45 protein-coding genes (1 of these 45 cut by a window edge) are annotated in these 57,671 nt (G+C 60.3%); 23 read left to right on the top strand and 22 right to left on the bottom strand.

Going from position 1 to position 57,671, the window contains the following annotated elements:
• The first annotated feature begins 121 nt into the window (after nucleotides 1-121).
• The 4 genes from R3F07_17665 (at nucleotide 122) to R3F07_17680 (ending at nucleotide 4,124) form a co-directional block, all read left to right on the top strand.
• Nucleotides 122-838, top strand: a complete 717-nt coding sequence (locus R3F07_17665) for a PEP-CTERM sorting domain-containing protein (protein ID MEZ5278214.1) — start codon at nucleotides 122-124, stop codon at nucleotides 836-838.
• Nucleotides 839-1,014: 176 nt separating this feature from the next.
• Nucleotides 1,015-1,581: a hypothetical protein gene (locus R3F07_17670; GenBank protein MEZ5278215.1), complete on the top strand. Its 567-nt coding sequence runs from the start codon at nucleotides 1,015-1,017 to the stop codon at nucleotides 1,579-1,581.
• 63 nt (nucleotides 1,582-1,644) lie between these two features.
• The gene (locus R3F07_17675; protein MEZ5278216.1) at nucleotides 1,645-2,505 is read left to right on the top strand and encodes a tetratricopeptide repeat protein; all 861 of its coding nucleotides are present in this window, start codon (nucleotides 1,645-1,647) and stop codon (nucleotides 2,503-2,505) included.
• Nucleotides 2,505-4,124 carry an extracellular solute-binding protein gene (locus R3F07_17680; GenBank protein ID MEZ5278217.1) on the top strand — a complete coding sequence of 540 codons (1,620 nt, stop codon included), beginning with the start codon at nucleotides 2,505-2,507 and terminating at the stop codon, nucleotides 4,122-4,124. The genes R3F07_17675 and R3F07_17680 overlap by 1 nt, the downstream gene beginning before the upstream one ends.
• Before the next feature lie 75 nt (nucleotides 4,125-4,199).
• Here R3F07_17680 and R3F07_17685 read toward each other — a convergent pair whose 3' ends face one another.
• The 5 genes from R3F07_17685 to R3F07_17705 form a co-directional block, all read right to left on the bottom strand.
• On the bottom strand, nucleotides 4,200-5,837 hold the full coding sequence (locus R3F07_17685; GenBank protein ID MEZ5278218.1) for a formate--tetrahydrofolate ligase: 1,638 nt from the start codon (nucleotides 5,835-5,837) through the stop codon (nucleotides 4,200-4,202).
• Between the two features lie 110 nt (nucleotides 5,838-5,947).
• Nucleotides 5,948-6,379 carry a VOC family protein gene (locus R3F07_17690; protein ID MEZ5278219.1) on the bottom strand — a complete coding sequence of 144 codons (432 nt, stop codon included), beginning with the start codon at nucleotides 6,377-6,379 and terminating at the stop codon, nucleotides 5,948-5,950.
• Entirely contained in the window at nucleotides 6,376-7,542 is a 1,167-nt protein-coding gene (locus R3F07_17695) for an MFS transporter (protein ID MEZ5278220.1), read from the bottom strand. Before R3F07_17695 ends, R3F07_17690 begins: the two co-directional genes overlap by 4 nt.
• Nucleotides 7,543-7,696: 154 nt before the next feature.
• The gene (locus tag R3F07_17700; GenBank protein ID MEZ5278221.1) at nucleotides 7,697-9,127 is read right to left on the bottom strand and encodes an MFS transporter; all 1,431 of its coding nucleotides are present in this window, start codon (nucleotides 9,125-9,127) and stop codon (nucleotides 7,697-7,699) included.
• A gap of 285 nt (nucleotides 9,128-9,412) precedes the next feature.
• Nucleotides 9,413-10,888: a hypothetical protein gene (locus tag R3F07_17705; GenBank protein MEZ5278222.1), complete on the bottom strand. Its 1,476-nt coding sequence runs from the start codon at nucleotides 10,886-10,888 to the stop codon at nucleotides 9,413-9,415.
• A 201-nt stretch (nucleotides 10,889-11,089) separates the two neighbouring features.
• Between R3F07_17705 and R3F07_17710 the strand changes: the two genes are divergently transcribed.
• Nucleotides 11,090-12,070 (top strand): mannonate dehydratase, encoded by a 981-nt coding sequence (locus R3F07_17710; GenBank protein ID MEZ5278223.1) that lies wholly within the window; start codon nucleotides 11,090-11,092, stop codon nucleotides 12,068-12,070.
• Nucleotides 12,071-12,276: 206 nt separating this feature from the next.
• Here R3F07_17710 and R3F07_17715 read toward each other — a convergent pair whose 3' ends face one another.
• From R3F07_17715 to R3F07_17735, 5 genes are all read right to left on the bottom strand, one after another.
• The gene (locus R3F07_17715) at nucleotides 12,277-13,650 is read right to left on the bottom strand and encodes a mandelate racemase/muconate lactonizing enzyme family protein (protein ID MEZ5278224.1); all 1,374 of its coding nucleotides are present in this window, start codon (nucleotides 13,648-13,650) and stop codon (nucleotides 12,277-12,279) included.
• A 12-nt stretch (nucleotides 13,651-13,662) separates the two neighbouring features.
• Nucleotides 13,663-14,550 carry a hypothetical protein gene (locus tag R3F07_17720; GenBank protein MEZ5278225.1) on the bottom strand — a complete coding sequence of 296 codons (888 nt, stop codon included), beginning with the start codon at nucleotides 14,548-14,550 and terminating at the stop codon, nucleotides 13,663-13,665.
• 215 nt (nucleotides 14,551-14,765) lie between these two features.
• Entirely contained in the window at nucleotides 14,766-15,890 is a 1,125-nt protein-coding gene (gene corA / locus R3F07_17725) for a magnesium/cobalt transporter CorA (protein ID MEZ5278226.1), read from the bottom strand.
• A 31-nt stretch (nucleotides 15,891-15,921) separates the two neighbouring features.
• Nucleotides 15,922-17,202, bottom strand: a complete 1,281-nt coding sequence (gene hemL, locus R3F07_17730; protein ID MEZ5278227.1) for a glutamate-1-semialdehyde 2,1-aminomutase — start codon at nucleotides 17,200-17,202, stop codon at nucleotides 15,922-15,924.
• Nucleotides 17,203-17,252: 50 nt separating this feature from the next.
• Nucleotides 17,253-18,893 (bottom strand): NAD+ synthase, encoded by a 1,641-nt coding sequence (locus tag R3F07_17735; GenBank protein MEZ5278228.1) that lies wholly within the window; start codon nucleotides 18,891-18,893, stop codon nucleotides 17,253-17,255.
• A gap of 228 nt (nucleotides 18,894-19,121) precedes the next feature.
• Between R3F07_17735 and R3F07_17740 the strand changes: the two genes are divergently transcribed.
• The 7 genes from R3F07_17740 to R3F07_17770 all read left to right on the top strand — a co-directional run bounded on the left by R3F07_17740 (nucleotide 19,122) and on the right by R3F07_17770 (nucleotide 24,860).
• The gene (locus tag R3F07_17740; protein ID MEZ5278229.1) at nucleotides 19,122-20,375 is read left to right on the top strand and encodes a TolC family protein; all 1,254 of its coding nucleotides are present in this window, start codon (nucleotides 19,122-19,124) and stop codon (nucleotides 20,373-20,375) included.
• Between the two features lie 27 nt (nucleotides 20,376-20,402).
• Complete coding sequence (locus R3F07_17745; GenBank protein ID MEZ5278230.1) at nucleotides 20,403-20,984, top strand: nucleoside triphosphate pyrophosphatase; 582 nt, start codon at nucleotides 20,403-20,405, stop codon at nucleotides 20,982-20,984.
• 25 nt (nucleotides 20,985-21,009) lie between these two features.
• Nucleotides 21,010-22,098, top strand: a complete 1,089-nt coding sequence (locus tag R3F07_17750; GenBank protein ID MEZ5278231.1) for a hypothetical protein — start codon at nucleotides 21,010-21,012, stop codon at nucleotides 22,096-22,098.
• Nucleotides 22,098-22,865, top strand: a complete 768-nt coding sequence (locus R3F07_17755) for a pseudouridine synthase (protein MEZ5278232.1) — start codon at nucleotides 22,098-22,100, stop codon at nucleotides 22,863-22,865. Before R3F07_17750 ends, R3F07_17755 begins: the two co-directional genes overlap by 1 nt.
• Before the next feature lie 529 nt (nucleotides 22,866-23,394).
• Entirely contained in the window at nucleotides 23,395-24,027 is a 633-nt protein-coding gene (locus R3F07_17760; protein ID MEZ5278233.1) for a class I SAM-dependent methyltransferase, read from the top strand.
• On the top strand, nucleotides 24,024-24,239 hold the full coding sequence (locus tag R3F07_17765) for a hypothetical protein (protein MEZ5278234.1): 216 nt from the start codon (nucleotides 24,024-24,026) through the stop codon (nucleotides 24,237-24,239). Before R3F07_17760 ends, R3F07_17765 begins: the two co-directional genes overlap by 4 nt.
• A 12-nt stretch (nucleotides 24,240-24,251) precedes the next feature.
• Nucleotides 24,252-24,860: a GyrI-like domain-containing protein gene (locus R3F07_17770; protein MEZ5278235.1), complete on the top strand. Its 609-nt coding sequence runs from the start codon at nucleotides 24,252-24,254 to the stop codon at nucleotides 24,858-24,860.
• A gap of 203 nt (nucleotides 24,861-25,063) precedes the next feature.
• Here the strand turns inward: R3F07_17770 and R3F07_17775 are convergent, their stop codons facing one another.
• The gene (locus R3F07_17775) at nucleotides 25,064-25,498 is read right to left on the bottom strand and encodes an RbsD/FucU family protein (GenBank protein MEZ5278236.1); all 435 of its coding nucleotides are present in this window, start codon (nucleotides 25,496-25,498) and stop codon (nucleotides 25,064-25,066) included.
• 181 nt (nucleotides 25,499-25,679) lie between these two features.
• Here R3F07_17775 and R3F07_17780 point away from each other — a divergent pair, with 181 nt between their 5' ends.
• Nucleotides 25,680-26,285 carry a DJ-1/PfpI family protein gene (locus R3F07_17780; GenBank protein MEZ5278237.1) on the top strand — a complete coding sequence of 202 codons (606 nt, stop codon included), beginning with the start codon at nucleotides 25,680-25,682 and terminating at the stop codon, nucleotides 26,283-26,285.
• Nucleotides 26,286-26,306: 21 nt separating this feature from the next.
• Here R3F07_17780 and R3F07_17785 read toward each other — a convergent pair whose 3' ends face one another.
• Nucleotides 26,307-26,837 carry an FKBP-type peptidyl-prolyl cis-trans isomerase gene (locus R3F07_17785; protein MEZ5278238.1) on the bottom strand — a complete coding sequence of 177 codons (531 nt, stop codon included), beginning with the start codon at nucleotides 26,835-26,837 and terminating at the stop codon, nucleotides 26,307-26,309.
• A gap of 221 nt (nucleotides 26,838-27,058) precedes the next feature.
• Here R3F07_17785 and R3F07_17790 point away from each other — a divergent pair, with 221 nt between their 5' ends.
• Nucleotides 27,059-27,745 carry a SprT family zinc-dependent metalloprotease gene (locus R3F07_17790; GenBank protein MEZ5278239.1) on the top strand — a complete coding sequence of 229 codons (687 nt, stop codon included), beginning with the start codon at nucleotides 27,059-27,061 and terminating at the stop codon, nucleotides 27,743-27,745.
• A gap of 56 nt (nucleotides 27,746-27,801) precedes the next feature.
• On the opposite strand, the gene R3F07_17795 is transcribed toward R3F07_17790, so the two are convergent.
• From R3F07_17795 to R3F07_17810, 4 genes are read right to left on the bottom strand one after another with little or no spacing between them, the layout of a single operon-like run.
• Nucleotides 27,802-29,028 carry an MFS transporter gene (locus R3F07_17795; GenBank protein MEZ5278240.1) on the bottom strand — a complete coding sequence of 409 codons (1,227 nt, stop codon included), beginning with the start codon at nucleotides 29,026-29,028 and terminating at the stop codon, nucleotides 27,802-27,804.
• Nucleotides 29,029-29,031: 3 nt separating this feature from the next.
• Entirely contained in the window at nucleotides 29,032-30,015 is a 984-nt protein-coding gene (gene nadA, locus R3F07_17800) for a quinolinate synthase NadA (protein MEZ5278241.1), read from the bottom strand.
• Nucleotides 30,016-30,052: 37 nt separating this feature from the next.
• Nucleotides 30,053-30,415, bottom strand: a complete 363-nt coding sequence (locus R3F07_17805) for a hypothetical protein (GenBank protein MEZ5278242.1) — start codon at nucleotides 30,413-30,415, stop codon at nucleotides 30,053-30,055.
• A 42-nt stretch (nucleotides 30,416-30,457) separates the two neighbouring features.
• Nucleotides 30,458-30,925 carry a Fur family transcriptional regulator gene (locus tag R3F07_17810; protein MEZ5278243.1) on the bottom strand — a complete coding sequence of 156 codons (468 nt, stop codon included), beginning with the start codon at nucleotides 30,923-30,925 and terminating at the stop codon, nucleotides 30,458-30,460.
• 112 nt (nucleotides 30,926-31,037) lie between these two features.
• On the opposite strand from R3F07_17810, the gene priA reads away from it, so the two are divergent.
• The 3 genes from priA to R3F07_17825 all read left to right on the top strand — a co-directional run bounded on the left by priA (nucleotide 31,038) and on the right by R3F07_17825 (nucleotide 35,660).
• A complete protein-coding gene (gene priA, locus R3F07_17815; protein ID MEZ5278244.1) occupies nucleotides 31,038-33,293 on the top strand; it encodes a primosomal protein N' in 2,256 nt (751 codons plus the stop codon).
• A 94-nt stretch (nucleotides 33,294-33,387) separates the two neighbouring features.
• Nucleotides 33,388-34,980 carry a hypothetical protein gene (locus tag R3F07_17820; GenBank protein MEZ5278245.1) on the top strand — a complete coding sequence of 531 codons (1,593 nt, stop codon included), beginning with the start codon at nucleotides 33,388-33,390 and terminating at the stop codon, nucleotides 34,978-34,980.
• Complete coding sequence (locus tag R3F07_17825) at nucleotides 34,977-35,660, top strand: hypothetical protein (protein MEZ5278246.1); 684 nt, start codon at nucleotides 34,977-34,979, stop codon at nucleotides 35,658-35,660. Before R3F07_17820 ends, R3F07_17825 begins: the two co-directional genes overlap by 4 nt.
• Here R3F07_17825 and R3F07_17830 read toward each other — a convergent pair.
• The 5 genes from R3F07_17830 to R3F07_17850 form a co-directional block, all read right to left on the bottom strand.
• Entirely contained in the window at nucleotides 35,649-36,284 is a 636-nt protein-coding gene (locus R3F07_17830) for a flavodoxin family protein (GenBank protein MEZ5278247.1), read from the bottom strand. The genes R3F07_17825 and R3F07_17830 overlap by 12 nt on opposite strands.
• A gap of 193 nt (nucleotides 36,285-36,477) precedes the next feature.
• On the bottom strand, nucleotides 36,478-37,452 hold the full coding sequence (locus R3F07_17835) for an NAD(P)-dependent alcohol dehydrogenase (GenBank protein MEZ5278248.1): 975 nt from the start codon (nucleotides 37,450-37,452) through the stop codon (nucleotides 36,478-36,480).
• Nucleotides 37,453-37,594: 142 nt separating this feature from the next.
• On the bottom strand, nucleotides 37,595-38,923 hold the full coding sequence (locus R3F07_17840; protein MEZ5278249.1) for a Gfo/Idh/MocA family oxidoreductase: 1,329 nt from the start codon (nucleotides 38,921-38,923) through the stop codon (nucleotides 37,595-37,597).
• Entirely contained in the window at nucleotides 38,920-40,386 is a 1,467-nt protein-coding gene (locus tag R3F07_17845) for a neutral/alkaline non-lysosomal ceramidase N-terminal domain-containing protein (GenBank protein MEZ5278250.1), read from the bottom strand. The genes R3F07_17840 and R3F07_17845 overlap by 4 nt, the downstream gene beginning before the upstream one ends.
• A 303-nt stretch (nucleotides 40,387-40,689) precedes the next feature.
• Nucleotides 40,690-42,000, bottom strand: coding sequence for a DegT/DnrJ/EryC1/StrS family aminotransferase (locus R3F07_17850; protein MEZ5278251.1), 1,311 nt, complete (start codon nucleotides 41,998-42,000; stop codon nucleotides 40,690-40,692).
• 310 nt (nucleotides 42,001-42,310) lie between these two features.
• Here R3F07_17850 and R3F07_17855 point away from each other — a divergent pair, with 310 nt between their 5' ends.
• From R3F07_17855 to R3F07_17875, 5 genes are all read left to right on the top strand, one after another.
• Complete coding sequence (locus R3F07_17855) at nucleotides 42,311-46,945, top strand: RHS repeat-associated core domain-containing protein (protein ID MEZ5278252.1); 4,635 nt, start codon at nucleotides 42,311-42,313, stop codon at nucleotides 46,943-46,945.
• Between the two features lie 4 nt (nucleotides 46,946-46,949).
• Entirely contained in the window at nucleotides 46,950-50,963 is a 4,014-nt protein-coding gene (locus tag R3F07_17860; protein MEZ5278253.1) for a cadherin-like beta sandwich domain-containing protein, read from the top strand.
• Nucleotides 50,964-51,074: 111 nt separating this feature from the next.
• Nucleotides 51,075-52,541: a cadherin-like beta sandwich domain-containing protein gene (locus R3F07_17865; GenBank protein ID MEZ5278254.1), complete on the top strand. Its 1,467-nt coding sequence runs from the start codon at nucleotides 51,075-51,077 to the stop codon at nucleotides 52,539-52,541.
• A 16-nt stretch (nucleotides 52,542-52,557) separates the two neighbouring features.
• Complete coding sequence (locus R3F07_17870; GenBank protein MEZ5278255.1) at nucleotides 52,558-53,217, top strand: hypothetical protein; 660 nt, start codon at nucleotides 52,558-52,560, stop codon at nucleotides 53,215-53,217.
• 736 nt (nucleotides 53,218-53,953) lie between these two features.
• A complete protein-coding gene (locus R3F07_17875) occupies nucleotides 53,954-54,343 on the top strand; it encodes a type II secretion system protein GspG (protein MEZ5278256.1) in 390 nt (129 codons plus the stop codon).
• Nucleotides 54,344-54,841: 498 nt separating this feature from the next.
• Here the strand turns inward: R3F07_17875 and R3F07_17880 are convergent, their stop codons facing one another.
• Nucleotides 54,842-55,438, bottom strand: a complete 597-nt coding sequence (locus R3F07_17880; GenBank protein MEZ5278257.1) for an HD domain-containing protein — start codon at nucleotides 55,436-55,438, stop codon at nucleotides 54,842-54,844.
• Nucleotides 55,439-55,631: 193 nt separating this feature from the next.
• On the opposite strand from R3F07_17880, the gene uvrA reads away from it, so the two are divergent.
• On the top strand, nucleotides 55,632-57,671 hold part of the coding region annotated (uvrA, locus tag R3F07_17885; GenBank protein ID MEZ5278258.1) for an excinuclease ABC subunit UvrA (this coding region is incomplete at its 3' end). 433 nt of the annotated region lie beyond the right edge of the window; 2,040 of 2,473 annotated nt are visible.

A 57,671-nucleotide genomic window follows, 5' to 3' on the forward strand; every position in this document is an offset into this window, starting at 1 on the left:
GTCTCCCCGTTTGATTACCGATGGAGCGTTGTGCGCTTTACTCCTGGGGAAAATGGGTGGAAATGGAAGATCGAAGGAAGCGCGTATCAGAAATCGCATCACACACTTGAGGGAAATGAATATGAATACAAAAACGATCAGAAACGCGGCCATCGCCGCATCGGTCATCAGTCTGTCTGTCATCAGCACCGCCCAGGCCGCCCTGACGGTCAATGCCATCGGGGAGTCGGCGGTCGCCAATGAACTCCGGTCGATGACCAAGACCGATTGGGCCACGGTCAATAACGTCACCATGATGATCCCAACGACCGGGTTCACCTTCCTGCGGGACGACACCAGCGACAACGGCATTCCGTTCGCCACTTTCGCCACCGGCGGAGCCTCCCTGACGATCGAGGAGATTTTCTCCAGCGCGGGATACACCAATGATCTGCATATCCTGGCGGGGAATACATTCCTCATGAGCAACAAGCCCCTTGCCAATACCGACGGGGTCCGGATCAGGACGAACACGCCGTCGGAGTCACTTGATCTCGTCTTCCTGACCAATACGGCCGGCGGGTATGATGCCTCGGCGGCGGGCGACGTGCATCTCTATGACGACGCCAACCTCAGGACCTACGTTTATCGGGATGGCATGGACACCCACTATGTCTGGATGTTGGAGGACATCAATTCGCAGTCATCGCGCAATGACCACGACTACAACGACTATGTCTTCTACGCCAAGCTTTCGGCCGTGCCGGAGCCGTCCACCATCATCACCGGGATCGCCATCGGTTTCCTCGGGCTGACTGTTCTTCGCCGACGCTTCTCTGAAAAGAAGGCGGTGGCATGATACGAGGGGATGGGAGATGACCGGGACGGTGACCACGCACCGCCCGGCTCTCCCGATCCATGACGGGCGGGCAGTGTTGCGCAGGCACACTGCCCGCTTTGCTGCCTGCGGATCGGGCGGTTTCACCGCCTGAAAAATGGAGTCGACTTGGATTCTGGTGCACGGATGATCGGGGAATGAACGGGCGACTCGTGGACAGAAGTCTTTGGGCGAAGGGCCGGAGACCCGTGGGGGTGGTCCTTTTCTTCATTTCGATGGCTTTCTGCCTGGTGGGGAATGTCACGCAGGGTCGGATTCTCACCTCGGCCGACGGCCTCGTTTCCGTCGATATGCCGGATGACTGGGGGGCGACCGTCCCGAAGGGCGGTGCGGTTCTCATGCTGATAACGGACGAATCCGAGACGGTGGGCATCACGGTCTTGCGGGAACCCCTCGCTTCCGGCCAATCGAAGTCCCCGGTGCGTCTGCTCTTCCTGAAACTGGACAATTTCGCCAAGTCCTTTCCGGTGGAGGCGCAGTCGAATCCGATGCCGCTGTTTGTCGACGGGGAAGAAGCGGCCAGGGCTTCTTTCGTCTCGGAGGTTCGCCAGGCGGACGGAAGCCGACGGAAAACCGGTTTCGTCTTCACCTGTCTTTCCCGAGGAAATGACCTCTACACGGTTGTCGGGACGGCCCGGGCGGAGGATATGGATGCCTGGCTGCCCATTCTGGATGCGGTGGCTGACAGTCTCGACATCCGGTGAGTGTCGGCGGGGATCGGTGATCCGTAGTTGCTCCGTCAAATGATACTCTCATCATGTGAATCGATGGTGAGATCGCCCCTCTTGAGTCTGTTCGTCAGGTCATCCCTGATAACCGCTACCCTGGTCGGTGCCCTGAGTTGCCGGTTAATGGGGGCCGGGGAGGAGAGGGGCGCGGACGAAATCATGAAGGCGGCCTGGGAAAGTGCGGCCACCTTTTTCCCGAATGAATCGCTGCTGGGGTTTGGGGAACTGGGCGGTGGACTTGAGGAGGGTCCGCGGGAGGCCCGTTTCGGCTATGCGGTCGCTCTGCTCTCGGCCAATCCCGCAACCAGGGAACAACTCGATCTGGCGGAGAGCATCTTCCTTTCGCTGGCCGAGTCCGGGGACGATGAGTTGGGTCTGGGATCCCGATTCCTCCTGGGGCGGATCCACCAGATCTATCGAAGTCCGATGGAGCCGGAAGAGGCCGCCCGTCATTTTCAGCTCCTGATCGACGAACATCCGGAATCGCGCTGGGCGCAGATGAGTCTGGTCAAGCTGGGTCTGCTCATCGTCTACTCCCTTCCCGATGCCGGGGCACCGGCCGAAAGGTTGGCGGCCGCCGGTGAGCTTCTGGCCAAGGCGACAGGAAGAGATGCCAGACGGGACCTTCATCTGCTCATGGCGAGCGCTCACTTTCATTACAAACTCGAGGATACCGGAGCGCTCCCCCACCTTGTCGCCGCGGAGGAAGAGGGTGTCCTGGATATCGGGTCACGAGCGGATGTCCTGGTGCGGATCGGCGAGCTTTATGTCCTTGCCGGGCAACCGGGAAACGCGGTGCCCTATTACCGGCGTTTCGTGTCGGAATACTACGGCGATCAACGTCGTTACGCGGTGCAGAAGAAGATTGAGGCAATCACCGGCGAGGAGGAGACGGACTGATGAAATCTGGAGGACAGAGGCAGATTGTCGGAATTCTGGTGGTGATCGCCGTCTATGTCGCGGCAGTGCTCTGGGTGTTTTTTCGCAAGGCGGTGGATGTGGTGGATGATCGGGTGACCATCCGGCTGACCCACTGGCAGATCGAGAGCAATATACCGGAGGCCGTGCAGGCCCAGCTGGACCGTTACGAGGAGCTCAATCCCGGAGTCAGGGTTGAGCAGAACCTCGTGCCCGGACGGGTTTACCAACTCTGGCTGCGGGCCAATCTGACCGGGGGGGTCGCAACTGATATCGTCGAATTCGGAACCTGGCTTCCCGGGATGAAGGATATCATTCCGCGGTATTTCCAGCCGGTGACCCGTTACGTTGATCTTCCCAATCCCTACAACGTGGGCACGGTGATGGAAGGCGTGCCGTGGCGGAAAACATTCCGCGACGGCATGCGAGGCTCGCAGGGCTTTCATCCGGACCTGAATCACTACTATGCGCCGACCCTCTGCATGGTGAGCATCCGCATGTTCTACAACAAGGACCTGCTGAAGGAGGTGACGGGATACGATCGGCCGCCGTCGGACTACCGCGAGTTTCTCGAGATGGGAGAGACCATCAACCGGGTCAGCCGGGAAACCGGTCGGGCGCTTGTTCCCATCGCCGGGGGGCAGCTTAATTCCAAGTGGATCATGGACTACATGTTCGGCCGGTTGATGATGCCGTTTCTCTACACGCTCGACCGGGATCACAAGCTCAAGCTCCTGCTGCACGACCTCGCGTTCGGCTACCTGAACGGAAAGTGGTCGCATGATTCCCCGGATCTCCAGGCCGGCCTGCAGATGGTCCGGGAACTCGGCGGGATGATGCGCCCGGGCTTCCTTCAACTTTCCCGCGATGATGCGACCCAGCAGTTCATCCGGGGTGAGGCGCTCATGATCGGGACAGGGACCTGGGATGCCCCGAGCATCCGTGAACTTGCGCCCTTTGAAGTGGGGATCGTCCGGATGCCTTTCCCTGACAAAGACGATCCGGTCTACGGAAAATACGTCATCGGTCCGGTTGGCGATGGTGGCGTTAGCACCGGGTTTTCACTTTATGTGAACAAGGCGACGCCCCATATGGCGGAGACGATGGATCTGCTGCATTTCATGACCAGCGTGGAAGGCAACCGCATCTTCAGCGAGGTCTCAGGATGGTATCCCTCCATCATCGGGGTCGAGTCGAATGATCCCGAGCCGGAATTTGCGCCGTTTTACGAAGGCTACACGACCGGGGGCAGCCTGATCACGGTGTCCGGGCCTGAGGCGACCCGCCTCTGGGACACGAATTCCCATCTTCTTTTTGGGACCTATGGTTCGACGGAAAGACTTGCGGGAGCCTTTCGAGACATCTTCGCCCAGGCAATCAAGACCGACATGGGCAATGAATTGCGGCAGGCTGTGCAACAGTTGCGCCGCCTGGAGCCGGCCATCATCGCGCAGATGGCGCTCGAGGGGTTTCCAGAAGCCGATTCATCCGACGAGTTATCGGCAAGCCGGCAACTGCTGGCGGGACAGCATCCCTACGAAGTGCAGACCCTCGAATTGCGCAATGACCTGATCAACGTGGGCGTTGTCCCCTACTTCTAATAGGGAGCGTCAGACGGAAGGTCTGATCACGTGCGGTGAGCGGCCATCCCGCAGGTTTCATCCCACCCTCAATCTTCATAGCCCGCGGATCTCCTGTTGCGGCCCGAACGTAATTCGCTCCGCCGAAGGGGAGCGGGGCAGGGCGGGCATGCGAAGCATCTTGCCGGTCAGGGCAACGAGAAAGCCGGCGCCGTCGGCGACTTCGAATCCACGCACCGTGATACGGAAGCCGCGCGGCCGACCGAGCAGTCTGGGATCGTCTGAGAGGGACATCTGAGTCTTGGCCATGCAGATGGGCAGCTGATCAAAACCGTGGTCACCAAAGTTCGCCATCTGAGCCCGGGCCTCATCGGTAAAGTCGACGCCATCGGCTCCGTAAATGCGGGTGGCGATCGTCCGGATTTTCGTTTCAACGGAATCGCTCAACCCATAGACCGGACGGTGAGGGGGCGTGCTGATCCCGGTGGCATGGACAACCGCCTGGGCCAGTTCCTCGCCGCCCGGACCGCCCTTCGCAAAGATGTCGGCCACGGCGACCGGGATGCCGGCCTCCTGGCAATACCGGATGACAATCTGCTCTTCTTCCGAAGAATCACCTTCGAACCGATTGAGGGCGACGACTACCGGGCGCGAAAAGGCGGCGATGGCGTCGAGATGAGCCTGGAGGTTGGGCAGGCCACGACTGACGGCCTCCGCGTCGGGTCGGGTGATTTCGGCAAGGGGTTGGCCGCCGTGCATTTTGAGGGCGCGCACGGTCGCAACGAGAACGACAAGGTCGGGCGACAGGTTGCCCTGAAGACACTTGATATGATGAAACTTCTCACCACCGAGATCGAAGGCGAAACCGGCTTCCGTCACTGCGTAGTCGGCATGGCCCAGGGCCATTCGGGTGGCGAGGAGGGAATTGCACCCGTGTGCGATATTGGCGAAGGGGCCGCCATGAACAAAGGCGGGCACGCCCTCGTCGGATTGAACGAGGTTCGGCTGGAGGGCGTTCCGAAGCACGGCGAGGAGCGCATCGGTCACTCCGAACGAATCGGCTCGAACCGGTTGGCCGTCCACGGCAAAACCCACCACCATCCGTTTCAAACGATCCCGCAGGTCATCATAGGATTGGGCCAGGCAGAGGATCGCCATGATCTCGCTGGCGGCGGTGATATCGAAACCGGAGTCGCGTTCCGCCTTCTCGTCGCCGATGCCGATCCGGATGTTTCGCAGGGAGCGGTCGTTCATGTCCATGACCCGCTTCCAGGTGACTCCTGAGGCGCTCATGGGTGCGGTTCCGAAGTGGAGGCGGTTGTCGATGGTTGCGGCCATCAGATTATGGGCCGAGGTGACCGCATGGAAATCTCCGGTAAAGTGGAGATTGATGTCATCGGCCGGCGTGAGACAACTGCGCCCGCCGCCGGTCGCCCCGCCTTTTCGCCCGAAAATAGGTCCCATCGATGGCTCCCGCAGGGCAAGGGCGGCGCGTTTGCCGATATGCTGCAGGGCTTGAGCCAGCCCGATAGACATGGTGGTCTTTCCTTCGCCGGGTGGGGTCGGGGTGATGGCGGAGACGAGGATCAGCTTGCCCTGGCGGGGTGGATTCCGGAGGGCGTTGAGATCGACCTTCGCCTTGAGGTTTCCGTAGTAGGCGACATGAGCCGGATCGAGTTCCAGACGGGAAACGATTCTGGGGAGGGAAGAGGGGTGCGACTCAGAAAGGCTCACAATCCAACCATACGGATACATCTTCCCGGAGACAAACCGTTGACTTCGATAGAAGTGTCGAATCGGTCGCAACCGTTCGGGATGGATACGGACTCCCTGCCGCCCCGGCCCTACCCATCGTATTGGGCGAGCTCGAAGAGAATGCCTTCGGGTCCCCGGCCATAGACAATGCGCTTTCCGGTCTTCGGGTAGGTGTGAATGCCGCTGAGAAAGACGATCCCCAATGAGGACAGGCGGTCCACTTCCGCTTCGATATCGGTGACCGAAAAGGCAATATGGCGGTAGCCGATCCGGTTGGCGGATTCACCGACTCCTTCCTCCGGCGGCGCCGGACGGTGGTAACGGATCAGTTCAATCCGGACCGGTGAGTCGTCCGCGACCAGTTGGGCGTAGTGAGCCTCGACCCGGTCCAATCCGACCACCCGGGAAATCCATTCTCCCTGGAGGTCCGCTTCATCGGCGACGGTGTATCCGAAGTGTCGGAAGAAGCCCTTGGCTGCCTCGATGTCGCGGACAACGATATTGATGTGATCAAGTTTCATAGCTGGATGGCTTGTCCGTAAATGGGTTTGAGCGGCGGCTGCCCGCGCAGACCGATCATATAGGCGATGATCCCGATGGAGGAGAGGGTCGCCATGATCTGGTACATGGCGATATAGCCACTGTGTTCCGCCAGATATCCGGTGACGATGGCGCCGACAAAGACGCCGGCCATCCGGGTCGTGCTCAGGAGAGCCTGGGCCATCGCGCGGTTCTCATTGGAAACGTTCCTCGCGATGTAGAGAATGCTGGCCACATCGTAGCCGGCGAAGGTGAAGAGATGAAGCGGCTGGGCGAGAAACAACCACCAGTAGTCGGGGGCAAGTGAATACACGACCAGGCGGATCGGGTGGGCGGCGAAGGCCAGCCAGAGCACCCGCCGAACCCCGAATCGATCGACGACCCATCCCATCAGGGGCAGGGCGAGCACGGCGATGATCCCGTTGGAACCGGCGAGAAACCCGATAAGCACCCGGTCGGCACCCATCGTCCGGGCATAGACCGCGAGGAATCCGAACATGGCCGGCAGGGCAAGGCCGATGCAGAAGTTGGCCATGAGAAATGTGACGAGGGGCCGACTCCACTTGATCGGAACGTTTTCCCGCCGGGTCCTTCCCGTCACCCGGGCGGGCCTGTCACGAGCGATCAGGAGAGCCGCCACAAGAAGCAGGCCCGAGGCCAACCAGAAGACTCCCCGGGTGGCGTCAACCATGAGGGGGAGCCCGAGGGTGCCCAGGATGAAGCCGGCGGATCCGAACTGACGATAACGGGCATAGCGGCGTCCCGGATTGGAGGGGCCGAGACGGGCGACGGCCAATGCCGGCATCAGGGCGAAGGCCATCGGAATGGTGAGACCGCGAAAGGCGGCGTTCAGCGAGAAGCCCAAGGCCGTCTGGCAGAACGGCAGCAGGCCCAGGCCGATCGCCGCGAAGACGAAGCCGATCGATATCAGTCGTTCTTCCGGGATACCCCGGTCGGCCAGACGGGCCCAGAACAGCCCCGACACGGTGATCAGGGCCGTCCCGAGGCCGATAACCAAACCGATGGTGGTCTCGCCGAGCCCCTGTTCCTTCATGAAGACACCCTCGAAGGTGGCGAGGATGCCGATGGCAACGAATTGCCCGAAACAGGCTCCGCGCAAACGCCAGATCGAAGGGGATTCCATGGATGCCATCTGGATAGAGGGAAATCCGCCGAAGATCGAGGACTGAAATCGAGCCAAACCCGGCAACCGCACAGGGTCTTGTGCGGAGCGCGGTTTGGGGTCGCTCAGGTCGATTGCGCGGTTACGCGCCAGGTTCGTATCAGGCCGACGGGAACTAGATGTTTCCCCGTCTCGCTTCCAGTTCGCCGCGAATGCGGGCAGCCTTGTCCTCGGTGATGCTGTACTTCCCCAGTATCCATATACCGAAGACCAGGGCCACTGCCGGAATGATGGCCATGAACAACTTCATTCTCATGAACACCTCGACCTGGTTGGTCGATGCGGCGACATCAAAACCGGTCAGCTCCAGCAATACACCGGAAACGCCGAACCCCAGGGTGAAGGAGAGTTTGACGACATTGGAGAAGATCGAAGCAAAACTCCCCTCCCGTCGGTTGCCCGTATTCAGCTCATCCTCATCTCCGATATCAGCGATCATCGATCCGACCAGAAGCCAGGTTCCCTGGCCTCCGAAGCCCATGAGGAACGAGTTGATCAACATGAGGGCCGGCATGCCCGGGATGAAGATGAAGTAATTGGACGCCCCTCCGATCAGCTGAACGATGAGCGCCACTTTCAGGGCGGTGATTTTCCCCTTGGCTTTGGAAAACGTGGAGAAGAACACGATGGCCAGATAGACGGAGAGATAGTAGGCGGTGGAGCCGTAGCCGGTCCAGATCGAGGAGGCCGTCTGGTCGCCGTCGAGCACGTAATAGGTGCCGATGAAGACATTGAAGCTCTGGGTCAGGCTGGTGCCTCCGGCAAAGAGCACCGTCATCAGGACCATGACCAGGAAGTCCCGGTTGCTCAGGGTCAGTCTGAGGTCCCTCCAGAGGCTGTTCCGCTTGTGGTCCTTGACCAGATTGGTCTCACTGAAGCGTTCCTTGACGAAGAGGGCGGGCAGGACGCCGATGAGGATCATGACGATGCCGCATCCCAGGGCAAACCAGCGCATGCCGTGCAGGGTATCGGCGACACCGTTCAGATGAAAGACATCCATCTGGGTGATCGCCCAAACCCAGCCTCCCAACATGCCGAACGTCGTCTGAAAGAGGGAGCGGAATGAATTGATGTTGGTGCGTTCATGGTAGTCGGGCGTGAGCTCCATGAACATGCTGTGATAGGGCATGGCCCAGATGGTCAGGCTGGTGTAGAGGCACAGCCCCATCGGGATCATGAAGGCGATGATCTGGGCATGGGTGGCGTCCCGGGGGAACATCCAGAGCAGAGGAAAAAAGACTCCCAGGAGGATTGCGCCGACGAAGATATAGGGCCGCCGCCGGCCCCATCTCGACTTCGTGTTGTCCGAGATCCAGCCCATGAGCGGATCGGTCATCGCATCCCAAAGTCGGAAGCCCATGAAGAGCATGCTGACAATCCAGGGCTTGATGCCGAACTGGATCGTAAGGATCGGCGAAGCAATACCGAGTGGTATCCAGACTGCCCAGATGTCAGCCGGGGCGGCCAGACTGTAGGCGATTTTGCGCCAGAACGGCAGAACGTAGGTGGGTTTCTTCTCGATTAGGGTCCGTATGGCTTTGAACATGGAAGGCACATTCGTTGATTGTGGGTAAGGCGGAAGTCTTGGACGAAATCCAGAAAAGTCCATCGCTTGATTAGGTCCGATGTCATCTTGCCATGCCCCGGATGATCCTGTTGCCCGGATGAGGGTCAAATTGACTCTTGATCGTTGACTCCCCCTCGGCCCGAGACGGATCCTCGAATCCCCAAGGTGGTGCTCGGAGGTTCCCCGGGCCCGCAGACTTCAACCCTCCTTGACGCGGCAGGACGATCGCTCCGCCTCAGGACGCAGCATTTCTCCTAATCCACTTCAGAGGCCGACAGCCATGGCGAGTCGTTCCGCGATCCAGACGGCGTCGCGTTTCTCCCGAATGCCGCCGCCGGCGTGGAATTTGTGACCGGCGTGATCCTCGACCACGACTTTGTAGAATTGGGTCGAACCGGAGCGCATGCCGGGTTGGGCGGTGACCGCCCGGACAGAGCCCGGCGGCAGGGATCGCGTCACGGTTGGAAGGATGAGACGGTGCCGGATGGTCAGGTGGCGGTCTTCCGTCGTCACTCGGACACCGTAAAAGAGAGCGGAGAGTACTCCGGCCAGAAGTATCAGGTTGAAGGCTCCCCACATGAAGGGGAATAGCCGGGGCATATCGACCTGCAGGAGAAAGTAGAGGATGCCGGTCCAGACAGCCGTGAAGACGATCAGCCCGAAGGTGGACCCATTATTTCGACCGGGCAGGAAGTCGATGGACACGCCGACTGCGGTTTCGCGGATGCGAACGCCTTTCATCACAGGTTCACTACCGACATCGGGCGAGGCTTGGAACTCTGCCAGAGGGTCGGTCACCCTTTCCTTCGGAACGGTGTCACGGGATCGAAAGACCGGCACCTCGAAAGTCTCGGCGTAGTCGACTCCCGGCAGGTCGGCATGAGCTTTCAACCGCCAAACAATGGCAGGATTTCCGTCAAGGGACTCCGGTTGATCGTCGGGCAGGGGGAAGAAGACGGGCAGGCTCAACCCCGCGTTGGACAGGGCGATGGCGCGGTGGGGAACAACCCTCGTCTCCTCCCAGAGCAGGTCCTCCCGGGTGCTCCGGTTCTTTCCGCTTCCGGTGGTGGTTCGTCGGACACAGGTGAGTTTGAGCCTGATTTCCTGGATGGTCACCATGACACACGGGATCTCCAGGCGGGCCTGAAAGTGTTGCCCGAGGCAGCCTGGCAGGGTTTCCAGGTGGAGCACGGATTGGCCGAACCTCCGCCATTGAAGGGTCAGGCGGATTGCGGCGGCGAGCAGGCCGATCCCCACGAGGGGAAAGAGCAGGGCGATGAGGACGGCCTTGTTTCCCTTTTCCCATTCCTGGCGGAAGACGAAGAAGATCGGGGAGGAAACCCCGTTCCAGAAAATCGCAAAAAGCCACATGGCGATGACCGAGGCGCGCCGGTTCGAGCGTGCCGTCCCTGCCGCCCAGTCCTTGCGCCAGAGCCAGGGGGCCGACGGGTTGGCAGCCGCGACCTCGGCGTCTCGTCGCGACTTGCGAAATCCATGGAGGACCAGGGCAAGGAAACCCGAAGCGACGGTGAGGAAGACAATCGCGACTCCGGACATGGGCCAACCTTCGCCGGGTTCGCCCTGCACCACCTTCCGCAGACCGAGGACAAGGAAGGCGGCCCCGACCACAAAAAACGGTGTGAGGAAGACGCAGACGACGATGAGACCACCTCTGCTGGTGGATGGTTTTCCCGTCCGGTTGCTTCGGCCGAATGAGGTGGAGGGGTTCCAGGCGGACATGGGTTTCCTTTGTTTTCGGAGGATCTGTGTCCAGCTGAAGCTTGATCAGGAGAACGGATCGAGTCCATCCCGGTTTCTCGAACGATTTCATCCGGCCGGCCGACCGCGGGGGGATTCGGGGCCAAAGACCGGTCTTGTATCCATGGAGCGGAACGGCTCTGATGGCTTCGTGCCCCGTCCGTTTTCCGAGGAAACCTCATTATGATACAAATCGCCGAAGTCTTCCAGCCGATTCCGGGTCCGCTCATGCGCATGATCAAGCAATGCGGTATCCATCACGCGGTCGGAGGGATCGATTTTCGCCCGATCGCCGGTGCGCCGGCCGAGGACCAGCCGGTCAGCCTGAAATCGCTCCTCAAGGTGAAGGCGGCTTATGAGGAAGCCGGCTTCTCGCTCGATGTGATAGAGAGCCGGCCCCCGCTGGAACTGGCCAAGCTGGGTCTGCCGGGACGGGACGAACAGATCGAGTACACCTGTGAGTTGATCCGCAACATGGGCCGGGCGGGCATCCCGGTCTGGTGCTACGAATGGATGACGTTCTACAACTGGGTGCGGACCGGGACGGGAATCGAGGGGCGGGGTGGGGCCAAGGTGACGGGTTTCAATCTGCAGGATCTGGAGAAGATCCCCCGGCCGGATTGTGGGCCCGTCTCTGAGGAGCGCCTGTGGGAAACGCTTCGCTATTTCCTGGAAAGAGTCGTGCCGGTGGCCGAGAAGGCTGGGGTCAGGCTGGCCATGCATCCGGATGATCCGCCCCTTTCCCCCATCCACGGGGTGGGTCGCATCATGCGGTCGATCGAGAATTTCCAGCGTCTCCTCGACCTGGTTCCCAGTCCGGTCAACGGCATCACCCTCTGCCAGGGGAATTTTGCGCTGATGACCGACGATCTGCCCTCGGTCATCCGGGAATTCGGCCGGCAGAAGAAGATCTTCTTCGTCCACCTGCGTGATGTCCGGGGAACGCCCGACAACTTCGTGGAAACCTTTCATGATGAAGGGAAGACCGACATGCTGGCCTGCATGAGGGCCTACCGCGACATCGGCTTTGACGGAGTCCTGCGGCCCGACCATGTTCCCACCATGGAAGGCGACAGGAATGACGAGCCGGGTTACTCCTCCATCGGCCGGCTCTTTGCCATCGGCTATATCCGGGGACTGCAGGAAGCGGTCTACGCGGACTGAACCGTATTCGGGATCAGTCCTGAATGGCAATAACAAGGGGTATCCAAGAGGGATCACAAGATGTAGTCTCGGCAGTCTCTTGCCGCGTATCCACGTTGAAACGCCCCAAGAGACTGGGGCGACTACAACTGGCAATCGCACGAACAAGAAATACCAGTTCTGTGTCGAAGAAACGGCTTAACTGAGTGCCATTCGGGATCAGTCTCTCAACTCCACAACCGGTCATGGGACCATTCATTGTCCCACTCATCGGTCGGCTCCCAGAGACCGGGGGCTTCGGGATTGATGTGCTCGCGGATGACGTCGTCGTTCAGGGATTCGATCCCGAGGCCCGGTTTGTCGGACAATTCAATGAAACCGTTCTTCACGATCGGTCCGGAAGGTCCGGTCACGAGGTCGTCCCACCAGGGGATGTCGGCCGAATGGTATTCGAGGCCGATGAAATTCTCGGTCGCGGCGGCGCTGTGGGCGGCGGCCAGGCAGCCGATCGGACTTTCCGCCATATGCACGGCCATGGCGATTCCGTGATCCTGGGCGAGATCGCCGAGCTTTTTCATTTCGAGTACGCCGCCGACCGTGAGAACATCGGGATGAACGACTGAGATGGCCCTGGCTTCGAGGAGGGGGAGGAAGGCCTCCTTCAAGTAGATATCCTCTCCGGTGCAGATGGGGATGGTGGTGGCCTGGGCGAGTCGTCGGTATTGTTCCGTGTATTGCCAGGGCACCAGGTCCTCGATCCAGGCCGGGGTGAATTTCTCAAGGCGCCGGGCCAGCTTGATCCCGTCCTCGACCGGAATGTGTCCACAGTGGTCGATGGCCAGGGGAACCTCATCGCCGATGGCGGACCTCACCTCCGCGACAAAAGCCTCCAGATGATCCAGTCCTTTCTCGGTGACATGGATGCCGGTAAATGGATGGGGGATATTGTAATTGTCGTAGGAACGATTGCGGATACGTCGTTTTTCGTGGGGATCTGCGGCCTCGTTTCCCGGCTTCTCAATCCAGCCCCGGATGATGGGATTGTCGCGTCCGTCCGGCGCGTTGAGAGCGCCCGGGATGTCCTTGAGCAGGTTGATGCCGACGTCCATCTTCAGGAAGGTGAATCCCATCTCCATCCGTCGTCGGAGAGCAGCGCCCATGGTGGCACCGTTCAGCCGACCTCGGACATCTGTATCGCAATAGGTGCGGATACGATCGCGGAACTTTCCCCCGAGCATCTGGTAGAGGGGAACACCGTAGGCTTTGGCTGCCAGGTCCCACAGGGCCACTTCCACCCCGGAGACACCGCCACCCTGTCTGGCATGCCCTCCGAACTGCTTGATCCGGCGAAAGAGGCGATCGACATCACAGGGGTTCTCCCCGAGCAGCCGGCTCTTGAGCATGAGGGCGTAGGTCTTGCTGGATATGTCCCGAACCTCACCATAACCGACCAATCCCTGGTTGGTGTACAGTTTGAGCAGGATGCAACGCATCGGCGCGCCGACAATCTCGGCGAACCGCATGTCCGTGATTCGCAGATCGGACGGCCTTGAGGCCGTCTTCACGTGGTCGAGTGCAGAGCCCGGGTCGTCGGCTTTCATGGAGGCTGTCTCCTAGAGACGGGTCTCCTCGCTGCGGTTGCGGCGCTCGAGGTCGGTTTCCTTCGACCAGTCGATCTTCTCCAGGTCCTCAAGTTTGTGCGTCTTGCGCCACTCGGCGAAATCCTCGTCCACGTCCGGCGTCCATTTGGAATCCATCTGGTGGGAGGTGTATTTCTTTTCGGTCAACCTCTGCAGGCCGAAGATGTCCCGCAGACGGGTGCGTTCGGAATCTTCGACAACCTCCTGAGCCAGGTGGGGCGGTATGAAGGTGATCCCACTGTAGGTGCCCAGGACAACATCGCCGGGCATGCAGATGGCGCCGCCGATCTGGCAGGGGGTATTCATCCCGATCATGGTCGTGTCGCGGATCGGGGTGGGATCCATCCCACGGCAGAAAGTGACGAGATTCTTGATCTTGAGCATCTGCTGGGCGTCGCGGATGCCGCCGTGGATGACCTGCCCCCGTTTGGTCCGGGTCGCGATGGCGGTGGCCAGGTTGCCACCGGAGAAGGTGCCTTCCCAGACTTTGCCGAAGAGGTTGATCACGATGCAGTCATCCTCCCTGAGGGTCTCGATGACCCAGGAATTCATCTCGCCGATCCGGCCCTCCTTTTCATGCCCGTGCTTCATGAGGGCTTCGTGGAGGTCGGGGCGACGGGGGACGAAGGTGGCGGTGACGGCCCGGCCAACCAGGATCCTGCCCGGGTTCAGCTGGACCCAGCCGCCCTCGAAGTTGTACTTGTAGCCCCGGTTCCAGAGGACTGCCCAAGCCTCCTCGGTGGTGACCTTTTCCATCCGGCGGATGATGTCATCGGGCACTTTGGGACGGCCGTCCTCAAACCGTTCGCCGGTCCAGTCGGGCGTCATCTGGATGATATCTTCAGGGTTTCCGAATTTCATGGGTCGGGGTTGGTTTTTTTCCTGGGGTCGGGCCGGGCAGATGTAACTGACCGGTTACCGGGTCGCTGAGGATTCAATCTGGGAGGGGGAGACCTCGGGGCAATGGAAATCGCCGGCCGGGCCGGGCGAATCCGTTGGATCTATAGAACGGACAGGCGGGCGCCTCCGGTGCCGGAATGGCCGGCTCGTCGCCGGCACCAATCCGCAGTCTTGCCCTAGAGCCAGCGCTTTCGCCGGAAATACCAGAGCATGCCCAGAGTGATCAGGCCCATGGCGACAAGAAATGCCGGGTAAGCCCAGCGGACCTTCAATTCGGGCATGTAGTCGAAGTTCATGCCGTAGACCGCGGCGAAGAAGGACAGGGGGATGAAGATCGTGGCGATGATCGTCAGGACTTTCATCACTTCGTTCATCCGATTGCTGACCGTCGAGATGTAGAGGTCGTTGGTTCCCGAAAGAAGATCGCGGAACGTCTCGATGATATCGATGATCTGAACAGCATGGTCGTAGACGTCGCGCAGGAAGACCTGGGTCTGGCTCTCGATCAACTCGGACTCGTTGCGGTAGAGGGATCCGAGGACCTCGCGGAGCGGCCAGACCGCCTTTCGCAGGACGAGCACCTCCCGCTTCATGGCATGGATGCGGTGCATGACCTCGGCACTCGGGTCGGTTACGACCAGTTCCTCGAGTTCCTCGATCTCATCACCGATCTCCTCGAGAATCTTGAAGTAGCCGTCCACCACGGCGTCGATGATGGCGTAAGCCAGGTAATCGGATCCCTTGTGACGGATCCGTCCTTTGGCCAATCGGATCCGCGTGCGAATCGGATCGAGGACATCCCACGGTTTTTCCTGAAACGACAGGACGTAGGTCTTCCCCACGACCAGACTCATCTGGTCGATCTCGACCCGCTTGGAAGTCCGATCGAAGGAGAGGATTTTCAGGACAATGAACAGACTGGCGTCGTAATCCTCCAGCTTCGGGCGCTCCGTCGGACTGACGATGTCCTCAAGCATAAGGGGGTGGAGTTCGAGCGCCTTGCCGATCGCCTCGATCTGAGCCATGTCGTGCAGACCCGCGATATCGATCCAGGTGATCGAAGGGGTCCTGGCAAACGGGAAACAATCCTCCGCCGAGGCGATTTCACCTTCGTTCAGCTCATTTTCATCATAATCGAGGTAACGGGTGATCACCTTTTCGGTTTTCCGTTCCCCGGTATGCATGAGGGTTCCGGGAGCGGTCCCCGCTTTCTTCCGAACGCGATTGACCACCCGCCCCATGATCCCGACCGGTTTCGGGGCAGGTTTCTCTTTCCGGCTGAATCTCAGCTTTTTCATCATGGGATGGATTGCAGCAGGCTCTGCATGCGCGCTAAAGGGCCTTGATTGCAGCGGTCAGGATCTCACAGGCCCGGTCAATGGCCGAACCTTCATGGGCGGTGCTGATGAAGCAGGTCTCGAAGGCGGAGGGCGGCAGGTAAACCCCGTTCTTGAGGCAGTGATGGAAGACGGTCCTGAAATGGGCCGTGTCTGAAGCGGTGGCATCGGCATAGTTCCGAACCCTCTGCGTCGCAAAATAGAATGAGAACATGGAGCCGGTCTGGGGCACCTGGAGGGGCAGCCCCTTTTCCCTCGCGGCGCCGGAAATGGCCGCCTGGATACGACGGCCGAGATCCTCGAGTCTCGGGTAGGGGTTGGCGGAAATGAGCAGATCAAGTGAGGCGATTCCGGCAGCCATGGCGAGGGGATTGCCGCTGAGAGTGCCGGCCTGATAGACGGGGCCGAGCGGGGCCAGCTTGTCCATGATCTCCGCCTTGCCGCCGAGGGCGCCGACCGGGAGACCGCCGCCGATGATCTTTCCAAGGGTGGTCAGATCGGGGCGAACTCCCGTTTTCTCCTGCACGCCACCCGGAGCCACGCGGAAACCGGTCATGACCTCGTCAAAGATCAGAACGGTGCCATGGCGGGTGCAGACTTCGCGCAGATGCTCGAGGAACCCGGGATCCGGCAGGATAAGGCCGACATTGGCAGGGTAGGGCTCGAGGATGACGCAGGCGAGGGTGTCACCGTGGGCGGCGAAGGCCTCATCGATGGCAGCGGTATCGTTGAAGGGCAGGACGATCGTCTCTTGCGCGAAGGAAGCCGGGATTCCCGCGCTGTCCGGGTTGCCGAGGGTGAGCGCGCCCGAGCCGGCCTTGATGAGAAGCGAATCGACATGGCCATGGTAGCATCCGGAAAACTTGATGATCTTGTCCCGGCCGGTATATCCCCGGGCCAGGCGGACCGCGGACATGGTGGCCTCGGTCCCGCTATTGCACATCCGGACCTTCTCAATGGAGGGAACCATCCGGACGATTCTCTCTGCCATGGCCACCTCGAGGGGATTGGGCGTGCCGAAACTCGTCCCGTTTTCAAGGGCGGCGGCGATCGCTTCCCGGATGGCCGGATGATTGTGACCGTGGATGGCCGGGCCCCAGGTGCAGACAAAATCGATGAGCGATTGTCCATCGGCGGTCTCGAGGGTGGCCCCGTTGGCGCGGGTGACGAAGAAGGGCGCGCCGCCGACCGATCGAAACGCCCGGACAGGGGAGTTGACGCCTCCGGGCATCAGTTGCAGTGCACGTTCGAAAAGTGATTGTGAGGAGTCAGGCATGGGAGGGAAGCGAGCCGGGCTCGCGAAGATGGGAGATGGTAGATGGGGCGTCAGCTCACGTATTTCTGGACAATGGGGATGCGGCGGCCGACGCCGAAGGCGAGGGGTGTGATCTTGAGACCGGGGGCGGCCTGCTTTCGTTTGTATTCATTGAGGTCGACCTTGCGGATGATGTCGCGCACGACTTCGGGATCGAAGCCTTGGTTGACCAGATCGCGGGAGGAGAGTCCCTCTTCGACGTAACCCTGGAGGATGGCATCAAGAACCGGATAGGGTGGCAGGGAATCCTCATCCTTCTGATCCGGACGCAATTCGGCGGACGGCGGCTTTTCGATGGTCGAGGCGGGAATGATCCCCCGTTCCCGGTTCAGGTGGCGAGCCAGGTCGTAGACTTTCGTCTTGGGAAGGTCGGAGATCACCGCCAGGCCCCCGGCCATATCGCCGTAAAGGGTGCAATAACCGACCGCCAATTCGCTCTTGTTGCCGGTGGTCAGGAGGAGAGCGCCGAATTTGTTGGAGACCGCCATGAGAAGGAGGCCCCGGGCCCGGGCCTGGATATTCTCCTCGGTCGTGTCGGGAGTGCGTTCGGCAAAGAGGGCCTTCAGGGTGGACTCCGCACCGGCCACGATGGAGGTGATGGGCAGGGATTCGTAGCGGATGCCGAGATTGGCGGCGAGAATGCGGGCGTCATCCCGACTGTGCTGGCTGGAAATCTCCGAGGGCAGGCTGATCCCGATGACGTTTTCGGCGCCCAGTGCCGATGCGGCGAGAGCCGCGGTGACTGCGGAATCGATGCCGCCGCTCAATCCGATGAGGGCGCGCCTGAAGCCGCTCTTGTGGGCATAGTCGCGAAGCCCGAGGACGAGGGCATCCTCGATCTCCGCCATCTCCTCCTGTTCGAAAAGGGGGTCGATTTGTGGCACGGGGGAATCGGTATCGACCACGGCGAGGGACTCGCGGAAAGCCGGCAGGCCGGCGATGAGGTCTCCCCGGGTGTTGGCCACCAGGCTCCGTCCATCGAAGATCAATTCATCATTCCCGCCGATCGCATTACAATAGACGAGAGGCGCCCGGCAGGTTCGGGCAGAATCCCGGATCAGGCTCTGGCGCAGTCCTTCCTTGCCGTGATTCCACGGACTGGCCGAGAGATTGAGGACGAGATCCGGATTGCGGGAGGCGATCAGTGCGACCGGATCGATGGGGTAGCGTCGGCGCGGTGCGACCTGCTGAGCGGTCCAGATATCCTCGCAGATGGTCAATCCGATCCGCAGTCCATCGAATTCGAAAACGAGCGGCTCGTCCGCAGCCTGAAAATAACGATCTTCATCGAAGACGTCGTAGGTCGGGAGAAGGCATTTGCGCCCGGATTTGAGGACTTCGCCCCGATGGCAGAAAGCGGCTGCATTGAAAAAGGAGCGGCCGTCTGTCCCGGGGTTGGTTTCCACGAACCCGATGACAATTGGAACATCGCCGATGTGGGCGGCTATCTCGGCGAGTGAGGATTCATTGTCCGAAACAAAGCGCCGCTTGAAGAGGAGATCCCGGGGCGGGTAGCCGCAGACGGCCAGTTCCGGAAAAACGACCATCTCGGCACCTTCGGCGCAAAGTCGGTCGTAAGCCTTGAGAATGATCTCCCGATTTCCTTCGAGGTCACCGACCGTGGTATTGATTTGGGCCAACCCGACGCGCATGAGTGGCCTTCAGTTTTCCGCGGAAGCTGCCAGTTCCAAGCAGAAACGCACATTTGGGGCAGAGGTCCATTGATTTCGAGACAGGATTTGCCAAACGGCCAAGTCCCTGCTCAATGTCCCGGGATGTCGATGAAGGTGTTCATGGCCGTTCTGGCTATTTCTGGATTGTCAACGGGTTCTGTTCTGCGGGGTCAGGACGCGGAACCGTCCGTTCCTTTGGCCTCCGGGATGCCGGATACCGGAGTGATCAATCTGACCATGGCGGAGACGCTGAGACGGGTCGAGGAGGCGAATCTCAATGTGCTGCTGAGCAAGGAGGCGGTTCTTCAGGCTATCGAGGCGGCCAATCGGGAGCGGTCATCGATCCTGCCCCGGGTGGATCTCAATGTCCGACAGACCCGGAGCAAGTTCCTGATCAATCAGACCGGGTCTGGTCAGGAGGGCTCGTCGACGCTGAACAACTTCACCGCCAAGCTGGTCGGCAACTATACGATCATTGATCCGACGACGCGGTCGATCTACGAAGCCGCCAAGCTAGGGATCACGGTGGCCGAATACGAGTATGAGCTCGCCCTGCAGGAGGTCCTCAGCGCGACCGTTCGTTCCTATTACACCCACCAGCGCAATCTGGCGGGAATGACGCTGGTGGAGGCGAATATCGAAAGGGCCAAGGTCCTGCTCGATCTCGCGACCGACCAGGTCAATGCGGGGGTCGCCACCCAGATCGATCTGACCCGGGCCCGGGCCCAATTGGCCGGGGAAGAGCAGGCCCGGTTGCAACAGGAGACCCTGGTGGTTGAGAGCGGGCTGCAGTTGAAGCAGATCCTCAATCTGGATCCAAAGGTGGAACTGGTCCTGGCCCCCTACCGAATGGATGAAACACCTTCAGCCATTCCTCCGATGGGGGATCCGGCTCTCGCCCTGGAGAATCGCCGTGAGTATCAGCAGGCGACCCAACAGCTCGAGCAGAACAAACTTGAACAGCGTGCCTCCCGTTGGCAGCGGTTCCCGTCCGTTGATGTCTTCGGCGAATACGGCTACGGCTCATTCGATGTTTTCGATCTGGAGGGCGAGGATGCCTGGCTGGTCGGAATCTCACTCAATGTGCCTATCTTCGACGGGCTTCAGATCGAGTCGAACAAGCGGTTGGCGGACTCCCGGTTCCGGTCCCAGGAACTGGTGATCCGGAACCTGGAAAACCAGATCCGATCGGAGCTGTCCTTTGCGGTTCAGGATGCCCGCTCCCGGCTGGCCCAGATTTCGGTTGCGGAAACGAACAAGCAACTCGCCGACGAGGAACTCCACCTGGCGCGAATCCGCTTTGAGCAGGGCGTGGCCGACAACCGCGAGGTCATCGATGCCCAGAACGCCGTGGCCCGGGCCAACGACAACCTGGTCCAGGCCATCTATCTCTACAATATCGCCCGACTTGAGCTGGCACGGGTCAAGGGCGAGGTTCGGACCATTCTGACGTCTCGCTGAGCCGCGGGAATGGGCCTGTCCCCGATCATGGTTGCGGCTGACAGGCTCATCCTGGCCTCCGGTTCTCCCAGGCGCCGGGAACTTCTCGATTCGTTGGGTCTGCCCTTCGAAGTGGTGACGGCGGAGGTCGATGAGGCCGATCACCGGTTTGGCGACCCCCGCAAGCTTGTCCTGGACAATGCCCGTCTGAAGGCGGACTGGGTCAGCCGGCATTACCCGGACCGGGTGGTGCTGGGGGCGGACACGACGGTCTTCCTCGACGGGCGGATCCTGAACAAGCCGGCGGACCTCGCGGAGTCGCGTGCCATGCTGGCCCGGCTTTCGGGGCGGACCCATACTGTTTTTACCGGAATTGTCCTTCTGCGCCAGCATCCTCCGCTGGAGGATTCCATCATCGTAGCGAGCGACGTCCGGTTCCGGGTGCTCGATCAAGCCGGAATCGAGGACTATATCGCCCGGGTCAACACCCTCGACAAGGCGGGGGCCTACGCCATCCAGGAAGAAGGGGAGCGGATCGTGGAGAGCCATTCGGGATCGCTCTCCAACATCATCGGTCTGCCTTTGGAGGAAACAAAAGCGCTTTTGACCCGTCATAGATTCCTGCCATGATGGCGCCTGAGCAGATGATGTGTGGATGAAGACTTCGGAGAAACCCCGAAAAGCCCAGCCGACCCGGGCGTCTTTCCCCTTGGAGGACAGGCGTTGGCAGAGCCGGTCCATTACGGCGGGGATCATCGGGACGATTCTTTTCCATCTCCTCTTTGTCTTCAGTATTCCCCGCAGTGTCCTCCGGATCGAGGATGGGGATCGGGCGGATCGATTCCAGGAATTCGATATCGAGATCATCAGCGATCCTGAGGAGCCGGAGCCGCAGTACGTGGAGACCAATCCCCTGGCTCCGGAGAACGAGCCCGATGAAACGGCGAATTTCTCGGCACGGAACCAGCAGGCGGCCAATGAAGAATTGCCGGACGAAATAAGCCCCGACCGGACTCCGGCTACCGAGGGGGAGGAATTCCCCACGGAAAAGATCGTCAGCGGTGATCTCAATCCGCCGGTTCCGACCTTTGCTCCCCCCGAGCCCCAACAGGATCCTTCCGATCTATCGGTGCCCATGACCGTTCCCAGCAACCCGGAGCGGATTGATCCGCTCCCGGGTTTTGAAGATGACGTTATTGTTTCGGAGGAAGGCACGGGGATGACCGAAGCCGAAGAAGTGCCCAATCCCGTATTTGCCGACGAACCGGTCGAAGGGATTGAAGCCGACACCAATGAAGTCCGGCCGTTTTCGCCGCCCGCAACGGTGGCGACTCCGCGGCCGACTCCACAGCCACGACCGCGATTGCCCCGGTCTCCGCCGGGTCCGGTGCGCGACCAGCGGGCTGGGGTTTCCCAGACCGGCTCGGTTGGCTATGACGCCAAGTTCAGCCAGTTTGGCGACTATATGGAACGGGTGGTGGAAGTGGTTACGCAGCGCTGGCACGCCATGGCGGCGGCTCGCTCCTACCGCGAGACATCTTCGACCGTGATGCTCGAATTCAAATTGCGGTCGGATGGCTCCATTGCCGACCTCGACACCGTGGCGACCAACTCGAAGGCACTCGGTATTCTCCTCTGCCGTTCCGCCATCGAGCAGGGCGCGCCCTATGGGCCCTGGCCGGAGGACATGCGGCAGGTTCTCGGTGACGAACAGACGATCACCTTCACCTTTCATTACTGGTGATGGATCAGCCGGGTCTCAACTCGTCCGGCTGGCCGTTGGGCAGGGGGGTCAGGTTGGTCAAGCAGGATACGAATGGTCTCTGCGCGTTTGAGAAACCCGCCGGGATTCTCTCGCATCCCAATAAGCCGACCGATCGGAGCCGATCGCTGATGGTGGCGGATTTCGACTCGACCGAAGAGGCCTTTCTCGTTCGTGCCAAGGGAGCAATCCAGAAGGTCTGGCTGCTCAACCGTTTGGACTCGGCCACATCGGGGTTGATTCTCCTCGCGACGGATCCCGATTTGGCGGAAGTCATTCAGGGCTGCTTTCGCGACCGGAAGGTGCACAAGGTCTATCAGGCCCTGGTCTTCGGACATATGCGGACGGCCCGGGACCATTGGGTGGACCGCATGAACGTGACCGCGAACAAGGGATCGGTCAGGGCAGGGGAGGCCGGGCACCTTAAGGCTGAAACGGACGTCCGCCGTCTTCGTCTTCTGCCGGGGCCTCCCGCCCTGAGCCTGCTCGAATTGACCCCCCATACCGGGCGGACCCACCAATTGCGCTTCCAATGCGGCAAGCGTCGGCTCCCCATCGTCGGTGACCAGACCTACGGCAATTTCCAGTGGAACCGCGATTTCGCCAGGCGAACCGGCAGCAAGCGCCTCTTCCTCCATTCCAGCGCGGTCCGGGTCGATTACGAGTACAACGGACGGGGCCAGGCCTTCGAGGCATCCTCACCGCTTCCGTCGGACTTCGAACGCTTCAGCAAACAGGGTCAGGATTGAAAGGTTCCAGGATAAGCGGGATCTTCGAGGTTTCCGTTCCTGGTCCGGGTGCTGTTGATATCCATCCCATTCTTATTCGCCCTCAGTGCCTCTGTGAGAATCACTGTCTGTCTGGTTTTTTTCTCACGGAGACGCAAAGGCACGGAGTTGATCATGGATCTTGCACCACCTGGTCCGGGCGCTGTTGATTTCCATCCCATTCTCATTCGCCCTCAGTGCCTCTGTGCCTCTGTGAGAATCTCTCTCTGTCGGATTCATTTCTCACGGAGACGCAAAGGCACGGAGTTGATCATGGATCTTGCACCACCTGGTCCGGGCGCTGTTGATTTCCATCCCATTCTCATTCGCCCTCAGTGCCTCCGTGCCTCTGTGAGAATCTCTCTCTGTCGGATTCTTTTCTCACGGAGACGCAAAGGCACGGAGCGGATCATCGAGGTATCCGTTCCTCCGTGAGAGTTTCTCTTCCTTTCGAGCACCTATTATTCCCTGCTGTTGCGACAATTTCGCTTTGTCTCCAGGCTTCTCGTTCATGTCATTCTGGTCCTCACTGTCGGCGCGGTTCTATGATGCGACCATGCGGGGTCTGGAGCGGTCTTGTCTTGCCCAGTGGCGGCCGGAGTTGATCGGGGACCTGCGAGGAGAGGTACTGGAGATCGGCAGCGGGACGGGGGCCAATCTGGCTTACTATTCCGATAAGGTATCACGTCTTGTCCTGGCGGAACCGGATCGCTTCATGCGCAAGCAGCTTCTCCGGAAGGTGGATCGTCTGGGGCGCGGATCGTTTTCGGTCGTGGATTGCGTTGCAGAATCGATGCCGTTTGAAACCGGGACGTTTGATGTGGTGGTTGCGACGCTGGTGCTTTGTTCGGTCCGCTCGCAGAAGGCGGCGCTGGCTGAGATCCGGCGATTGCTCAAGCCGGGCGGATCGCTGGTCTTTCTGGAACATGTGACGGCTGGTGAGCCTCATCGATTGGCTCGATGGCAGCGATGGATTCAGCCCGTCTGGGTTCAGGTCTGTGGCAACTGCCATCTGACCCGCGACACAGAGAAAGCGATTCTGGACTCGGGCTTCGAATTCGTTCAGATTGATCGCGGCCGACTGCGGGGTGCGCCGGCCATCGTGTCACCGATGATCAAGGGTAAAGCGAGGAGAGGATCATGAGGAATTCGAGAGAATCGAGAGGGGAACGGTCCGAAGAGAAGCGGGGAAACACTCTTGCCATGGCGATCGCGGTCGGCTCCGGGCTGGGTGTGGTGCTGGGCGCGGTCTTGGGTTCAGCGATGGGCAATCCCGCCCTCGGAGTTGCCCTGGGTATTCCGATCGGACTGGGCCTGGGCGTGGCGGCCGGGTCGCTCTGGGGTGCTCGAAAGTGACCTCGATTGCGTATGACGAAGATTGACCTGAAGAAGGAGTTGAAGGCCTTTTATTCGGCTTCCGCTAGGGAGCCTGCGGTTGTCGAGGTGCCGACCTTCAATTTCCTGATGGTGGACGGCGCGGGAGACCCGAATTCCTCCGGATCCTTTGCCGAGGCCGTGGAGGCCTTGTACTCCGTTTCCTACGCGCTAAAGTTCAGGCAGAAGAAAGGTCCCCGACAGATCGACTATGGGGTCATGCCTCTGGAGGGGCTCTGGTGGTCCGAGGACATGTCTGACTTTGTGACCGGAAACAAGGATGGCTGGCTCTGGACGTTGATGCTCATGCAGCCGTCCTTTATCGACGCTGCGGAAATCGATGAAGCGATCGCGATGGTTCGGGCAAAGAAGAAGCTGCCGGGGGTCGAGCGCCTCCGGTTTGGAGCTTTCACGGAGGGCCGGTGTGCCCAGATTTTGCATATCGGTCCGTTCGCCGAGGAAGGACCCACCGTCGAGCGGTTGCATGCGTTCATCGATTGTCAATCCGGGCGGCGCGGCAGGCACCACGAGATCTACCTGAGTGACACCCGCAAGGCGGCGCCGGAGAAATGGAAGACCATTCTCCGGCAACCGATGCTGTAGGCAACCAATCCGGGTCAGGACTGAATCGTCTTGAGCCGAGTCCTCGTCGATGAACTGGGATTTCTCTCACGTGTGCTTGTCTGGTGTAGCCGCCCCAGTCACCCGGGGCGTTCCGATCGAGACTCGCGGCAAGAGACTCCCGCGGCTACGACCCATCACATGTCCCGATTCTTCCTGATCCAGACTCCTGTCTGCCCGGTTTCCTAGAAACTCTCTTCGGCCAGTTTTACCACGCCGACGGTCAGCAGGAGATTGGCGAAGCGGCGCTGTTCGCCGGTGGCGATGACCAGTGAGGTGTTGGACGACTTGATTTTGTCGTAAAAGGCCCAGCGTTCCATTTCCGCCCAGGCCACGTCCTGGCCGAGCATCCGGCGGTAGTCATCATGGATGTCCGGATGAAAATCTCCGGGCGGACTCATGACGGTGGCGTCCTGGACGGGAATGGCGGTCAGGAGCACCTCGAGGACTTCAAGGCAACTGACCAGGCCCGGCCGGAGGTTGAGGTGCACTTTCTTTGAAAGGGGGTTGGTGCCGGTCGAGACCGGGTAGTTCCCGTCCGCGATGAGGACCTGGGAAAAGTGACCGGAGCTGGCCAGGGCTTGCAGGATTTCCGGGTGAATCAGTTGTCCTTTAATCATGTTGGTGTGCGGGATTCGGATATTCGCATGGGCCGCTCAATGGCAAACGGCATCCTCGGATTGGAACCTTGTCGCCTTGACCGTCGGCGTCAATGAGGTGAATCTGCGAAACCACACTCAAGGCTTGACGCAGTAGACGCCTGACGCGCTGGGAATTGCGGGTTTGCCCCAAGACCAATAGATGAAACCTCCACTTCAGATCGGGACCCTTCTGTTTCCGGGTTTTGAGCTCCTCGATGTTTTCGGGCCGCTTGAGATGTTCGGGCTCCTCGGGGATCGGGTTCAGCTCTCGATGCTGGCCGAAAAGGTCGGAGAGGTGAGTAGTGCGCAGGGACCTCGATCGGTGGTGGATGCGACCCTGGCGGATGCAGCCGATCTCGACGTCCTCCTGATTCCGGGCGGTCGGGGCACCCGGGTATTGGTGGAGAAACCCGGTTTCCTGGAGCAACTCCGCCAACGGAGCTGTCGCTCCCGCTATTCGGCGAGTGTCTGTACTGGCAGTGCCCTGTTGGCTCGGGCCGGACTGCTCGATGGCAAACGGGCGACCACCAACAAACTGTCGTTTGACTGGGTGCGGACCCAGGGGCCGGGTGTCACCTGGGTTCGGCAGGCCCGCTGGGTGGAGGACGGGTCCTTCTTCACTTCGTCCGGAGTTTCCGCCGGTATGGACATGACGCTCGGATTGATCAGCCATCTGTTCGACCGATCCGTCAGTCTCGAGGTGGCTCGCCACGCCGAGTATATCTGGAACGAGGACCCTTCCGCCGATCCGTTTGCAGGCGGATGACGGCGTCTGGCTGCGTGTCCTTTATTCGATCGCGATCAGCTCGACTTCAAACAGCAGGGTGGCCCGGGGAGGGATGGTCGGTCGACGGCCCCGGTCACCGTAGGCGAGGGAATAGGGGATGATGAGGAGCCGTTTCTCTCCCGGAAGCATGGACGCGAAGCCGAGATCCCAGCCCTTGATCACCTGGCCGACGCCGAGGCGGAATTTCAATGGCTGGCCTCGCTCCACGGAACTGTCGAACGGTGTGCCATCCCAGAGGGTTCCGCTGTAGTGAACAGTCAGGAAGGAGCCGGTCTTCGGAGGCTCACCCTCGCCGGGACGCAGGACAATATAGTGGAGATTGCTGTTGGCGATGGTCTGTGAGTCGGGAAAGCGCGCGGCTATCCGGGCGGCCTCAGCCAGGCCGCTGGGCATCGAGTTCTCCATGGACGGATCGGAATCGGCGGCTTCGGCCCGGTGCATGGCCAGACGCGTACATTGGCCGGCGGTGACAAGGGTGACGAGGACCGCCCCGGCGATCAGGGCGGGGAAAGCAGGTCTGATGATGGACATGATTGACATTGAAATACGCTGAAAGTTTATGCATCAGGCAACAGCTATGCGCGGTCAACCCTTAAGAGGCTGTCTCAGAAGTGCTGAATCAGTCGCTGGGATTGATTTGGGCCGTTGGGCAAGGCGGGGACGAGGTGCCCGGGCCCGTAGACCCTGGTCCTCGTTTCCAACGCCAGCCACGGTCCAAACGACACCTTTCATCACTCATGAGACATCCTCCAATGCCATCCGGATCCCATGATGGCGAGGATTCGGTGCATTTCCGCCGGCATCCACGGGCGCGCTATTATCGATTGAAGATCGAGATGGATGGGACGGCGGTGGTGACGATTCCACGGGGAGGCAGTCGGGCCGAGGCGTCGCGTTTTCTGGAAAAGCACCGGGAATGGGTCGATCTCGAGCGAGCGCGGCGGCGGGCAGAAATCAGTCAGCAGAAATGGACCCCCGGTTCCCGGGTGCTTTATCGGGGAGACTGGGTGGTATTGAGCCTCGATCGGGATTTCGGGAGACCGTTCGTCCAGTTTGGTGATCAGCGGTTTGCGGTGGCCGACCCGGACATGGATCTGCGCCGGCCGGTTTGCGCCCATCTGAGGGGACTCGCGGCGGAGGAATTGCCCGAACGACTCAAAGCGATTGCGGCGACTATGGGAATCGTTCCGAAGCGCACCGTTGTCCGGGATCAGGCGACCCGATGGGGATCGTGCTCGGTCACGGGAACGATCTCATTGAATTGGCGTCTCATCCAGACGCCCCCGGAAGTGTCGGACTACGTGATCGTGCACGAATTGACCCATCGGATCGAACTCAATCATTCGAGGCGATTCTGGAGCCGGGTGGAGGCGGTTTGCCCCGGATTTGAAATCCATGAAGCGTGGCTGAAGGAGAACGCCCGAATCCTCGGGTTGTAGCGAGAGTGGGGGCGGGGAAGAGGACAGTGCGCCTTATCGGCAGGGGTCCCCTTCTCTCAAAATCGCTCTCCCCGCAGGGCCCACCTTCGAAGAGGGATGAGAAGGACGATCGAGGTCACGATCAGCGCTGACGAGATCAGGGCGGTCGAGAATGGGGAGAGCGCCACAATGGTGGCGAATCCGATGAAGGGTGCGGCCGCCCCCCGGATGCCCGTGGCAAAGGTGTGGACGCTCATGTACTCGGCCGTTTTTCCCTCCGGGGCGAACTTCGTCACCCAGAGGCTCCACGCGATATTGGCGCCCGCCACGGCGAAGCCAAAGAGAGCACCGGCCAGGTAGAGCATCCAGATGGAGTGAGTGCTGAAGAAGAGGAGAATCGCGGCCAGGGCGGTGGCATTGAGGGCCATCCGGATGAAGAAAAAGTCATACCGATCGAAGAGGTGACCCCAGAAATGAGTGCTGAAGACACGGACGAGGGAGGGGATGACAGCGGTGGCCATTGCGATCTGGGCATTGGTGGCATTGATTCCGTAGGCGGAATTGGCCATGTATTCGATTCGCAGGGGCAGGATGATGAGGTTGCCCAGTCCCATCAGCATCCACACGACCAGCATCGCTCCAAAAACGTGGTCCTGCCAGGCGAAACGGAGGCTGACCAGGGGATTGCGGCCACCGGTCGGGCTGATCGGGCTCGAGGGAATCCCGCGGACGGCCAGGCCGGCCAGCACGGCTGCGAGAGCGGCAAAGCCGAAGAGCCAGCGGTAGTACTGCAGGTTGGTATCGAGGATGGCGCCGCCGACCAGCGAGAATACGGTGGAAGCCACCACGGAGAGGACGATGCTGGTCGAGAGAAGTCGTCCGCGGCGGCTGTGCACGTAGTTCTCGGTATAGATATGGACCATCAGGGGCATCTGCTGGGCCAGGACCATGGCCGTGGCGGCCGTCCCGATGAAGAACAGGATGGGGGACGGAGTCAGGACCGCGAGGGCGAGGGCGGCCGCGGCAAGGCCGTAGTTGCGCGCCACCGTGGTGCCGGCCGGCCATCCCATCCGGCCGAACCAGAAGAGAGTGAGCGGCGTCAGGAGAAGGCCGAAGGGATGGGCGGCGACAAGCAGGCTCTTGACCGTGCCGGGGGCGTGGAACTCGCGGATGATGACGAGCAGTCCGAAGACCTGAAGGCATGTCTCCAGAACGCCATTACAGGCTCCCCGGATGCGGTCGCGGTTGTAGGTCCTGGTTGCCCGGTCCAGATTCTGACCCGGTGGACCGCCGGTCGGAGTCATCGTTCAGGACCTGCTCCAGTCGAGCATCCGCTTGATGGGCTCGTAGGCGGCCTGCCGGATATCCTCGGGCAGGGTGATTTCGGGGGCACGGTGGAGGAGGGCATCCCGCACCTTCTCGATCGTGTTCATTTTCATGTAGCGGCAGTCGTTGCAGGCGCAGTGGTCGGTCGGCCCCGCGATGAAGGTCTTGCCGGGGATTTCCCGCCGCAACCGGTTGAGCATGCCGGACTCCGTCACCACGATGATCTCCCTGGACGGCGATTCGCGGCAGTAGCGGATCATCAATTCGGTGCTGCAGACTTCATCCGCCATTTCGCGAACGGTCTCAGTGCATTCGGGGTGGGCGACAACGGGGGCGCCGGGAAACTGCAGGCGGATGCGCTCGAGCGCACGGACGGTGAAGAGGACATGGGCGTAGCAGCTGCCCGGCCAGAGCCGCATCCGGCGGCCCGATTTCTTGGCCACCCATTGCCCGAGGTTCTGATCGGGGACAAAGAGGATCTCGCGATCGGCCGGCACCTTGCCCACGATCTTCATGGCGTTGCCGCTGGTGCAGATGACATCGCTGAGGGCTTTGACCCCGGCCGAGCAGTTGATATAGGCGACCACGTAGACCTCGGGGTGCGCCTGCTTGTAGGCGGCGAGTTGATCGGCCGGGCAGGAGTCGGATAGCGAGCAGCCGGCGGCAAGTTCGGGCAGGAGGACGGTCTTGCCCGGATTGACGATCTTGGCGGTCTCGGCCATGAAATGAACGCCGCAGAAGAGAATGGTGTCGGCCGGGGTCTCGGCCGCCTGGTAGGACAGGCCGAGTGAGTCACCCACAAAGTCGGCGATCCGCTGGATCTCGTCGACCTGGTAATTGTGGGCGAGAATGACCGCGTTCTGTTCCTTCTTCAGGCGCAGGATCTCCTCCTGGATGGCGGTCAGGGGCTCCTCGCCGGTTCGGGACTCGAGGACGAACGGTTGGAGTGGCAGGGTGTCGGTCATCTCGGTTCAGTGGTTGACGGGCGTCACCTCCCCACGCTCAGCCCTTATGGCGCAGTGCCTTGATCAGTTTCTTGAAATCGGGGTGATCACGCAGACCCTCAAGATCCGGGTCCTGGTGCATCCATTCGAGGTCCGAGTAGCCCAGGGCGATTGATTTCCGCAAGGTCCTGAGTGCTTCGGGATGGCGTTTCTTCAGAGCAAGACTGCAGGCGAGGTTGTAATGCGCGGTCGGGTTCTCCGGTTGAAGCCGGACGAGGCGCCGATCCATCCGCAGGCCGTCGTCGACCCTTCCCTGTTTGGTGTAGAGGCCGCCGAGCAACTCGATGACCCCTGAATCCTTGGGATTACGGCGCAGGATGCCTTCAAAGAACTCAACTTCAAAACTGTCGTTGTCGCTCACGGTGCTGGAAATGGCTGAGGGAAAAAGGGTCAGGAATCTGTCTCAGTTGCGATGCGGACATTTCCCGGTCTCGCGGAAGGCGTCGCATTGGGCATGGACCTGCAACCGATGGGCGACGGGGGTCAGCCCGAGCTTTGAGGAAACCGTATTGCGGTACCATTCCATGAAAGGGGCGCTGATCTCGAAGATGCGGTCGCAGTCCAGGCAGATGACCTGGGCCTGCTGGGTTTCGTTGTCCGGGTTGGCGGCGTAGAATTTCAGATTCTTGCCGATGTCGATTTCCCGGAGAAGGCCGCTCTCGGTCATGATCGGGAGGGTCCGGTAAACGGTTGCGCGGGAGACGGATTCATCGATGGCGCGGGCCCGGTCGAGAAGCTCTTCCGCGGTGTAATGATCATTGCCCGCGCCGGCGAAGGCCGCGTCGAATATGGCCAGACGCTGCCCGGTGACCCTGAGACTGCGATCGGCAAGGAAGGACTTGAACTTCTCCCGACAGGCTTCGATGCTCACCGAACCAATGTCAGCCTTCACTTTAGCCCTGTCAATCTGGAAGGCGGACGCCGGTGGGGTCCGATTCGAGGCATCCCTTTGTGGAGAATGACCTGTTCGGAGTGAAGGGCTTATGAAAGCAGCGGATGAGGGGAGGGTGGTGGCGGTCTGGCCGCTGGCCGGTTTCGACCGGGTTCTCCATTATCGACTGCCGCCGCATTTGTCCGGAAGCATCCAGGTGGGCGCCCTGGTCCGGATTCCGATTCTCCGTCGTCACCATATCGGGGTGGTTCATGAGTTGGATTCCATTCCTGACGTCGCCCTGGCGAAATTGAAGCTGATCTCGGAGGTGGTCTATCCGATGCCCGTGCTGACTCCCGATCTGATCGAGCTGACCTCCTGGATGGGGCGTTATTATGGGGCGTCGCGGGAGGCGATCATCGAGGCAATGATCCCAAAGGCGGTCCGGATGGGGCACGGAGTCCAGACTGAGTCGTATCTCTCCTTGGCCGGGGGCCTGGATGGCGAGGCCCTGGAGGCGCTCAAGCGCCGGTCGCCCAAGCAGTATGAACTCTGCCGGTTCCTCAAGGGCCAGCTTCATCCAGTCAAGCGTTCGGTCATCGTCCGGCGTCTCGGGGTATCGACCGCCATTTGCCGGGCGGCCGTGGCGAAAGGGTTGGTCATCGAGGACACTCGGGTCGAGGCGAGGCACGCCTATGATGATGGGTTCGGCGACGTCGAGATCGTGGGCAACCAGACGCTTGTCCTCAACGATGAGCAGGCGGCGGCCGCCGCGACGGTCAGCGGGGATCTGAAGAGCGGGAAGTTCGTGGTCGAGCTTCTCCAGGGGGTTACCGGCTCGGGCAAGACCGAAGTCTACCTCCAGGCCATGGACGAGGTTCTTTCGGCGGGTGGCGGGGTCATCGTGCTGGTGCCCGAGATTGCCCTGACCCCCCAGACGGTGGGACGGCTTCGAGCCCGCCTCGAGCGGGATGGTCGCACCCGGGCGGTGGTCTGGCACAGTTCCCTGAGCGACGGCCAGCGCCTCGATGCCTGGCTGGCCATTGCCCGAGGCGATTCCCGGGTGGTGGTGGGCGCCCGCTCGGCGGTCTTCGCCCCGGTGCCCAACCTGCGTCTCATCGTGGTCGACGAGGAGCACGAGCCGGCCTACAAGCAGGACGAGACGCCGCGATACAACGGGCGGGATGTCGCGGTCTACCGGGCGATGCTCAACCAGGCGGTCTGCCTCCTCGGCTCGGCCACTCCGTCGCTAGAATCCTTCCTCAATGCCGATGCCGGCAAATACAAACGGCTTCGGTTGAACAAGCGGATCGATGACCGGAAACTTCCCTTTATCCATATTGTGGATATGCGGACCGAGATGATGAAAAAGCGGGGAGCGGTTTCGCTTTCCGACTTTCTGGCGGAAAAACTGAGGGGACGTTTCGCCGCCCGCGAACAGAGCATTCTCTTCCTCAACCGCCGGGGCTATTCCTCGAGCATGGTCTGCCGGGAGTGCGGCTATGTGGCGGAATGCACCCACTGCAGCGTCGCGCAGACCTATCACCGCACGGATGAGACCCTCAAGTGCCATCTCTGCGGGGAGACGATGGATGCGCCCCTGCGCTGTCCGCAGTGCCGTTCCGAACAGATCCGCTGGAAGGGGCTGGGCACGCAGCGGGTTGAGGAAGTGGTCAGACGTATCCTGCCCAGCGCCCGGGTCGTGCGGATGGACGCCGACGCCATGAGCCGGAAGAATCTCTTCCGCGAGATCCTCAGCGAGTTTCGCCTTGGCCGGATCGATGTGCTGGTGGGCACCCAGATGATTGCGAAGGGGCTGGATTTTCCGAATGTCACCCTCGTCGGGTTGGTCGATGCGGATCTCTCGCTGCATATCCCGGATTTCCGGGCGCATGAGCGGACCTTTCAGCTGCTGGTCCAGGTGGCGGGACGGGCCGGGCGGGGCGACGTGGCTGGAGAGGTGGTCGTGCAGACCTTCACGCCGCACGCCATGCCGATCCAGTTTTCACGTCAGGCCGATGTCGATGCCTTCCTTGGGGAGGAGGCCAAGGCCCGCGAGCGGTTCCGCTATCCGCCCTACCGGCACCTCGTGCAGCATCTCTTCCGTGGACGCAATGCCGACAAGGTGGCTTTTGTCGCGGAGCAGTGGGCGAAGCAGCTGACCGCCCGGATCTCCAGCGAGGTGGAACTGAGGGGACCCGCTCCCTGTGCCACCGAGAAGATCAAGGACCATTACCGTTTCCAGATCTGGTATTTCACCCAGAAAGTGACGGCTCTCGTCCGGGAGATCCGCCTGCTCGAGTCGACCTTTCCGATGCCTGACGATGTCATCATGGTCATCGACGTGGATCCGATGCACCTGGTCTGAAGCGGTTTCGCCGGTTCGGGCGAAAACGGGAAGCATTCTTTCCGGCATTTTGAATTCGCGCTCCCGGAACTTCGGGGATTCGCTGGAGGACTGCATGGGTGAGCCCGCAAACCAGATGATCGATGTCATCCTGCCTCTTGAGCAATCGGAGGACCGGGAAGCCTGGCGGCGGGCGGTGGCGGCGCGCCTGCGGGTGGAGGAGGCAAGGATCACCGGCCTGGATTTGCGCAAGCATTCCATCGATGCACGGCGTCGTCAGATCAAGGTCCAACTCCGCTTCGAGGTCGGACTGGATGGGGCGATGCCGGTCCTGGAGAAGCCGGAGGCGTTTTACCCCGAATTGAAGTCCGGGGCACCGCGGATTGTCATCGTGGGCAGCGGCCCCGGGGGGTTGTTTGCTGCATTGCGCTGCATCGAGCTGGGCTTGTGCCCGATTGTTCTCGAACGGGGAAAGGATGTCTCTGCCCGGCGTTATGACCTGGCGCCGATTTTCCGGAAGGGCGAGATCATCGAGGATTCCAACTACTGCTTCGGTGAGGGCGGAGCGGGCACCTTTTCGGACGGCAAGCTTTATACCCGGGCGACCAAGCGCGGGCCGGTCGCGACGGTTTATCGGACTCTCGTGGCCCACGGGGCTCCCGATCGCATTCTGGTCGATTCGCACCCGCATATCGGCTCGAATCTCCTGCCCAACGTGGTGCGGGCCATGCGCGAGAGCATCCGGAAGGCCGGGGGCGAGGTGCATTTCGGAAGCCGGGTGGTGGACCTGGTCTGCAAAGACGGATGTATCCATGGGGTGGTCACCAGAGACGGAGAGCTTTTTGAGGGAAAGGCCGTCATTCTGGCGACGGGCCATTCTGCCCGGGACATTTACCGCATCCTTCGGGAAAAGGGGATCCGACTTGAGGCCAAGGCGTTCGCTGTGGGAGTGCGGATCGAGCATCCGCAGGCGCTGGTGGACAGTCTGCAGTATCATTTCCCGAGGGAGAGCCCACGCCCGCGCCAACTCCCGGCCGCAAGCTATCAATTGGCGACCAAGATCGATGGGCGAGGGGTCCACTCCTTCTGCATGTGTCCGGGTGGATTCATTGTCCCGTCGGCGACGGAGAACGACGAGGTGGTGGTGAATGGGATGAGTCTCTCGCGTCGCGATTCTCCCTTTGCGAACAGCGGCCTCGTCGTCGGGGTGGAGCCGGAAGACCTTTCAGAATTTGCGGCGGAGCATGGTGTGCTCAAAGGGCTGGCTTTCCAGCGCGTCCTTGAGACGGCGGCCAAGGTGGCGGGAGGAGAGGGTCAGCGGGCTCCCGGTCAGCGGGTCACGGACTTCCTGGCTGGTCGGCTTTCCGCCGATCTTCCCGGAACCAGCTACCGGCCCGGCCTGGCCTCCGCCCGGCTCGACGCCCTTCTCCCGCCCTGGGTGGTCAGGCGGATGAAGCAGGGGCTTTCCCGGTTCGGGCGGATGATGCGCGGCTATGTCACCGAGGAGGCGGTCCTCGTCGGTTTCGAGACCCGGACGAGTTCGCCGGTGCGGATTCCGCGCGACCCGGAAAAGCTGCAGCATCCCGAAGTGGCCGGCCTGATTCCCTGCGGGGAGGGGGCCGGATATGCCGGAGGTATCGTGAGTGCGGCCCTGGATGGCCTTCGCTGCGCGGAGGCCGCTGCCGCATGCGTGAACCGATCGACATGAAACCATTCGTGACCCTGGCTGAAGCCCGAACCCCGGAGGGGCGCAACCTGAAGCTCCATGAGCACGACGGTGATTACTTCATTCTGCTCAACGGCCAACAGTTGATGAATTCCCGGGCGAGCACCTCGGAGCGCGAACTGGCGAGGCTGGCCTGTGCCCATCTGACCGGAAGGGAACGGCCCCGCATTCTTATCGGCGGTCTCGGCCTGGGCTTCACCCTGAAAGGGGTCCTCGATCTGGTCGGCCCGGGAGCGGTTGTCCAGATTGCGGAACTGATACCGGAAATCGTGTCGTGGAATCGTGAATACTTGATGCGGTTGAATGGCGGGCTGCTTGAGGATGGTCGGGTCAAGATCATCGTGGGTGACATCTACGATGTAATCGGTCGGTCGGGAAAGGACCCGTATGATGCCATTTTGCTGGACGTGGACAACGGACCAGTAGCCTTTGTCCTCCAGGAGAACCGGCGGATCTACCAGACCAATGGTGTCGCCCGGATCGTCAGGGCATTGAAACCGGAAGGCTGCGTGGCTGTCTGGTCGGCCGGAAAGGACCGGTCGTTTGCGGACCGCCTCTTCAAAGCCGGGCTGAAGGTCGACGTGGTCGGGGTGAAGGCCTACCCGAACGCCCCGCGGGATGCCCACGTCGTATTTCTTGGGCGCAAGCGGTCAGGCGGCTGACGCTGGTTGGGCGGGAACCCTGGCCACGAGCCGTTCGCCGAGGCGGTGTGCCTTGGCAACGATGTTGGCAGGCAGCTCGTGCCGGCGCTTCATGGCGGCCAGGCCCACGTTGATCTCCCCGATCGGGTGGGCGCCGAGAAGCTCCACTGTCTGGCGCAACAGTTTCAACATGCTGCCGGACCAGCGTTGAAGAATGGCGGGAGCAGCTGACGAAGCGACGATGACCGCCGGCTTGTCCGTGTCCGGGGAACGCATCTTCGGAACCTTCATGCCCCAGGGCCAGTAAGCCAGGCACATCAGGCGCTCGATAAAACGTTTGGTCACGGCTGTGACGGTGCCGAAATTCATGGGAGAGCCGAGGACAATGGCGTCCGCCTTCCTGATGTCACGGATCAGGCGCTCCATATCGTCTTGGTGGATGCACTCACCCGGTTCCGTGCCTTCCAGCTGGCTGCAGGTCCGGCAATTCGTGCAGAACTCGATATGCTGGTCGATGAGGTAGATTTTCCGGGTTGAGGCACCCTTCCGGCGGGCGGCCTGCAGAACTTCGTCCACCACCGAGTCGATGGTCCCTCCCTTGCGGTAACTCCCCACAATCCCAAGGACCGTCACATCACGTTTCATGGTGAACCGATGATGACGTGTGTCTTGGAGCCCGTCAATGAAGCTGTTCGCGAATCGTCCCGACTTCTGTCGGATCCTTGCCGGGTCTCGGTGGCCGGGCCGGGTCGCGGTGGCCGACCAGGGACCTTCGGCCCTGGCGATTTTGTGACAGAAGACGAAATCCGCTTCACGTCAGCTCGGTCAGGAGACGAACCTACCTGGAGAAGACCTGATCCTCGGCGATGAGTCCGATTTTCCCCTTCACCCCGCCGGCACGGAGAGTTTCGAGGGCCTTCGGCAGATCGTGAATCGGAAAGGTGGCGGCGATCGGGGCGTTCAGTTTTCCTTCTTCAAACATCTGTGCGACGGCTTGAAGAGTCGAGGTTCGGGGTTTGACGATACAGACCGCACATTTTCGGGCGGAGAGGAGTGTTCGAAGCATTCCGCCAATCAAGGAGGGGCTGGGCAGGAGGGTGATGTAGACGCCCTTCGGCTTCATGATACCCGCGCAGGCAGCGAAGGAGGTGGTGGCAGCCGCGTCGAAGACAATGTCGAATTTGTCGAAGAGCCTGCCGAGATTGGTTTCCCGATAGTCAAGCACGTGCTGGGCGCCAAGGGATCGAACGTAGTCGATATTGGATACGCTGCAGGTGCCCCACACGGTCGCACCCATGCTTCGGGCGATCTGAACGGCAAAGCTGCCAACTCCCCCGGAGGCCCCATTGATGAGGACGCTCTGTCCCCGCTGGATGCCACCAAACCCGACGAGGGATTGAAGAGCGGTGCTGGCCACCGTGGCGGCCGAGGCAGCGGCAACATGCCCCAGCATTGTCGGCTTGCGGGCGATGGTTTCCGTTCTGACGGCAACCGATTGAGCGAAACTTCCCTCTCGGGTCGAGGTCGTGTAGGGTAGGAATCCAAAGACCTCATCGCCCGGGTGGAAAGCCGGGACGTTTTCGCCTCTTTTCTCGACGATCCCACTGAAATCATACCCAAGGCGGATAGGAGACTTTCCGGAGTGAAGGAATTTGCCGCCTTTCTTTCCGGAAATGACTTTCAGATCGGCCGGATTGACGGCTGCGGCTTTCACCCGCACCACGACCTCTCCTGGACCGACGGCCGGTTCGGGCAGGTCGATGTACTCAATGTCGCCGATTTCTCCTCTTTTTCTGATGACCCATGCTTTCATTGCCTTGATTGGTTCAAATCGCTGACTGACGCGCTTTGCCGGCGGAAAGGAGGAAGAATACCACCGGAACCCCGGGGTCGCAACTCCGGGGCACGATCCAGGCAGTGAGGTCGGGTCTTCTGCATACGGTTTGAGCGACCCTTCAGTCTGCGTTCGCGAGACTGCGGGGAAAGCCCGCGGACCTGTCGAAATCGATATCGATAACCCGGTTTTCCTTGATGGAACGGTCGGCACAGAAACCGATGAGGTGGCCGGCAATCGAGTCCTCCAGATTGGTGGTCGAGATCGACGGCTCCTTTCCGTCGAGAAAGTCGAGGAAATCGCCGACCAGTCGCTCGTCTCCACCCCCGTGACCTCCCTGGGCTCCCGTGGTGTCGCCAGTCAGGTTCAAATCGACGACCCGTTCCGAGAATTCCCTGCCCGGTCGATTGTCGATATGCCGGACCACGTAGGTGGCGTCCTCCATGCAGCCCTGGATCTCGCCGTGGGTGCCGATAAGGTGAAGGGAACGCGACGGCTTGGCGGATCCACCGATCATGTTGAGCGTGGCGGTGGCGCCGTCGGCGAATTCGATCAGCACGGACTGGTGGTCGACCACGTTCATGTCGGTCTTCCAGACGCAGCGGCCGTAGGGGCTGGTCTTGAGTGATTCGGTCATATCCTCGAGGGTGGGTTCGGCGAGGTTTTCGAGCCCGCTCCACGCATACATGGCCCAGCGCTTTGGATGATCGAGGTGGAGTTTCCGGGCGGAGTAGCGGCAATCGGCCTCGATGGGGCAGTCGACCAGGCAGCGGGTCCCGGCTCCATCCGGTGCTTTTGATGGATCGAACTGCTGGTTATTGCCGAAACTGGAAACGCGACGGGGCGGGATACCGCTCTTCATCCAGGTGATCAGGTCGAGATCGTGACAGGATTTCGACATCAGCATGGTGGATCCGCAAACGTCGCTGCGGTTCCACTTCCCCCGGATGAAGCCCACGGCCATATGGTGGTAGGAGACATGCTCGACCGCATTGATATTGATGATTTCGCCGATGGTGCCGCTGAGGACCTCGCGGCGGATGGCGGTGTAAAACGGAGTGTGGCGAAGAACGTGGCAGATGACGACCTTGCGGTCGGCGGCTCGGGTGACTGCGACGAGTTCCTTCATTTCCGATTCATTGGTCGCAAAGGGCTTTTCGAGGAGAAGGTGGTAACCCCGGCGAAGCAGCGGAAGTGAGGTCGGCACATGGTGGTGATCCATGGTACCGTTGATCGCAAAATCGGCGAACTTCGGGACGGCGGCCAATTCATCGGCGGAACGGAAGACCCGGGCCCGTTCAATCCCGAACTCACGGACCGCCCGTTCTCGGCGAAGCGGCGTCGGATCGGCCACGCCGACCACCTCCATTCGATCCGGATGGTCGCGGGAATAGGCGGCGTAGGCCATGGCACGGTGCCCGGCACCGACGATAACGCAGGTGTGTTTCATGAGGTCGGGCCCGATCGGTCCAGATCGGTGGCCAGTTGCGTGAGTTCACTCACAAGAAGATCATGGAGACAGCGGTGGGGCAGGTCGCCCTTCATCAGCGGGACAAACTCGGCCGAATAACCCTGTCGCTCGAACACGGTCGGGTCCGGCGCGTATCCCTCGGCTCCATTGACGAGACTCAGGACAAGAGTGGGGCTCTCCCCGAGGTTGGCCAAGACGGTATTCTTTGTTTCCTGGAAGACTTCGAAGGGCGCTCCGAGAATGCGGATTGGGCCGATGCGGATTCCCTGGATTTCGGACGGTGGATTGAGCTCTTCGCCCCGCGCCATCCGATCACGGACGATTCGAAGTCCCGCCAGTCGGACCATGTCCATCCCGGTTCGGCGGAGGACATCATCACCGGCGAGGGGATCGTCGGTCAGACCGGGCTGGTGGAGCCGGTTCTCCAGCTCCCGAATCCGATCGTCCACGTCCGTTTCAGACCAGGCAACCCGGGGGAAGCGGGGGAATCGGCTGGTTGTGGCAAGAGATGTGTCGGGAATCGGGTGTCCGTTTTCGATACCGTGGCGGATGGAGTCGGCGAATCGCTCGCTGATGACCTGGAGGGCCCGCAGGCTTTCATCGGCGGGCCGGTGGGAGATGGATGGGTTGACGTCGCCGAGAGCGCCGGGGAGGAAGAGACCGACAGAGCCGGGAAAGCTCGATTCCGCGCTCATCGTGCCGAGGCTGACAAAGTCGCCGTGGATCTGGGTGTTGCGTTCACAGCAGACCACGGGGTGACAGCCAAATGAACTGATGAACCCGACAAGCCCGCCTTTGTGGCGGAAAGAGATAACGGCGCAGGTCGTGTCCGTTCTTTCCGGTTTGGCCGGTCGCCACCCAGGATCGAGGAAATGATCGACCGGCAGGTGCCGCTCGTAGGCGGCATCGTAGTCGCGATTGATGGCGATACCTTCGCAGGCGGGTTCGGCGAATGAGACGGTTACCTCAATCAGTGATGCAATGGCCTGTTCAGCTGCTGCGGCCGACCGCATGGACAGGGTCTCCAGATAGAGGTCGTCCGGCCGGCCCCATCCGATATGGCCAACGGTGGATGGTCCGCTATGGGTGTGGGTGCAGACGACCATGATGGATTCCGGCGGCCAACCGGTCCGCTCCTGGATGGACTTCCGAATCTGCTGGATCAACCGGCCGGTTAGTCCGCAGAGATCGAGACTCAGGATGAGGGCACGATCGTTTCCTGACTTGAAGGCAGCGGCCCGGGCCTTGAGTGGGGCGAGAACCGAGGTCGACTGCCGATTCAGATACGGCCCGAATCCGGCGAGATCCACCCCGACCCGGGGCGTGATGTCGGAGACGCCAAAACCGGCAAGAAAAGCCGGTTTCGCGCCCGGCGGAGATGAAGGATGGGATCCGGCTTCTCGCTTAGGCGCCGGGACATGGATGGGAGATGGGGATGGCATCGGGCGGGGAGGGGAGTAGGAGATTTGAACTGCAAAGGAACGAGGGTAACGAAGGAGGGAGGATTGGCTTGGACTCCCCCTGTAGGAGTGGCTCTACGCCTCGATATCTCGATTCGGTTCCGGCGATCGAGGCATAAAGCCTCTCCTACAGGTGTGTTGATCAACAAGCCCGGGTTCTCGGGTTCAGTTCGTATCCAAATTTCAACAAACCGTAGTCTGCTACGTTTTATTTGAGTGTATTCATGAATTCAATATACTTTCCATCCGCCATCCGCCATCCGCCATCCGCCGTCCGCCATCCGCCTAGGCCTGGACCTTTTCCCATGCGCGCAGGGTATTGATGTGGCTTTCCACCTTGAGAACGATCTCGGCGGCGCGTTGCATCGATCTCGGATCGGGGCGGACGAAGTTGAAACCCATCTCGACCGAGCTCGCGATCTTCTTTCTGCAGTTGGGGATTGCGGTCTTGGCGTAGTCAACGCCGTTTTGCTTGAGGGCGTCCATCCAAAGGATGCGGGGACCCTTGTAGTCTTTCCAATGGAGTCGGTGCCAGTCCGGTATGGGTGCGGGAACGTAGGCGAAGACCGGGAGTCCTTCGGCATTGAGCGCGCGCAGGAAGGTCAGGCGGGAGATGCCGGCGGCCTTCGCGTTGAAGTTCATGGTGAGGAGGTGGAAGGAAGGGCAGGCTGTCCGGGCGTATTTCGGAATCGATAGGAATTTCGCGTCGGCCAACCCGGCGCGCAGGCTTTCCACATTCTGGCGACGTCCGTCGATTTCCCGGTCGAGTTTCTTCAGCTGCTCGGTCAGGAGGACGGCGTTGATCGGGTTGAGACGGTAGGTGTAGACCAGCGAGTCGACATAGGGCCGCCAGCGGTCTGGGAAGCCTTTGTCGGGTGACCGTCCCATGTGCTGGGAGAGGAGGGCGGCCTTCCAATAGACATCCTCATCCCGGGTGACGAGATAGCCGGCTTCGGTGGTGGCGAGCAGCTTGCCGCCCATGCAGGAGAACCCGGCGGCGTGGCCGAAGCCGCCGACTTTCTTGCCACCGAGGGTCGCCCCGTGGGCCTGGCTGCCGTCCTCGATCACTGCGAGCCCATGTTTCGCCGCGATCTTCAAGATGCGCGGCATGGGTGCCGGCTGCCCGAAGATGTGGACGGCGAGGATGGCGCGGGTCTTTTTCGTGATGAGGGCTTCGATCGTAGCCGGGTCGATCAATCCTGTCTTTGGATCGACATCGGCGAAGATCGGGATGGCGCCCTGGTGGAGGATGCAGGAAATGGAGGCACCCCACGAATAGGGAGTGGTGATGACTTCGTCGCCGGGTCCGATTTCGAGCCCGGCCAGGGCCATCTGAAGGGCTCCGTGCCCGGAGCTTGTGCCGAGGCAGTGGAGGCCTCCGTGGTAGCGGCTGATGGCGTCCTCGGCTTCCCGGATGATGGGATCATGTTTGCCGAGCCCGACGGTGTGGCCGGTATCGAGCAGGTCCAGCACCCGGCGCTTGGCCCGGGCGGAGAACTGGGGGAAAAGCGGGGCCTTGACTTTGCCGACGGGATTGCCGCCAAGGAGGGCGAGTTTGGATTCGGTGGGGGTGCGGGACTTCGACTTTGAGGGCATGACGAAATCGTATTCCGCACTTCGGCTTGAAGACAATGAGCAATCAGCGGGAAAGGTTCAAAGGCGGTCCTGGTCGTATCGCAGACGGAAGTCATTAGAAGTGGGGGCGCATAATCCGACTGTCAGATTCGGAAAGCTAATAGTGGTCGCCCTGATTCCGTTGTAGGGCAATTAGTTGTTGTTGATGTGACGAAAACTGTCACTAATCTCGCCCCAGTCTTCACTTCCCCGAGAAGACTCCCTACCTGGCTGATTCGCCTGCGTCTCCGTCCAGCTGGTGCGTTTCATCGCGGCCAGTATCCGAACACAGATGACATCAAAATCAGCCACCTGCCTGATCGCCCTCCTGGCGATTCTGCTTTTGCCTGCTGACATCTTCTCAGCCGGTGATTACGCCGGCGATTGGAGGCCCCGCCTCCAGAGCCGGGCGGGCATCGATGTCGACACGGCCACCGGGGCCTTCATCGAGGAGATCAATCTCGTCAGTCTGCAAGGGGAGCGCGAACTCAGTCTGGGTCTGACCTACAACTCGAGCCTGGCCTCAAGCAGAAGAGGTGCCGTGGGATATGGCTGGACGCACCCGTATGAAGCGAAAATCGCCTTTCTCGGAGGTCAACTTACGGCCTTTCTGAATAACAATCAGTTGGCTTTCTATCCGAACAACGATCGGCCCTCGTGGTATTCGTCTGATGCTTTCGAGCCGAGTACGTTCGTGCTGGTGCAGCAACCAGATTATTTCGGCAGGAATTGGTTTCTGCGCCAGCATGGCAGTGGAACGGCCTACCATTTCACAGAATCCGGGAGATTGACGCGGATCACCGACAGTCACCTCAGAGAACTGACCGTGACCCGGTATCTGGATGGGTCGGTGGGCACGGTTTTGGAGCCGGTGACCCATCAGAAGATCGACCTTTACTACCGCAATATGAGCGCGAGTCGCTATCAGCACTACCCGCTGCTGAGCGTGGTCTCGTACGCTGATCTCTTTCGATTCCTGAAATACGACGAACACGCCCGCCTAAGTCGTATCTATGATCCAACCCGATTCTTTTCGGCGGTTTATGGTTCAGATGGTGGATTGGTGGACCCTGGAGAGGATGGTGCCTTCTACGACCTGAAGGTCACCCGCACCGACACGGGGCGCCTGGTTCGGGTAGTTGCGTTTATCGACGGCGAAAATCCGGAGAACCTTGTTGTGGCCGTGATCACACCAGGCGGGAAAAGAATTCCCGTGAATTACCGGTTCAACGGGGAAAACAGTTCTCGGAGTTTCCTGGTCATGTTGCTCCTTGATGACTATCTGGATGAGTCACCCGAAGGGACGTGGCGTCTCCATGTGGTCAACCAGTCAGAAAATCAGAGCTACCGAATTTCGGGTTTTGGGATCTCCCTCTCATACGATGCGGCGAACTGGACCGAGTATGACTACGTTCCCTGGCCTTCCAAGCGGATTGCCCGGGCAACCGACAGCGAGGGGAAACAGATCTATGCGAATCTGTATGACGCCAAAGGACGCGTGGAGCGCCAGTTCGGCGCGGCCGGCAGTCCATCGGTCTGGCAGTTCTCGTATGATGGTCCGAAGACAACTGTCGAGTCGGGTTCCCCGGCTCCGGGCCGGGGAAAATCCGCCGTGGAGTTCGTTCACGACGATTTGTTCAACCTGCTGTCCGTCAAAGACGAGATCGGGAACAAGACAGTCTTCACCTACCTGCCCGGGACCCGGAGCCGTACGTCGATCCTCGACCCGGAAGGGAATCTGACTCGTTTCGAGTATGCTTACTTCGATAAAGAGAGACTGACAGCGATTATCGAACCAAACGGCAGCACCACCCAATTCGAAACCTTTAATGGTTCTGATGTGGATTCGTATCGTTTGATATCCGTCAAGGACCAGCTGGGCCGTGAAACAAAGTTTGTCTCTTCGGCGGCGAAACTGGTGAATGTGACCAGCCCCAACGGGCAACGCCAATATAGAGAATACTCGGAAAAGGGTCAGTTGATAAAGGTGACGAATAAAGGGCTGCGTGCTTCAACCACCCAAGGCACCCTGGCTGTTCCGACGGACGTCGGGAATCAGGATTCCATCAGTTTCGAATATGATGCAAATGGTCGACTCAAGTCGGTCGTCCCTGATCATAATCGGGAGGAGACCGAATCGATCGAATACGACGGTGCCGGTCGACTGAAGACCCTGTCTGACGGCGCCTTCAACGCGTTTTCTTTCGATTACGATGCTCTTGGGAATATCGTCAAGCTGCAGAACGACCAGGGGGAGGCGATTCTGAAGACCTATGATTATCGCAACGAACTGGTGCGGGAAATGGACCCGATGGGCAAGGCCACTCTGTACGACTACAATGGTGATGGTAACCTGACCTCGATCACCAACGCACTCGGAGAGGTCACCACCTTCGGGTATGACCGTGACGGGCGCCTCGCCACGATCACCGACACAGCTGGCAATACAGCGGCCCGCTATACCTACGATCTGGCGGGCCGGGTGCAAACGGAGGTGGCCGACGGTGATCGATTCAACTACCGCTACGACAGGAACGGGAACACGGTTGAGGTTACAGACAGCTACGGGAGCACTCTCTCGGAGACAATCTACAATGAGCTCAATCTGCCGGTCTCAGTAATAGATGCCCGGGGCAAGGTCACCAATTACGAGTATGATGTTCTCGGGCAGGTGATCTCGCGAACTGACCCGAGCGGGGCCAAGACGTCATTTCGCTATGATGCCATGAACCGGATCGACCGGGTGACCGACGCGAACGGGAGATCCTTCACCCGGGTCTACGAATCCGACGACGTGGTGAAAGAGGTCATCGATGCGGACGGCAAGAAGACCTTATTCACCTACACGCCCAAGAACGAGCTGGCGACCATCACCACGCCCAAGGGCCAGGTCACCACCTTTGAGTACACGGGCAACGGCTTCGTCAACCGCTACGTCACTCCTTCGGGAAAGGTGCAGGAATACACCTACGACAAGGCCAATCGCCTCACCCGAACCTATCACGCGAAGTCGTCCCATCCCGACTACCTCTACGAATACGACAAGAACGGCAACCGGACGAAGGTCAGCACTCGGGCAGGTGCAACGGGGACTCCGGAGGTCAAGATTGTCCAGGCCTACGATGCCCTCAATCGGACCACGTCGGTCGAGGACGCCGAAGGCAAGACGGTCAGTTACGCCTACGACCCGGCTGGTCAGGTGGCCCAGGTGACCTATCCCGATTTGAAGGCTGTGGAGTACACCTATGATGAGGCGGGGCGGGTTGTGGCGCTCAGGGATTGGGCCGGCCGGGTGACACGTTACACTTGGGGTCCGGGCGGACAGATTGAGGCGATTGCCTTTCCGAACGGCACGTCTCGATCGATGCAATACAACGACCAGAGGATACTGCTGAAGCGCTCCGACTTTGATGCCCGGGGGGCGGTCATTGTGAGCTACGAATACTCGTATTCTGAAGACGGACGAATTTCCGCTGAGTTGGTCGCCGGTACATATCCAACGGCCTATTCACCGACTGAAACCACCTATACCTACGGTGAAGACAATGAGCTGACCGGCGACCAGTTCGCCTTCGACGCCGATGGCAACCTGACCCGCGGTCCGATCAACGGTCAGACGAATCTGCTGAACTGGAACGCACGCAACAATATGATCCAGGTGGGCGATCTCATCTTCCACTACGATGTCGAGGACCGCCTGGTCGGATGGACCAAGGGCGGGGAGACGGTCAAGCTGACCGTGGTGGACGCGGCCGAGGGGGCGAGGGTTCTGGTCGCGGCGAGTTCGACCGGATCTGTGACCCGCTATGTTTACGGGGTGGGACTCGTCTACGAGGAGACCGACGGAGTGATCAAGGTCCATCACTACGATGCGCGTGGAAGCACCACGGCCTTGTCCGGTGCGGACGGAACAGTCTCGGGCCGGATAAGCTACAGCCCGTTTGGATCGGTCATCGGAAGCGTCGACGATACGGATACGCTCTTCAAATACGGTGGTCTGTTCGGCGTGATGACGGTCCCGAATGGTCTGAATCATATGCGCTACCGGTGGTATTCGCCGGAGATGCGACGTTTTATTTCCATGGACTCGGTTCTGGGCGATATCGAACTGCCGGGCAGCCTGAATCGCTATGTCTACGCCGGGAACGACCCGATCAATTTCAATGACCCGCAGGGTGAGTTCTTGAACGGACTCACCGCGTTGGTTGGAGCGGGTATCGGGGCTGTGGTGGGGGCAACCATCGAAGTGGTCGGCTCAGCCATTGCCAACAAACCTATCGAGTGGAACAGGGTTGCTTCGGCCGCCATCGGCGGGGCGGTTACGGGCGGAATTATCGGGGCTCTTCCGGTTGCCGGCGCCTTGGGGTCAGGTGTCGGCTATTTTGCCAGTCGAGCGGCGGCTTCGGCAACGGGTAGCGTCGTTGAGGACGCTGCCTATTCGTTGTTGTCCGGCAAGGAATTTGATGTTGGGGACGTCGCATTCAATGCCGGTGTCAGTGCCGGTGTCTCCGTTGGCCTGGGGTTGGGTGGCAAGTACATCCCAACCACGGGTGCCTACAAGGCTGTGGCCAGCGGAGCCCGAAGGATTGGAAATGCGATTCGCCCCAATACCACTCGCAGCTCGATTGCCAAAGTGGCTGGTTTGGGCTCGGCTGATTCCGCTCTCAAAGCAGCGCTGAAAAGAGAAGCAAAGCGGGGGTTGAAACGCTCGGTAACCGGCGGTACCGGATTCGCCTGGGATGTCAGCTATGGGGACCGCTCAACGCCTCCCGGTAAGGCCGGAACCGTCATCAGGGGCGCGACCGGAGCGCCTACAAGCGCGATCGGGAAAGGCGGTGAATACCTGCACTACCAGCGCTTTCTCGAGGCGCTGACGGCCGCGGATCGTCCGTTGCCCGATCCAATCGAGAACCTTTCCACGTTTTAGCCAGATGTTTCGACTGAAACTCATCATCACGCAGGTTGTTTCGGTTCTCGCCATTGCTCTTGCCGGGTTTCCGCTGATCTCGGTCGGGCAACACTACAATCACGATCAGATCGGCCGTTTGAGCTCCGTCGTCTACCCCTCCGGCGACGGGGTTCGGTATGAGTACGATACGCGCGACAATCTGGTTAGAATAGGTACTTTTTTAGCTCCCACCCCACCGACGGATGTCTCCATCACCCGTTTGCCGGAGAACAAGGCGCAGTTGACGTGGGCTCATCCGATAAACGATAGAGTCGAGATAATCGGGTTCTTTATCGAAGCCGCCAACATCGGGTCTGCGGACTGGCAACCGTTGCAGCTCGATCCGCCCATCGGCCCGACAGAGAGAACCGCGACGGTGTATCTGTCGGATGGTGAGCAAGACTTCCGGATTGTGGCGATCGAAGGGTTCACCCGGTCGGCTCCCAGTTCAACCGTGCGCCTTGCCGCTCAGGAGGCGCTTCTGGTGACGACTCTGGTTGATGAAAATGATCACCAGCTCGGTCGAGGAGAAGGTGATTCGTTGCGTGAAGTGATCGAAGCGGCGGCGCCGGGTGATCGGATCGAATTTGCGATCGAACCGGGCGATCAAACATTCCTGCCGTTGGATATCGGTTTCCTGCCGCCTCCGGCGGTCGGATTGCTTCCTCTGCCTCCCGCCGCCCCTCCGTTCAGCACAATATTACTCAGGGCGATCGAGCTGGTCATTGACAAGGACCTGACCATCGACGCCTCCGGAGTTCCCGGCGGCATCACCATCGATGCGTTTCATGAATGCCGGGTTTTGCGGATCATCGGTGATGTGAAGGTCACCCTGAAAGACCTGACGATCCTCAATGGATTTGCGGACGACGGGGGTGGCATTTTCAGTGATCAAGCGGAGCTTGAGCTCCAGAACTGCCATCTTGTCGGCAACGAAGCAGTTTATGGCGGCGGGCTCTTCAGCCTCGAAGGCCGCGTCACGATGCTTGAAGGTTCGGTCTCGGATAATGTCGCCACCGGCAACGGGGGTGGGATCTTTTTGATTGATTCCGAATTGACAGTTCGGTTCGGCGAAGTCTCTGGAAATGCGGCGGGATTTTGGGGTGGGGGAGTTATCAACAACGGAGGAACGGTGACGATCGAGAATTCGTCCCTCTACAACAATCACGCCGATCGTGCCGGTGGAGGGCTCTTCAATTCGGATGGGGTCATGCTGGTTGTGAATTCCACTCTCAGCGGCAATTCGTCCGGGACCAATGAAGGAGGGGCAGCTGTGAACCCGTTCTTTGACCCCGACCGTGACGCCACCATGACCCTTCGCCATTGCACCATCGCCGGTAATGTCGGAGGCGGTGTGCTCAATGAATCCCCATCGGTTCTCGTCCTCGATAACACGATCCTCGCCAACAACACGAAGCTCAACGCGCCGCTTGATATGGAGGGCGACTTCACGGCCATCGGGGCCAATGTGGTGCGGGCACAGATCGGTGGAACGCGTCTGAGCGGCCCGGCTCCCCTGACGTCAGATCCGCTGCTTGACGATCTCGCCTCCTATGGCGCTTCGTCGACCATGCCACCCCTCGTTGGCTCGCCGGTCATTGACGCGGGTGTGGTCACGGCCAACACGCCGTCCACCGATCAGGAGTCGTCTTCCCGTCCGTATGGGCCGGCTCCGGACATCGGTGCGGTCGAATCGCGGTTGAGCGCCGACACCGACCTGAAATGGCTGACCACGACCGCAGGCACGATTCTGCCCACCTTCCGGTCCAAACGTCTCGACTATTCGGTCACGGTGTCGAGCTCGGTCACGTTGGCGGCTGTCCGTCCCGCCGCCAACGTCTTCGGGCAGACGATCGATGTGCGAATCAATGGAGGCGCATGGGCCACGGTCGATTCAAAAGATTCGTCGGCGGATCTTCCGCTTTTTCCCGGCGAGAACCCGATCCAGGTTCGGGTGACGGCCGAGAACGGTTCAACGACCAAGACCTATACCCTGAAGGTGATCCGGGGCGCCCGTGAAGAAACGAATACCGAACTCACCTCGTTGAGCCTCAGTGCGGGCGCACTCAGTCCGGCCTTTCAACCGGCGACCGTGGATTACGATACGTTTGCCGCAAACGAAGTCACCGGAACAACCGTCACCGCGACGCCCGCTGAAAAGGGAGCGACCATGGCCGTGCGGTCGAACTATGGGCCCTTTGTTCCCCTGGTATCGGGAGTGGCTTCCGCACCGCTTGTGCTCAAGGTGGGGGACAACGCCATCGATGTGAAGATCACCTCGAAGGACGGAGGCACGTCCCTGACCTATACCGTTGTCGTGAGCCGCGCGGCTCCGGATTCGTCCAATGCCGACTTGGCGTCACTTTCGACCGATGTGGGATCGCTGAGCCCGCCCTTCAGCCGGGGGCGGTCGGTCTACCGGATCACGACAGACGAGAAAACAGCCGCATCAGTCACGGCGAGTGTGGCCCAATCCGGCGCCACCATGAAGCTCAGCGTCAACGGCGGTTCCGCCACCACGCTCAACTCCGGCGAGGCTTCGACCTCATTCGGGCTCGCGGAGGGCGAAAACATCATCCGGATCATCGTCACCGCAGTGGACGGAACGACCGTCCATCCTTACACGCTCATTATCACGAGGATCATCGAAGGGGTGGCGGTTGCCTCAGCTGATTCACAGGACGCCGCCTCCCAGGATGCCTCCATTTCTGGCGATGGCCGCTTCGGCGCCTTTTCTTCAAGTGACAGCTCCCTCCTGGTCGGGGACACCAACAATGCGGCGGATATTTTTGTCTATGACCGCATGGAGGATACTCTCGAACGGATCTCGGTCGACAACAACGGAATCGAGGGGAACGACGATTCCTCAAGGCCCTCGATCTCCGCAGATGGCCGGTACGTGGCCTTTCAGTCGGAGGCGACAAACCTCGTTCCCAATGACACCAACGGCGACACCGAGCGCAGTCGCGGGAGTGACATCTTCGTGCATGACCGTATCGCCAATGCGACGGAACGCATTTCGCTGACCGACAGCGGGGGTGAAGCCAACCAGGCTTCAGAATCACCGTCCATTTCCGGAGACGGCCGCTATGTGGCCTTTGTGTCGGGCGCGAACAATCTTGTCACAGGCTACGCCAATGGCGAGTTCAACGTCTATGTTTACGATCGCGAAGCGACCGATCCCGCGGAAGCGATCACGGGCATTTCGGTTCCGTTCGGCAACTATGCGGCCAACCTCAATTCGCTCAATCCTGCCATTTCCAGCGACGGGAGCTACGTGGCCTTCGAACTGTCGGTCGACAAGTCGGTCGACAGCACCCCGGGTTACCAGTACCGCGACATCTGGCTCTACAATCGGGCAACAACGGGCGTCGAACGCATCACCGGGACGGAGATCGGGCCGAGCGCGGATACGACGGATTCACGGGCCCCGTCGATCTCGGCGGACGGGCGCTTTATCGCTTTCGAGTCCAATCTGGAAAGTCTCGATTTCTATGATACGAACCTGGCGGTCGATGTTTTCCTTTACGATCGAATGGACAAGAGCATTCGCCGGGTCTCATCGAAGGCAGCGCAAGGGGGCGAAGACTACATGCAGTCGCGCAATCCATCGATCTCCGGTGACGGGCGCTACGTGGCTTTCGAGTCGCAGGCCTCCAACCTGGTTGATGACGATACCAATGGAAGCGCCGACATCTTCCTGAAGGACCTGCAGACAGGCGAGATCGTCCGCTTGTCCGAGACCCTCGTCGGAGCAGAAGGTAACGCCGACTCACTGCTTCCTTCGGTTTCCTTTGATGGTCGCAGCGTCGCTTACCAGACGGACGCCACCAATCTGAAGGCCAACAATACGAATGATTCCACTGACGTCATCGTGGCATTCATAAAGGCACTCAATCCAAGTTCGCTCGCCGATCTTGCGTCATTGACCACCGGTTCCGGGCGCTTCGCGGCGATGGAATCACCCGCCAGCGCGGGTGTGTGGTCCCGGATCTGACCATGGCTTGGCCTGTAGACCGATGGCTGCCGATCCGGGCGCGACCTTATCCGTGAGGGTCAATGGCGGTGCGTTTGAAGACCTTCCTGCTGACGGCCTGGCCCGTGAAGCTTGAACCGCGCCAACACCATCGAGATACGCGTTCGATCGGCGGACGAAAGCACCTTTACCTACACGACGATCCATGTCGCTCGTGTCGTGCCGAGCAGCAACGCGGCTTTGGCGAATCTGGTAACGAGTTCGGGCAGTCTCTCTCCCGCTTTCAGTGGCAACGCGACCGTTTACTCGGTCGCCGTTTCCAACGGAACATCTTCACTGACTGTCCGTCCGACGGCGGCCGATGCCATGGCTTTGGTGGCGGTCAACGGTGTGCCGGTGGCATCGGGTGTCGACAGCGGTGCAATCGCTCTCAAGGTCGGAACCAACAATATCCTCGTCACGGTACTCGCAGAAGACGGGGTAACGGGTCGGACCTATGCGCTGGCGGTGACCCGGGCGTTCAATCCGACCGATCTTTTTGGTCTTTACCCAAGTTTCGGATTCCTCTCTCCGGCGTTCTCGCCGGCTACAACGACCTATACCCTGAATGTGCCCTATTTTGCTTCGGAGGTGACCTTCCAACCCACGGTGGCAATCGAGGGCGCCACCGTGACAGTGAACGGCGAATCGGTTGACGACGGTTCCTCGAGCAGTCCGATCAGCCTGGCCGTGGGTGAGAATACGGTGAACGTCGTTGTCACGGCGGCGGGCGGGGGCGCCACCCGGACTTATTCGGTCACCGTGATCCGGCAGGAGGAAGTCATCACGGGAAGCCGATTGGCCAATCTCTCGATCCGGACGACTCTGGCGATATCTCAGAAACTGATCGTCGGGTTTGTCATGCAGGGAGGGGGAAAGGAGATCCTGGTCCGGGCGGCCGGACCGGCCATGAACAACTTCGGGCTTTCGGGTCTGCCGGACCCGCGGCTTGAACTCTACGACAGCACAAGCACCCTGGTGACGGCGAACGAAGATTGGCCGTCTGAACTCTCCGTGGTCTTCACAGCGTTGGGAGCCTTCGATTTCGAACCGGGCAGCCTCGATGCGGCGTTCCTGCAGAGCCTGTCGGGACCGCATACCGTTCACGTGAGGGGCGCCGGGTCCGGTTTGGTCCTGGTCGAGGCTTATGACGCAGGATCCGGCACGGATCTGCGCCTCGTCAACCTGTCCGCCCGCAACCGGGTCGGCACGGGGCCCGACATCCTGATCGCCGGTTTTGTCATCGATGGAACCGGAACCAAGACCGTGCTGATCCGAGGCATCGGTCCCAAGCTGGAGGACTTTTCGGTGACCAACTTCCTTGCTGACCCGCTGGTCGGAATCTTCGATGCCTCCAATGCCAAGATCGCGGAGAACGACGATTGGGATGCGTCTCTGATGGACACCTTCACCGCTCTGGGTGCATTTGCACTCCCGGTCGGAAGCAAGGACGCCGCACTCATCGTGACCCTGCCGGCCGGCGCATCCTATACCGTGAAACTCCGTGGAGCCGACGGCGGCACCGGCCAGGCTCTGGTGGAGATCTATGAAGTCGAGTAGGGGACGAGATGGAGGAATGAAGAGGACACGAAGAATTGAAAGAACGGAAAGTGCTTCATTGACCCAAGAGAAGAAGCGGACGATGGCAGATTGCGACAGAATCGCTGACGCCGCAAAGTCCCTTCAAAAAGCACAGATGGTGCGGCTTGGAGACAAGAATACCGCCCTTGATCGTGTAGCTTTCCTAAAGGAGCATCCTCTAACCCGAAGTTCGGTAACCTCGGGAAGTTTTGGAAGAGATTTTTCACAAACTTTGCTCGCGGCAATAGGGTTTTCAGGACAATCGGGATCGGCGGTTGTAAGGGCAGCTGGTGCAGCCATCACGTCACTAGGTAGTATCGGTACGGGCGCGTATGATGTCGGACAGGGGGCGACAATGAATGGACTTCTGGAAATCGCAGGCGGGTATTCGGGCCTCGCACTATTCGCATTGCAGACCCAGACTCGCATGGCCGCAGCGGCAAATCCATATACCTCGATTCCGGCGTTTGGGGCTGCCATAGTTCAAGCGGGAGCTCCATTCTATTTTGCATCGCGCCAGCAGTCGATTGACGTAGGGCGGTGGGAACAACAGGCAATCCTTGCGGGCCAAAGCGTCAGCAACTTCAATGAGGCCCTTAAGGTTTATGGGACTGAGTATGCTAAATGTGTGGAAGAGGTTGAAAGCGGGATATAGGCTCTTTATGTTGGTCGCAGTCGGGGTTTTAGCCACGACTTTGTGGATGGTAGTGAGCCGGTTGCGGGATGGTGGAATTTCCCAATTGAAAGAGGATTGGGAGGGACTGAGTCTTCTGACGATTGTCGGGCTTATTGGGGTAATTAGAGTGATGATCCACTATTGGGCTCTCGGCGATGCTACGGACGGGGTTGAGATGGAGGATCGACATCTGTACTCGAAAGACCGAAGTGAATATCAAAATACGTCAAGAAAGCCATAAGACCCAAGAGAGAAAGCCCTAGGGGAGCGCAGGTTGAAGCTTTGAAAATTCCCAACAAACCACTTGAGACAATCCCAGACGGGCTGTCTCAGTGAGAACTACAGAGAACGTCATTTGGGGCCGTATCGATGAGTTCTGTCTCAGTTTGAGAGTTCCTCGAGGAGGAGTTGGGCAGCAGTCTGGAATATTGGAATATCATGAAATTGAGGATTCGTGGATTCACTATCGGAAAGATTGATATGAATGGGCATTCGGTTGTCATATTGGTTCCTGTCGCGGAATCCGTTGCTGAACAGTATCGAGGTGTTTCAGGTCCCATTCTATCATCGCTCTATGGGGGCTCGCAGAAGGATCTGGAGGGACGGTGAGGTGAATACATTCACACTGGAGGAATATCTTGAGACCTTCTTTCCAGAAACACCAGCGGAGGATCTCTTGATTAGCGGTATTCCTGAAAAATGATTTTTGGTTCTTATGAAAACGAAGTTGGTAGGTCTCGTGGTTGCAGTATTGGGAGTTTTGGTACTTGGTAGTTTCTTCATTTCAGACGTTGCGATGATTCCCGACGACGAAGACCTGGCGTTTGGAATCGCGAGCAGCGGTTTTGCTGCTGAGCTAAACGGTTTCAGGCGCGACATCGGAAGATATCCGACCCAGGAAGAAGGCCTGTCCGTACTCCTAGCTCCAAACGAAGCAGTGCAAGAGCATTGGGATGGTCCATATCTGGAGCGAATACCCACCGACCCTTGGGGCAATGAATATGTTTACCGAACTGATGAGTCAGAAAAGGGAGCTTATCGAATTGTTTCGCTAGGACCGGATGGTATTGAGAGTGAAGACGATATTTTTGGAAAGACCAGGTGACGATCTGGGAACCAGCTTCAGGACGCGCACGCCGCAACGCACCCGGCAGCCCGTCTTGAGCGACGTCGAAACGCCAGGATCGGTAAACGCTCGAAAGTCGAGCAGGAGGCGTAAAAGCAACTCGCCTTCTTCTTCCTTAGCTGCCATTCTTCCTTCTTCAAAGCAATGGTCGCTGCCGCCCACAGAATCGAGGCCGAGCAACCCGACGTGGCTGAGGAAAACCGCGTCTGGGATTTTTCGGGCGCGTCACCGAATCGCCTCGGGCAGGCGGCCACGCAAGTCGCTGACTGCGACTGGGAAACTGGTCTGGTCGACTACGATTGGCCTCGGGGTCCCTCTTTGACCCAAAGGGAAAAGGACTCCTCGGTGAGGTAGGAAGACACAAAGAATCGTACGAACGGAAGAGGGCATGTGCCTGTGCATCGTTCAAACAGGATGCCGCGGGCACGCCGACATAGCGGCGTGGCTACATTCGCTGGCTGCGGATTCTGAATCCGCTTATTCGGCCGGCAGCAGGTCGCCGCGGTCGACGGCCTTCTGGATCTGGGCCTTCGCGAAGGCCCAGATAGTCTCGCTGCCCTCGGCCATCCTGCGGTTGCGGTCCAGGACCTGGTCGTGCCGGATGCCGTGGTGTTTCCAGGCATGACCGTTGGTGTGGATATTAAGAAGGACGGGCTGAAGTCGGTCAAGGGCGGCGGCGAAACGGGCCTCCGGGGTCCGGCGTTCTTCGAATTCCTCCCAGAGCGCGCGGAAGTGAGTGCCTTGATCGTCGGGCAGGAGGCCGAAAATCCGATTGGCGGCTTCGCGCTCTCGGTCGAGTTTGCCGACCATGGCGGCCTCGTCGTAGACGAAGGTGTCTCCGGCATCGATTTCGACGAGATCGTGGACAATGACCATGCCCAGCACCTTGAGGATATTGAGGTCCGGAGCATTGGCATGCTCGGCCAGGACAAGGACCATCAGGGCCAGGTGCCAGGAATGCTCCGCATCGTTCTCCCGTTTCCGGTCCGAGATCTTCAGGGATTGCCGGAGGATTGTCTTGAGCTTGTCGACTTCCAGGATGAAGGCGATCTGTTGTTCGAGTCTGTCGGTCATGGCTTGTGGGTTTTCTCGCGCGGAGGCGCGGAGGCGCGGAGGAGGAAGACGGAATGGCTGGAAGAGGGATTTGGTCAGGAGCGCGGCTCGCCTTAATGGGTATTGTTTCCGTATTTCTCTGCGCCCCGGCGTCTCTGCGCGAGTATCAATTTGCTTCCCGGCTGATGATTACTGATCCTGAGGACTTTCATTCATGAACAACCAGCCAGGTGATATCCATGTGAAAGGGGCGCGGGTGCACAACCTGCGGAACCTCGAGCTGCGCATTCCCCGGGGCAAACTGGTCGTGATCACCGGGGTGAGTGGATCCGGGAAGTCGTCGCTCGCCTTCGACACCATCTATGCCGAGGGCTACCGCAAGTACATGGAGAGCCTCTCAACCCAGGCCCGGCAGGCGCTGGAGCAGCTCAAAAGACCGGACGTCGATTTCATTCATGGGCTTTCGCCGGTCCTGGCCATTGAACAGCGGACGGCCGGGGCCAATCCCCGCAGCACCATCGGCACCGTGACGGAGATCGCCGACTACGCCCGTCTGCTCTGGGCGCTTGAGGGAGAGATGCATTGTCCCAAGGACGGCGGGATTGTCCTCCAGCAGACCCTCGACAGTGCGGTTGAGCGCCTTCTGGAGGAACCGGAGGGAACCCGGGCGGTCCTTCTCGCGCCCTGGATGCGGGCAAGGCCTTCGGTACTCCGGGACGAGATCGGCGGTCTGCAGCAGCGGGGATTTCAGCGGATCCGGATCGACGGGGTCATCCGGAAACTCGACGAATCGAAACTGATACCGTCGGGAACGGCTGAGTTGCAGGTGGATCTCGTCATCGATCGGCTTGTGCTTGCGGCCGACCAGCGCAGCCGGATCGCCGATTCGCTGGAACTGGCGTTCCGCGAGGGGAGCGACCGCGCCGCAGTCCTCATCCAGCGGGGACCGGACGAATGGGAAGAGGTCGCCCTGAGTCGCAACCTGGCCTGTTCGATCTGCGGTGACGTCTTTGAACCCCTCTCGCCCCGGCAGTTCTCCTTCAACACCTCAGAGGGAGCCTGTCCGACGTGCGGCGGACTCGGCCGTCAGCGCCAGTTTGCCGAGGAACTGATGGTCCCGGACCCGTCAAAAACCGTTCGGGGTGGCGCACTCAAACCCCTGAGAATCGGCGGGCGCAATATCATCATCCGCTACAATACGCTGCTCAAGCAATTGGCCGAGCAGATGCCCTTTGATCCGGATGTGCCCTGGTCGGATCTGCCGACCACGGTCCGGCAGTCGATTCTCCATGGAACGGGTGACCGTCTTTTCAGCATTCGTCTGAAACGTGGTCGCAAGGCGGAACCCGAAACCATGCGCTTCGACGGGGTGGTCGCGATACTCGAAAAGGCCCGCTCGGAGACCCGGAGCGAAGGCTATCGGGCCCGGTTGTCCACTTTCCAGATGGCGGGCGATTGTCCCACCTGCCATGGAGGACGGCTCAATCCCCGGAGCACGGCGGTTCTGCTGGGTGGACGGTCGATCGCGGAGTTCTTTGCCATGGATATCGGAGAGGCGGGGCGGTTTCTTCAAGACCATGCCGAAACGGCCGGCGAGGCCGCCGCCCGGGAGGAGGTCCTCCAAGGGATTTCCCAGCGTATCCATTTTCTTAAGCAGGTGGGTCTCGATTACCTGACGCTTGATCGGGAATACGCCACCCTGAGCGGTGGGGAGTCCCAGCGGGTGCGCCTGGCCACGCAGTTGGGGATGGGGCTGATCGGGGTGATCTACGTTCTCGACGAACCGAGCATCGGCCTGCACCCCCACGACAATGAGAACCTTCTGCGGACCCTCCTGGCGCTGCGGGATCGGGGCAACACGGTCATTGTCGTCGAACACGACGAGGAGACCATCCAGGCTGCCGATCAATTGATTGAGCTGGGTCCGGGCGCGGGTACGTCGGGTGGCGCCCTCCTGTTTCAGGGCACGCCGGAGGAATGTGCCGCCCTTCCGCCCGAGGCGTCCCGGACGGGACCCTACCTGAGTGGTGCGCGTCGGGTGGAAACGGATGCGAAGCGCCTCGAGCCCGGCGGTCAGTGGCTTACGGTCAAGGGGGCCGCCCAGCACAACCTGCGCGGGATCGACGTCAAGTTTCCGGTCGGCCTGTTGACCGTGGTCAGCGGGGTTTCCGGTTCGGGCAAGAGCACGCTCGTCAATGACATCCTGGCGGCCGCGGCGGCACGGAAGCTCAACCGGGCCAGGACCATCCCGGGT

The organism is Opitutaceae bacterium, from assembly GCA_041395105.1.
In the GTDB taxonomy this organism is placed as follows: Bacteria; Verrucomicrobiota; Verrucomicrobiia; order Opitutales; family Opitutaceae; genus B12-G4.

Coding starts and splice junctions, on each gene's coding strand:
- R3F07_17665 (MEZ5278214.1), top strand. CDS start 122: ATGAATACAAAAACGATCAGAAACGCGGCCATCGCCGCATCGGTCATC.
- R3F07_17670 (MEZ5278215.1), top strand. CDS start 1,015: ATGAACGGGCGACTCGTGGACAGAAGTCTTTGGGCGAAGGGCCGGAGA.
- R3F07_17675 (MEZ5278216.1), top strand. CDS start 1,645: ATGGTGAGATCGCCCCTCTTGAGTCTGTTCGTCAGGTCATCCCTGATA.
- R3F07_17680 (MEZ5278217.1), top strand. CDS start 2,505: ATGAAATCTGGAGGACAGAGGCAGATTGTCGGAATTCTGGTGGTGATC.
- R3F07_17690 (MEZ5278219.1), bottom strand. CDS start 6,379: ATGAAACTTGATCACATCAATATCGTTGTCCGCGACATCGAGGCAGCC.
- R3F07_17695 (MEZ5278220.1), bottom strand. CDS start 7,542: ATGGAATCCCCTTCGATCTGGCGTTTGCGCGGAGCCTGTTTCGGGCAA.
- R3F07_17700 (MEZ5278221.1), bottom strand. CDS start 9,127: ATGTTCAAAGCCATACGGACCCTAATCGAGAAGAAACCCACCTACGTT.
- R3F07_17705 (MEZ5278222.1), bottom strand. CDS start 10,888: ATGTCCGCCTGGAACCCCTCCACCTCATTCGGCCGAAGCAACCGGACG.
- R3F07_17710 (MEZ5278223.1), top strand. CDS start 11,090: ATGATACAAATCGCCGAAGTCTTCCAGCCGATTCCGGGTCCGCTCATG.
- R3F07_17715 (MEZ5278224.1), bottom strand. CDS start 13,650: ATGAAAGCCGACGACCCGGGCTCTGCACTCGACCACGTGAAGACGGCC.
- R3F07_17720 (MEZ5278225.1), bottom strand. CDS start 14,550: ATGAAATTCGGAAACCCTGAAGATATCATCCAGATGACGCCCGACTGG.
- corA (MEZ5278226.1), bottom strand. CDS start 15,890: ATGATGAAAAAGCTGAGATTCAGCCGGAAAGAGAAACCTGCCCCGAAA.
- hemL (MEZ5278227.1), bottom strand. CDS start 17,202: ATGCCTGACTCCTCACAATCACTTTTCGAACGTGCACTGCAACTGATG.
- R3F07_17735 (MEZ5278228.1), bottom strand. CDS start 18,893: ATGCGCGTCGGGTTGGCCCAAATCAATACCACGGTCGGTGACCTCGAA.
- R3F07_17740 (MEZ5278229.1), top strand. CDS start 19,122: ATGCCGGATACCGGAGTGATCAATCTGACCATGGCGGAGACGCTGAGA.
- R3F07_17745 (MEZ5278230.1), top strand. CDS start 20,403: ATGGTTGCGGCTGACAGGCTCATCCTGGCCTCCGGTTCTCCCAGGCGC.
- R3F07_17750 (MEZ5278231.1), top strand. CDS start 21,010: ATGAAGACTTCGGAGAAACCCCGAAAAGCCCAGCCGACCCGGGCGTCT.
- R3F07_17755 (MEZ5278232.1), top strand. CDS start 22,098: ATGGATCAGCCGGGTCTCAACTCGTCCGGCTGGCCGTTGGGCAGGGGG.
- R3F07_17760 (MEZ5278233.1), top strand. CDS start 23,395: ATGTCATTCTGGTCCTCACTGTCGGCGCGGTTCTATGATGCGACCATG.
- R3F07_17765 (MEZ5278234.1), top strand. CDS start 24,024: ATGAGGAATTCGAGAGAATCGAGAGGGGAACGGTCCGAAGAGAAGCGG.
- R3F07_17770 (MEZ5278235.1), top strand. CDS start 24,252: ATGACGAAGATTGACCTGAAGAAGGAGTTGAAGGCCTTTTATTCGGCT.
- R3F07_17775 (MEZ5278236.1), bottom strand. CDS start 25,498: ATGATTAAAGGACAACTGATTCACCCGGAAATCCTGCAAGCCCTGGCC.
- R3F07_17780 (MEZ5278237.1), top strand. CDS start 25,680: ATGAAACCTCCACTTCAGATCGGGACCCTTCTGTTTCCGGGTTTTGAG.
- R3F07_17785 (MEZ5278238.1), bottom strand. CDS start 26,837: ATGTCCATCATCAGACCTGCTTTCCCCGCCCTGATCGCCGGGGCGGTC.
- R3F07_17790 (MEZ5278239.1), top strand. CDS start 27,059: ATGCCATCCGGATCCCATGATGGCGAGGATTCGGTGCATTTCCGCCGG.
- R3F07_17795 (MEZ5278240.1), bottom strand. CDS start 29,028: ATGACTCCGACCGGCGGTCCACCGGGTCAGAATCTGGACCGGGCAACC.
- nadA (MEZ5278241.1), bottom strand. CDS start 30,015: ATGACCGACACCCTGCCACTCCAACCGTTCGTCCTCGAGTCCCGAACC.
- priA (MEZ5278244.1), top strand. CDS start 31,038: ATGAAAGCAGCGGATGAGGGGAGGGTGGTGGCGGTCTGGCCGCTGGCC.
- R3F07_17820 (MEZ5278245.1), top strand. CDS start 33,388: ATGGGTGAGCCCGCAAACCAGATGATCGATGTCATCCTGCCTCTTGAG.
- R3F07_17825 (MEZ5278246.1), top strand. CDS start 34,977: ATGAAACCATTCGTGACCCTGGCTGAAGCCCGAACCCCGGAGGGGCGC.
- R3F07_17830 (MEZ5278247.1), bottom strand. CDS start 36,284: ATGAAACGTGATGTGACGGTCCTTGGGATTGTGGGGAGTTACCGCAAG.
- R3F07_17835 (MEZ5278248.1), bottom strand. CDS start 37,452: ATGAAAGCATGGGTCATCAGAAAAAGAGGAGAAATCGGCGACATTGAG.
- R3F07_17840 (MEZ5278249.1), bottom strand. CDS start 38,923: ATGAAACACACCTGCGTTATCGTCGGTGCCGGGCACCGTGCCATGGCC.
- R3F07_17845 (MEZ5278250.1), bottom strand. CDS start 40,386: ATGCCATCCCCATCTCCCATCCATGTCCCGGCGCCTAAGCGAGAAGCC.
- R3F07_17850 (MEZ5278251.1), bottom strand. CDS start 42,000: ATGCCCTCAAAGTCGAAGTCCCGCACCCCCACCGAATCCAAACTCGCC.
- R3F07_17855 (MEZ5278252.1), top strand. CDS start 42,311: ATGACATCAAAATCAGCCACCTGCCTGATCGCCCTCCTGGCGATTCTG.
- R3F07_17860 (MEZ5278253.1), top strand. CDS start 46,950: ATGTTTCGACTGAAACTCATCATCACGCAGGTTGTTTCGGTTCTCGCC.
- R3F07_17870 (MEZ5278255.1), top strand. CDS start 52,558: ATGAAGAGGACACGAAGAATTGAAAGAACGGAAAGTGCTTCATTGACC.
- R3F07_17875 (MEZ5278256.1), top strand. CDS start 53,954: ATGAAAACGAAGTTGGTAGGTCTCGTGGTTGCAGTATTGGGAGTTTTG.
- R3F07_17880 (MEZ5278257.1), bottom strand. CDS start 55,438: ATGACCGACAGACTCGAACAACAGATCGCCTTCATCCTGGAAGTCGAC.